Genomic DNA, 55995 nt, shown 5'->3' on the forward strand with positions numbered 1-55995 from the left:
GCTCTGGGGTCGGCCGCCCCGGGGGGCGCCCGGGGGGCCCCCGGGGGCGGGGGGCCCCCCGGGGGGGCCGGGGGGGGGGCCCCGCCCCCCCGGGCCGGGGGGGCCACCACCCGGGGAGGGTCAGTCCGCGGGGGCGATCCGGTGGCCGCCGCGGGCCGAGTGGAGGCTGAGCGCCTCCACCGGGCAGTAGCCGACCGCCTCGCTCAGCCCGTCCGTCAACTCCGCGCCGCCGTCCGCGTACCCGGCCAGCGGAGCGGCCAGCCCGTCGGCACCGAGGGCCAGCGAGTCGGGGGCGCTCAGGGCGCACATCCCGGAGCCGATGCAGCGGTCGCGGTCGACCCGGACGACCACCGGCTCGGTGGCCGCGCGGCCCGTCACCAGACCACCCGCAGGGTGTTCGGGCTGCGGGTGAGCAGGCCGCGCCGCCAGTCGATCCGGTCGACCGGGTCGGCCAGCCGCAGGGCGGGCAGCCGGCGGGCCAGCCGGTGCAGGGCGAGCTCCAGCTCCATCCGGGCCAGCCAGGCGCCCAGGCAGTGGTGCGGCCCGGCGCCGAAGGTGAGCGTGGGGGCGGCCAGCGGGGAGAACAGCTCGGTGCGCAGGTCCCCGGTGAAGGCCTCCGGGTCGTGGTTGGCGGCGGCGGCGTCGGCGGCGACCACGCTGCCGGCCGGGATGACCACCCCGCCGATCTCGACGTCCTCGACGGTGCGGCGCATCAGCCCGGGCATGTGCTCCTGGCGGTCCCCGAGCGGGACGGCACGCAGCAGCTGCTCGGTCGCGGCGGCGGCGCTGGCCTCGTCGGAGGCGAGCCGCTGCCAGGCCTCGCGGCCGTCCTGGAGCAGGTAGACCAGGGCGTTGCCGAGGGTCGTCATGGTGGTCTCGTGGCCGGCCACGACCAGCCCGATGACCAGCGCGACCAGCTGGCCCTCGGTGATCGAGCCGTCCTCGGCGGCGGCCGTGAGCAGGCCGCTGACCAGGTCCTCGCCGGGGGCGGCCCGGCGCTCGGCGATCACCTCGGCGCCGAAGGCGGCGAACTCGCTCATCGCGGTGACGATCGCCTCGGCGCTGTAGGCGGTGGTGGAGAGCGCGTGGTCGCTCCAGTGCGCGAGCCGCTTGCCGTCCAGGTTGTCCAGGCCCATCAGGCGGCTGATCACGGCGACGGGCAGCGGGCGGGAGTAGCCGGCGATGATGTCGGCGGGGGAGCCGTGGTCGATCAGTTCGTCGATCAGCGACTCGACCACCGAGGCCACCCAAGGCCGCCACCGTTCGATCGCGCGCGGGGTGAAGGCCCGCTGCACGGTGCGGCGCAGCCGCTGGTGCTCGGTGCCGTCGATGTTCAGCATGCTCTGCGGGTCGTCCAGGATGTTGGGCGTGACCGTGATCGGCGGGGCGTCCGGCGCGTAGAGCGGGGCGCGGCCCAGCCGCGGGTCGGTCAGCACCTGGCGCACGTCGGCGTGCCGGCTGACCAGCCAGACCGGGGTGCCGGTGGGCAGCGCCGCGAGCCGGGGCGGGCCGGGCTCGAGCAGGCGCATGCAGTGCAGCGGGGGGAGCGGGGCGGTGCCGACGCTGGTCGCACTGTTCTCGGTGGACATCCGTACTCCAGACTCCAGGACGGGGGCCGCGGGACGCGACCCGACGGGGGGTGGATCCGGGGATTGGCGCGGGGGACGGGTGGTGCGGCCGGCTGGCGGCTCGACTCGGGCCGGGGGACGGTCGGGCTCCTACGGGGGGTGTGGCGCGAAATGTGCGAGGGCGCACGGTCGGTGCGCATCCGGCGCGGACGGCGCGGGGTCGCGCGCCGTCGGGTGGGGCGGGTGTGCTGAGCGTGGTCGCGCGGACCGTCTCGGCTACGACCGTACGTGGCTGGCCGGGCGCCCGTCTGCGGCAGTTCCAGCCAACGCCGGTGCTTTCCGGGCACTTCGAGGCGCATTGACAGGCGCTCAGCGCCACTCGTGCGCTCCCACCGCCACGGCCGCGCCGTGCTGTCGCCGGGCCCGCGACGGGTACCCGGCCGGCACGTGCCACGTGAGAGGTCGTGAGCTGCCGCGATGGCCGGGAATATGCCGTCAGCACGTGCGGTGGGCCCTATCACACGCCCTCGCGGCGGATCGCCCCGGGCGCTCCTCCGGAGGGCGGCCGGGCGGGCGATACGCTTCGTGGGCAACTCGTCGTGCAGTCGTTCGTCGCAGGTCACGCCGGTGCGGAGCGGCACCGGCAGACGGAGGTGGAATCGGATGCCCCAGCAGGTCAAGGCAGTCATCGCGCGCGCCAAGGGCGCGCCCGTGGAGGTGGCCACGATCGTGGTGCCGGATCCCGGCCCGGGCGAGGCGGTGGTCCGGATCCAGGCGTGCGGCGTCTGCCACACCGACCTGCACTACCGGGAGGGCGGCATCAACGACGAGTTCCCGTTCCTGTTGGGCCACGAGGCCGCGGGCATCGTGGAGACGGTCGGCGAGGGCGTCACCGAGGTCGAGCCCGGCGACTTCGTGGTCCTCAACTGGCGCGCGGTGTGCGGCCAGTGCCGCGCGTGCAAGCGGGGGCGCCCGCAGTACTGCTTCGACACCCACAACGCCCGGCAGAAGATGACGCTGCTGGACGGCACCGAGCTGTCCCCGGCGCTGGGCATCGGCGCGTTCGCCGAGAAGACCCTCGTCGCGGCCGGCCAGTGCACCAAGGTGGACCCGGCAGCCGAGCCGGCCGTCGCGGGCCTGCTGGGCTGCGGCGTCATGGCGGGCCTCGGCGCCGCGATCAACACCGGCAACGTCGGCCGGGGCGACTCGGTCGCGGTCATCGGCTGCGGCGGCGTCGGCGGGGCGGCCGTGATGGGCTCCCGGCTGGCGGGAGCGTCGAAGATCATCGCGGTGGACATCGACGACCGCAAGCTGGAGACCGCCCGGAAGCTGGGCGCCACCCACACCGTCAACTCCCGTACCACCGACCCGGTCGAGGCCATCCGCGCGCTGACCGACGGCAACGGCGCGGACGTGGTCGTCGAGGCGGTCGGCCGGCCGGAGACCTACCGGCAGGCCTTCTACGCCCGCGACCTGGCCGGCACCGTCGTCCTGGTCGGCGTGCCGACGCCGGAGATGACGCTGGAGCTGCCGCTGCTCGACGTCTTCGGCCGCGGCGGCGCGCTGAAGTCCTCCTGGTACGGCGACTGCCTGCCCTCGCGGGACTTCCCGATGCTCGTCGACCTCCACCTCCAGGGCCGGCTGGACCTCGGCGCCTTCGTCACCGAGACCATCGGGCTCGACGCCGTGGAGCAGGCCTTCGAGCGCATGCACCAGGGCGACGTCCTGCGTTCGGTGGTGGTCCTGTGAGCGGGCACCCGGGGGCACGCATCGACCGGCTGGTGACCGCCGGGACCTTCGACCTCGACGGCGGCAGCTGGGAGGTGGAGAACAACGTCTGGATCGTCGGGAACGACGAGGAGGCGGTGGTGATCGACGCCGCCCACGACGCCGGGGCCATCGAGGCCGCGCTCGGCGGCCGCCGGCTGCTGGCGATCGTCTCCACCCACGCGCACAACGACCACATCGACGCGGCCCCGGCCCTCGCCGCCCGCACCGGTGCGCCGATCCTGCTGCACCCCGACGACCTGCCGCTGTGGAAGCTGACCCACCCCGACCGGCTGCCGGACGGCGAACTGGCCGACGGCCAGCGGATCGAGGTGGCGGGCACCGGGCTGACGGTGCTGCACACCCCCGGCCACGCGCCGGGCGCGGTCTGCCTGTACGCGCCGGAGCTGGGCACCGTCTTCACCGGTGACACCCTGTTCCAGGGCGGGCCCGGGGCGACCGGCCGGTCGTTCTCGCACTTCCCGACGATCGTCGACTCGATCCGCGAGCGGCTGCTGACGCTCCCGGCCGAGACCGTGGTGCGCACCGGCCACGGCGACCCGACCACCATCGGCGCCGAGGCCCCGGCCCTGCCGGAGTGGATCGCGCGCGGGCACTGAGCCCGGCCCGGACGGCCCCCGGGGAACGACCGTTCCGCGGGGGCCGTACGATCACGGGCATGGCCCACGACCCGCGCGACCTCGACGAGTCCCTCCTCGCCTTCTGGCGGGAGCGGCACGTCGCCACGCTGACCACCATCCGCCCGGACGGCACGCCGCACGTGGTGCCGGTCGGTGTGACGTACCAGGCGGAGACCGGGACGGCGCGGGTGATCACCAGCCGCACCAGCCGCAAGGCCCGCAACGTCGCCGCGGCCGGGCCCGGCGGCCTGCGCGTCGCGGTCTGCCAGGTGGACCGGGCCCGCTGGTCGACGCTGGAGGGCGTGGCGGTCGTCCGCGCGGAGCCCGAGCAGGTCGCCGAGGCGGAGCGCCGCTACGCCGAGCGCTACCGCGAGCCGCGGGTCAACCCGGAGCGGGTGGTCCTGGAGATCGCCGTCGACCGGGTCCTCGGCCGGGCCTGAGCACCGCCGGGCCCGGGGCCCGGGTACGGAACGAGTGCCTCCGGGCGCGGAACGGATGTCTCCGGGGGCGGAACGAGCATCTCCGGGCACGGAACGGGCGTTCCCGTGGGCGGAACGGACGTTCCGTCGACCGCCGGGCCGGTCAGGAGGCCTCGTCGGACGGCTGGGCCGTGGTCGGGAGGTGGCGGCCCGGCCGGAGCGCGGGCAGGTTCAGGTGCTCCAGGTCGTGCGGCGGCGGCGCGGTCAGCGGCCAGGTCGGCGGCACCTCCCCGTCGGAGGCGGTCGCGGGCGCGTCGGTCAGCCGCATCCGCCGGCGCAGCCGCCCGTAGAAGTCGGTCGGCCCCAGCCGCACCACCCGCAGCCTGGTCGGTGCGGCGTAGACCCCGATCCAGTCGCCGGGCTCCAGCACGCCGCGGAGCTGGCCGTCCACGCTGACCGCCGCGTTGCCCGAGGTCGGCAGCAGCCGCAGGGCGATCGGCTCGTCGGGCGCGGCGAGGACGGAGCGCCCGAAGACCATGTGCGCCGCGACGGGTGTGAAGACGAGCGCCTCGGCCCGGGGCGAGACCACCGGCCCGCCCGCGGCGAAGCTGTACGCCGTCGAGCCGGTCGGCGTCGCCACCAGCAGCGCGTCGCCGGCGTAGCCGGCCAGCAGCCGCCCGGCGAAGTAGACCGCGGCGGCGACCCGGCCGTCCCGGGCGAACTTCTCCACGACGACGTCGTTCAGCGCGAGTACGTCGAGCGCCACCCCCCAGCCCCCGCCGGCCTCGCACCCCGGCCGCACCGGCGGCGGGGGCAGCGTCGGCCGGCGGCCGTACCGGTGCTGCGGGTCGACCTCCTCGGTCGGGGAGAGCGGCCGGGAGGCCCGCATCGTGAGCAGCATCCGCTCCTCGACGGTGGTGCGGGACTCCTGGACGGCGTCCAGGGCCTGGAGCACGTCCTGGGCGGGCACCTCGGTGAGGAACCCGAGGTGCCCGAAGTCGATGCCCAGCAGCAGGGAGCCGCTGTGCCCGGCCAACCGGGCGCCGCGCAGGAAGGTGCCGTCACCGCCCAGGGCGACGATGAGGTCCGGATCCCCGGCCGCGGCCATCTCCTCGCCGGAGCCCCGCCGCTGCACCCCGGCCGTCCACACGTCGATCTCGGTGCACGGCACGCCGTGCTCCGCGCACCAGGCCCGGACCAGCCCCGAAGCCGCCACGGCCTCGGGGCGCCCCTTGTGCACCACGAGGCCGACGCGCCGGACGGCCATGGCGCCTCCTCCCTGCGAGGGGGTGTGGTTCCCCTCCAGGATGCGCTCGCGCCGGCCGGCCCGGCGACTCGCCGGCGCGGGGTGGCGCGGGGCGGATTCAGGCCGTCCGCTGCCGCGCGGCCCGTTCGATCCCGGCGAGGACGTCGCGCGGGAACCACAGGCTGCTCGCGCCCGCCAGGGCGACGGCCGCCGCCCCGACCAGGACCGGCACGATGCCGACCCGGGAGGCGAGCCACCCGCCGAGGACGGCCCCGACCGGCAGGGTGGCGGTCAGCACGGCCTGGAGGAAGGCGTTGACGCGCCCCAACAGGTGTGCGGGGGTCACGAGTTGGCGGCCGGTGGTCATGGCGATCGACCAGACGGTGGCGAGCGGTCCGAACAGCAGCTGGTACAGGACCAGCACGGGGAAGGACAGCCCCAGCGAGGCCGCCGGGATCAGGAAGAGGGCGGCCCCGGCGCCCACGGCGCACAGCCGGATGGTGCGGCCCATGCCCAGGGCCCGGGTGACGGCGGTCGCGGCCAGCACGCCGGCGCCCGTGCCGACGGCGTACGCGGCGTAGACCGTGCCGAGCTGCCACGGGGGGAGCCGAAGCTCCCGGTCGGCGTAGAGGACGAACAGGCCGCCGCCGGCCCCGCCGCCGAGGTTGAGCCCGGCCGCGGCCAGGGCCTGGCGGCGCAGCAGGGTCTCGCGCCGGATGACCGCGAGGCCCTCCCGCAGGGCTTCGAGGCGGGGGCGCGCGCCGCGGCCCGGCTCCTGGGCGGGGCGGTTTAGCGCGGCGGGCAGCGCGAGGAACAGGGCCCCGCCGACGAGGTAGGCGGCGCACTCGACGAGCAGCGCCGGGGCGGGGCCGACCAGGCCGATCAGCAGGCCGCCGAGCGCCGGGCCGCCGATCAGGCCGACGGTGCGGGCGCCGGTGAGCGAGGAGTTGGCGGGCAGCAGGCGCTCCGGCGGGACCACCCGGGGCAGGCAGGACTGCAACGCGACGCCCTGGGCGGAGCCGAGCGCCCCGGAGGCGGCGGCCGCGGCGAACAGGTGCGGCCAGGTCAGGGCGTCCAGCGCGGCCGCGAGCGGCACGCTGCCGACGGCGGGGACCTGGAGCCAGGCCACCGCGACCAGCATCCGCCGCAGCCGCGCCCGGTCGACGGCGACGCCGACCAGCGGGCTGAGCAGGACGCCGGGCAGGTAGGTCATCGCGAGGAGCGCCGAGGCGCCCAGCGGTCCGGCCCGCAGGTGGGCGATGGCCAGCAGCGGCAGCGCCAGCGCGGTGACCTGACGCCCCACGGAGCTGCTGGTCTGCTCGGCGACGAGCAGCAGCAGCGGACGGTTCCGGCGCAGGGGTACGGGGTCCGGCGCCGGTGCCTGGGTCGCAGGTGTGGGCGGGCCGGGTTCCGCGGGGACGGACGACTCCTCGGCGGTGGAAGATCCCATGCGGGGAATCAGAACACGGCGGCCCCGGGGTTCGGACGCCCTCGGTGCTCCGGCCCCGCGAACGCGCCAACCGCCCGCCGGCGGAGGGCCGTCGCGGGAGCGCCGGGCGGCCACCGGCCGGTCGGCGGTGACCAGCGGAGACCGCCGTCGGCGGGCGGGCGGTTGGCGTGGGCCGCCCCGGAACGGCCGGACCGGGAGGGATGGCCGAAACCCGACGCGCGCCCGGTGCGGGCCGCCGCCGCGCCCGGGCCGGGACCGGATCGAGCTGCCCGCACTCGGGCCGGGTCAGGGCCCGGCTCAGGCCGGAGCGGAACCGGCCGGAGCGGAACCGGCCGGACCGGCGACCAGCCAGTGCGCGGGCAGCTCGATCCGGGTGCCGTCGGGGGCCCGCTCGGTGGTGGCCAGCGGCAGTTCGCCGGTGGCGAGGACGTCGAGGCCGGCCGCGCGGAACAGTTCGGGGAAGACGGCGTCGGCGACCTCGGCGGGCGTCAGCCCGTGCGAGAGCACCGGGCGCAGCTTCGGCGGCGGGCCGTCCGGGCCGTGGGCGAGTTCGCCCAGCACGCCCTTGGCGGCGTGGGAGAGCTCGAACACGAAGGCCCGGCCGCGGGCCCCGAGCAGGATGCGGACGGCCTCCACCACCCGCTGGCGGTCGGCGGGCTCGCTCTGGTGGATCACCCCGCGCACGTACACGTTGGCGTCCCCGAGGCGGTCGTGGAGGCCTCGGACGGCCGTGGCGTCGGTGGCGTCCAGTCGGAGGTACCGGGCCCGCCCGGCCGGGTCGTCGCGGCGGGCCAGCTCCAGTGCGGCGGCGGACAGGTCGACCCCGAGGGCGCGCGGGAAGTGCTCGGCGAGGAAGCGCGTCTGGGTGCCGTTGCCGCAGCCGAGGTCGACGACGGGCAGGGCGGTGTCGGCCAGGTGGGGGCGGAGCAGGGCGAGGTGGTGCTCGGCGCTGAGGGCCGGGGGCGCGTCCCAGATCACCGAGCCCGGTGCCTCGGGCGCCTCGCGCCAGAAGCCCTCCCAGGCGTCCAGGTACCGACTCGTCACGCTCATGGGGAAGACCTCCGGGTGTCACGCAGGGTGTCGTGTCCGTATGTACCGGTGACCGGCCCGGGGGGCAAACGCGGACCGGCGGGAGGCGGCGGGCACGCGCGGGTGGCGCACGGTGGGCGCGGGCGGTGGGCGCGGGCGGTGGCGCGGGGCGCCGGACGGGGGCGCCGGGCGGTGCTCAGGGCGCGGTGCGCTGCCGGCGCAGCAGGTGGAGGCCGGAGGCGGCGGCGAGCACCGCCATGCAGCCGGCGAAGACCAGGCCCGCGTGGGTCAGACCGAGCGGCCCGGTGAGCAGGCCGACCCCGATGACCGGGACGGAGATGCCGAAGTAGGCCACCACGAAGAGCGCCGACAGGGCGCCGCCGCGGTGCTCGGCGGGGGCGGCCGAGGCCACCTCGCCGACCGCCCCGCGCAGGGCGATGCCCTGCCCGGCGCCGCCCACCAGGGCGCTGAGCACCAGCGGCGGCAGGCTCTCCCCGGCGAGCGAGGCGGCCAGCAGGGCCAGCCCGGCGATCAGCACCAGGCAGCCCAGCGGGATCGCCCGGGCAGTGCCGAGCCGGGGCACGAGGAGCTGGCCGAGGGTCGAGGCGAAGAAGGCCGTGAAGACGACCAGGCCGATCACCGCGCGGTTGTGGACGGCCAGGACGGTGGTGAGGAAGGCCGGGCTGACGGACGTGAACAGGCCCAGCAGGGAGAAGCCCGCGAAGGCGGCGATCGCGGCCGGCGCGAACACCCGGCGGACCTCCGGGGGCAGGGTCGGCCGGACCGGCCGGGCGGTGCGCAGCGGACGGGCCCCGGCGACCGTCTCCGGCAGCAGCCGCAGGAGGGTGAACGAGGCGGCGAGCAGCCCCAGGTGCACGGCGAACGGCAGGACCAGCGGGTGCGGCGCGTACTGCGCGAGCAGGCCCGACAGCAGCGGCCCGCAGCCGAGCCCGCCCATGTTGGCGGCGGTCGCGACGAAGTCGGCCCGGGCCCGCTGCCCGGGCGGGGCGAGCTCCAGCACGTACGCCGTCCCGGTGCCGGTGAACAGGCCCGCCGAGAACCCGGACAGCAGCCGGCCCAGGCACAGCAGGGCGACGCTGTCCGCGTTGAGGAAGACCACGGCGCTGGCGGCCGCGCAGAGCAGCCCGCAGAGCAGCACCGGCCGGCGCCCGACGGAGTCCGAGACGTCGCCGACCAGCAGCAGCACGCCGATGACCCCGAACGCGTAGACCGCGAACACGACCGTGACGGTCAGTTCGGAGAAGCCGAGCTCCTCCTGGTACAGGCCGTAGAGCGGGGTGGGCAGGGTGGTGCCCGCCATGCAGACGGCGAAGGCCGCGGCGGCGACGAGGTGGCCCGCCCGGGTGACACCGGGCCGGTCGGTCCGGCGGTCGGTCATTCGCCCACCATAGGCGCGCGGCCCGGCCCGGGGCCGGGCGGTGCGGGGGAGCACTGCGCCGAATGGCCGTCCGCGCCCGGGGGAGGAGGCGGGCCCGGACGGTCGTTCCGGGCCCGCTCAGCGCCTTGTCGGGCCCGCTCAGCGCCCCGGGCGCCGGGTGGCGTCGGAGCCGGCGCTGCCGTCCGGTCGGGCGACCGGGTGCCGCCGGGCGCGGAGCGCGTCGGCGCGGGCGGACGGGCGGGGCGCGCCGACGGCGCCGAGCACGGTGCTGTCGAGCGGGCTGGCGGCCAGGCGGTCCAGCACCCGCACGCAGGCGGTGCGCAGGCCGTGGCCGTGGCGGCGCACGTCCGGGACGACGGAATGGAACGCAGCGAGGACGGACATGCGGCTCACCTCCGGGGCGACCTGCGGGTCTTGCAGGTGTGGCGTCCAGCTTCCGCCGGTCCACGGCCGCGGGGGCCCGGTTTGACGGGCCGCTGACGCTCCGCTGACGGACTGCTGACACGGGGGTGTCCGCCCGGCGGCCCGGTGGGGGGCTCAGACCCGGTACGCGGCGACGTAGCGGGCCGGGTCGCGGTGCAGGCCGCCGTCCCAGCGCTCGCGGCACTGCTCGGCGAAGGTCCGTCCGGTGGCGAGGACCTCCTCCAGCGGGTCCAGGTACCCGAGCACGTGCGGGGGTTCGAGGCCGGCCGCGACCCGGGCGGCGAGGCCGGCCCGGGCCAGCCGCAGCAGTTCGGCCGCCAGCGGGCGGACCGGTTCGCCGCCGAGGCGGGTGGCCAGGCCCCGGGAGGGCAGCTCGGCGAGCGCGGCCCGGTGGTCCTCCAGGGTGTGGCGGCCGAGCAGCTCCCAGGCGGCGTCGCAGGACGCCCGGTGGTAGCTGAGCCCGGCCCAGAGCGCGGGGACGGCCGGGATGAACGGGTACGGCGGGCCGTCCGAGGCGCGCAGCTCCAGGGTGTGGCGGACCCGGGTGTTGGTCCACAGCTGGTCGAGGTGGGCGGCCCAGTGCGCCCGGGTCGGCCGGGAGCCGTCCGGGTAGCCGTCCCGGAGGAGGTCGGCGAAGGTCCGCCCGGGCGGGGCCGGGTGGTAGCGGCCGTCCGGGGTGCGGTAGTGGATCAGCGGGATGCCGAGCGCCCAGTCGGCGACGGACTCGACGGTGACGTCCGGGCGCAGCGCGGGCGGCAGCACGCCGCCGCGGCGGGGGTCCATCCGCTGCCAGGCCCAGCACCGGTGGGACAGCAGGCCGCCGTCCGAACGGCCCTCCTGGATGGGCGAGTTGACCAGCAGGGCGGAGACCACCGGGGCGGCGGCCATCTGCATCCGCAGCTTCCGGGCGAAGTCGGCGGGGGAGAGGTAGTCGAGGGTCACCTGGGTGGAGAGCGACAGCGCCATCACGTACCGGGCGCGGCTGCCGGGCTCGCCCAGGCCGGCGAAGTAGTCCCGCATGATGGCGCCCCTGGTCATCGGCACCCACTGCACGTCGGCGAGCCGGTCGAAGGGCAGGTTGGCGCCGGGCAGCAGCGCGAGGCCGAAGCGGTCGGCCAGGTCGGCGAGCCGCTCCAGCGCGGCGCGCATGTCGTCCACCGCCCGGGCCACCGACGGAGCGGGCGTGGAGGAGTACTCGATCTGGCCGCCGTGCTCCAGGGTGATCTGGCTGCCGTCCGGGAGCAGCACCCCGGTCAGCCGCCCGGCGTCCTCCTGCCGCTCGCCGCCCCACCGCTCCAGCACCGCCTCCAGGACGGCCAGGACACCGCGCTCGCCGAAGTAGCGGGCGGCCAGCCCGGTGGCCGGGTCGAGCAGGCCGCACTCGACCTCGACGCCGACGAGCTCGCTGCGGCCCGGCCGGAACGGGGCCAGCAGGTCGGCGCGGTCGAGCGCCGGTGCGGGGGCCGGGCCCCCGGACACCGGGTCCAGCGCCGGATCGGGGGAGGCGACCGTCACACCGCCCCCACCCGGGTGGTGACCCGCGGGTGCCCGGCCCGGTCGAGCAGCGCGCCCACCGCCCCGAGGGCGGACTGCGCCGCGCCCTGGCACCAGGCGTGGGCGCCGGACAGGTGCTCGCCGGCGAAGAAGACCCGGGGCCGCTCCGCCGGGTACGGGGAGCCGAGCACGCCCAGGTAGCGGCTGTGCTCGCCGGGCGTCAGATGGGCGAACGCGCCGCCGCCCATGCCGCTCTGCACGTCCCAGTTGCAGTGCACGATGTCGTCCACGTCCCCCGAGATACCCGGGTGGAGCCGTTCCAGACAGTCCAGCACCAACGCGTCCCGCTCGGCGGGCTCCAGCGCGGCGAAGCGGCGGGCGTTGGCGCCCCACAGGTACGCGCCGAGCAGGGCCGTCGGCTCGTTCGAGCGCACCGGGTCGCGCGCGATCCAGTGCGGGCCGCGGCTGCCGTTGACCCCGTCCCGGGCCCGCACCGCGTTGTCCGACGGGTACCAGCACTGTTGGATCGGCAGGTCGGTGAAGCTGCCGCCGCCGTGGATGCCGTCCTCCAGCTCCCAGCGGCGGCGGGTGAGGTGCAGGACGGTCTTGATGCTGCTCGCGTAGCTGATGCCGCGCACGGCGTAGCGCTGGGCGTGCGGCAGGCCCGGGGTGACGGTGATCTGGTCGAGCGCGGGCGCCGGGACGCAGCACACCACGTAGTCGACGTCCTCGTGCAGCCGGGCGCCCAGCCGCCGGCCGTGCAGCCGGACGCCGTCCGCGGTCAGCGCCAGTTCGTCGACCTGGGTGGAGAGCCGCAGCGTTCCGGGGCGCAGGGAGGCGACGAAGGCGTGGATCAGCGCGTCCAAGCCGTCGACCAGCTCGACCTGGCCGCGGTGGAACAGCCCGAAGTAGTCGACCAGTACCTCCAGCAGGGAGGACTGCTCGTAGTGGGCGAGGCCGCTGGCGTGGCCGAAGAGGTCCCAGGCGTCCTGCGACAGGTGCTCGTGGACGAACTGCCACAGCGACACCGAGGCGGCCCGCTCCAGCGCCGGGTCGTCCCAGTGGCCCTCCAGGGTGCGGCGCTGCTGCTCCACGGTCAGGGTGCGCCACACCGAGCCGAGCAGCCGGTCCAGCACCGGGGTGGGGGCCTGGCGCTCGGCCGGGCGCAGCTCGTACGCGGGGAACAGCGACGCCACGTCCTGCACCCGGACCCGCCGGCCGCGCAGGTGGTAGTAGGCGCGCGGGTTGGCGTTGACGAAGGGGCGGGTCTCCAGCCGGAAGCGGTCGACGTAGTGCAGCACGCAGTGGTGGTTGCCCGGGATGCGCATCGCACCGAGGTCCACGTGGGTGCCGTCCCAGAACCGGTGGGTGCGCACCCGCCCGCCCGGCCGGTTCGCCCGCTCGTACACGGCGACCTCGAAGCCCCGGCGCTGCAGCTCGTGGGCGCAGACCAGCCCGGCGATGCCGGCCCCGACCACGGCCACCCGCCCCTGGGCGCCGCTCACGGGCTGCTCCAGCGAACGCGGGAACGCAAAGCTCGTATCGAACATCGACACCGTACCCCTCTGAGGCGAGACCCCCAGGGGTCAGCCTCGGCCAGGTCGCCTTCACGTGCCACTTCGCGGCGCCGATGCGGGTGACGGCGGCGGGGGCAGGGCGGGGGCGGCCTGGGTGTTCTGTCCCGTGCCGTCCTCGACCACGCAGCGGGCCGGACGCGGGCGTCCGGTCTCGGTCAGCAGTGCGTCACGGTGTGGCATGAGGGCCTTGCTGGGAGCCGGTGCAGATGTCGCGATCCACACCGAGCCAGAAGGCCCTCACTCATTTCACGAGTAGTTCCGAAGTCGGTCAGTGGTCATAGGCGACCAGTGAGCCGATGATGGGCCGTCCGGTGGTCGGGTCGTGCCAGATCGCGCAGGTCATCGCTACATCGCTAGCAGCCGTTGGCCGACTCGGGCACCGACGCCTTCGATGGTGCGCCCGCCGTGCTGTTCGAGTCCGAGTTGACCTTTGGGGTGCCGTTGACGGACTCGATCAGTTGGCCAGAGCCCGGGCGGAGGACCGGCTACGCGAGGTCGGACGGTCCGCGGACGGCCTGAAACGTCCCTGCAGCGGTGAAGGCGTCGGTGATCGGTGCGATGAGCGAGGCGAAGCGGCGAGCACCTGCGGTGCCGATCGGCGCCCACAGTGCGGCGCAGTGCTCGTCCGTTTCCGCTTCGATGCGCTCGCGTGCCGCGCTGCCGGCGGCGGTGATCACGGCGTTGGAGTCGAGCCAGCCGCGCGCGACGAGGCGCGCCGTCGCCGCCCTCCACTCTTCGTCGTTCCACTGACGGGTCGCTCGCGCGAGAGCTGTCGGGAGGCGGCCGGTCGCGGTGTGCAGAACGAGGCAGTCGCACGGCCCGAGGCCGTTGTCGGCGAGTACGACGAGGTGGGCGTCCCCCCGCCACTCGCGGGCCACCGTGACCTGCTGCCAGAGTGCGACGAGAGGGTCGGACGGAAGCGGGACCGAGGCGTTCGCGGCAGCCAGCACCTTGCCGGCGTAGTCGGCCCCGGCGACGACCGGGTCGATCAGCGAGCGCGCCTCGGCAAGGTGGTCGTCCGTGAGGTGTACGTCGACGCGCCGCATGGCCCGCCCGGCGGCCAGGAAGCGGGCGGCCTGCCACCGCTCGGGCGGCGCGGCGTCCCAGGCGCCCGCCATGGCCCGCACGGCCCGCGGGCTGAAGTTGTAGAAGGCCGCGAGCGTGACCTGCCACGGAACCGCGCCCATCGCGGCCGACCGGAAGGCCAGATACACCGGTCCGCGGTCGGTCATGCCGAGCTTGGCCGCCTCCTCGGCGCTCTCGGGGACGAGGTAGATGAACAGGTGGGCGGCGCTGACGGCGCTGCTGACCTCACGGACGGCGTCCAGGTCGGTCGGGGCGTATCCGGTGCGGGCGGAGTCGGTGCGGGTGGAGCCGGTGCGGGTGGAGTCGGGAAGGGCGTCGAGGTGCATGGCGGTGGTGTCTCCGGGTGTCGGGCGGCGTTGTCAGGCGGGGGTTTCGGCGGTGACGGTCAACACGGCGCGTCCGAGGGTGTGACCGGCCATGGTGAAGCCGAGGACGGCCGGTGTGGAGTCGGCCGGGATGCCTGTGGCGGGGATGTCGAGGGCGTGCACCACGACGAAGTAGCGGTGCGGGCCGTCCCCGGCGGGCGGGGCGGCGCCGAGGTAGCGCGCCACGCGAGCGTCGTTGGGCAATTGGTAGGCGCCTTCGGGGAGTCGTGAACCGGTGTCGTCGCCGGCGTCCTCGGGGAGCTCCGCGACGGTGGCGGGGATGTCGGTGACCGCCCAGTGCCAGAACCCGGACCCGGTAGGGGCGTCGGGGTCGTAGACGGTGACGGCATAGCTCCTGGTGCCGTCCGGGGCGCCGCTCCACGACAGCTGCGGGGACGTGTCCTTCCCGCCGGGCAGGCTGGAGGAGCGCTGCGCGGGCGGCCACGCGGCGCCGTCGGTGACGGTGGTGCTGGTGACGGCGAACGAGGCCGCCTGGGGGAGGCGGGCGAAGGGGTCGTTGACAGGCACAGCGGCCGTTCCTTCCGGACGTTGGCGTACTGATCGACTACTGAATCGACCATAACACGGATAATCGATTATTCGACCGATCGTCTAGGATGGGCTCGTGACTCAGACGACGCATTCCCCGGCCCCGCCGGGCAAGCAGATGCTCTCCGAGCAGGTCTTCGCACACCTGCGGGACGCGATCATGCGCGGGGACCACTCTCCCGGTGCCCCTCTCAAGCCGCAGGTCCTCGCCCAGGAGCAGGGCGTGAGCCTGGCCGTGGTGCGCGAGGCACTCGTGCGGGCGGTCGGTGAGGGGCTCGCCGACCGGTTGCCCAACCGCGGTTTCGCGGTCCCGTCCTTCTCCGACCGACGCTGGCAGGAGATCGCGGAGGCTCGCCGGACCGTCGAACCGCTCGTACTGCGCATGTCCGTCGAGCGCGGCGACGTCGACTGGGAGGCCCGTGTGCGGGCCGCCCACCATCGTCTGGTGCGCACCCCGGCGTACGTGCCGGAGGAAGGCGAGTACTACACCGGCGCCTGGGCCGAGGCGCACCGGGCCTTTCACCGCACGTTGCTGGAAGGGTGCGGCAACCGCGCACTGCTGGAGACCTTCGACCGGCTGTGGACGGCGAGCGAGCTGGCCCGCCGCTGGTCGGCGCACCGCAACCCCGACCGGGACGATGCCGCGGAACACCGCAGGCTGGAGGAGGCGGCACTGGCCCGTGACGCCGACACCGCAGCCGCGGTCCTGGTCCAGCACCTCACGCTGACCGCGGCTGCTCTGACCGACGGTTCGGGCCAGGCCAGCTGAGTGCTTCGTCGCGTGGAGCGGTCCTGCCTGTCGGCGGGCGCCGTCCGGGGTGTGGGGCCGGCGGATGTCGAGCGGCTCCGGGGCGAGTCGGGCGGAGTTCGCGGGTGACGTGGTCGGGTCGTCGTCGCGGCGCGGTCAGCGGCGGTGGGGGCGCGTGGCGGCCGGCCCGACCAGGACCGGACCGGCCGCCCCGGCGTCGTTCAGGGCAGGTCGAGGGTGATCACCCCAGCCGCGCAGAACAGCACGGCCAGCGGCAGGACGGGCAGCGCGAAGGTGACCGCGCGCAGCCGCGGGTGGCGGCCTCGGGTCGGCGGCAGGGCGGGCCGGCGACGGAGGGACTCGGCGGCCGTGGCTGCGACCAGCCCGGCGCCGATCGCGCACAGCACGCCCGGGAGGTGGCCCCCTTCGCCGGTGCGCAGGGCCGGCAGCCAGCAGGTGGCGGCGGCCGGCGGCAGGGTGACGGCCCTGAGGCGGTCCAGGGAGCGGGAGAAGCGGGTGCGGCGGGCCCAGGGCGAAGCCGACCCTCTCGGCCGGGGTGCGGGTGGAGTTGGCGAGGACGACGACCGCGCGTTGGTCGGTGGTGTGGGCGACGAAGGCACGGGAGCCGTTGGTCAGTCCGTTGTGCCGGCTGACGGTCGTGCCACCGGTGTTCCAGAGCTGCCAGCCGAGGCCGGTGCGCCCGTCGCGGTCGGCGTGGTCGGCGACGGCGGCGTGCGGGGTGCGGGGTGTGGGTGAGGGCGAGCGCGGTGGGCGGGTTCGGGGCAGCGGGTTCGGGGCGGCGTTGGCGGCCAGGAAGGCGGCGGGGTCGGCGCTGGTGGTCCAGGTGCCAACGCAGACGGTGACTGTGGGCCGCAAGGGGACACCCTCGCCGAGTGGCTCGCCGCCGCGGGCGGGGGAGAGTTGCGTCTCGCCCGGCCGTACGGGGGCACCCCCCGGAGAGCGGACGGCACCGACCGAACGCACCGACCGGCCGCCAGGAACGCCATGGAAGGCCGCTGTTAGGCCTCCATCGTGCTGAGGACCTTCGTCGACCCTGACGCTGATCTTGTGACGCTCAGGGACCTTCCGTTGGCCCAGGTGTCTCGGGGCGCCACTCCTCGCGGTAGTCGGGGTGTTCGGCGTACGACTGGGCGAGCACCCCTCGGGGTCTGTCCGCCGAACGGTGCAACCCGGTCGGGTTGAGGGAGCGGCGGCCGGCGGAAAGCGCCGGCCGGGCTTTTGCGACGGGTGAAACGCTCTCCGCTCCCACCGGCGCAGCCGCTCCGTTGTCCCGGTGGCGGGGCAGCCCGGGGAGCCAGCCGCTCCGGTGGCCAGGACGCCGGGACCTGCCCCCTTCCCGCCAGGTCCGGGTCGGGGTCAGGAGGGGCGGGGGAGGTAGGCGAGGCCGTGGGCGCCGGGCTCGCCGAGCTTGGGGACGGTGAGACGGGCGACGGTCCGGACGTCGTCGAGGTCGACGACGTCGACGGTGGAGGAGACGACGGAGGAGACGTAGGCCAGTCGGCCGTCGGGGGAGGAGGTGATGGTGAGGGGGAAGCGGCCGACCTCGACCGACGCGAGCCGCTGGTGGGTGTCGGCCGAGAACACGGTGAGCCGGCCGGGTGCCTGGCGTCCGAGGCCGGTGTCCGGGCCGGGGGCCGTACGGAGCTCGCCGGCCAGCAGTCTGCCGCCGGCGGTCAGGTGGACCGGCATGACGACGCCCTCGGTGGGCAGGACGGCGGTGACCGAGGCCGTGTCGGCGTCGACGACCCGGATGCCCGCCTGCGACGCGGCGGCCCCGGGACCGTTGTACGGCGCGGCGACGTAGGCGCGGCGGCCGTCGTGGGAGACGGCGAGGCCCTCGCTGCCGGGGACGGCGACCCTGGCGGTCAGGACGCCGCGGTCGAGGTCCACGACCGAGACGAAGGGGGCCTCCTTGTTGGCGGCGTAGCCGGTGCGGCCGTCCGGGGAGACGGCGAACCAGTGGGGGCCGGGGGCACCGGTGTCGATCCGGCCGACGGGGCGGCGGGTGCGGGTGTCGACGACCACGACGCCGCCGGGGCGGTCCGCCGAGGCCTCGACACTGACGTAGAGGCGGTGCCGGGCCGCGTCCAGGGCCAGTCCGTGCGGGCCGTGTTCGGGGGAGAGGTCGACCACCTCGACGATCCGGCGGGTGTCGGCGTCGATGACGGTCAGTTCGGTGCGGCGGCCGGTGTTGGCGTGGTAGTAGCCGGAGCGGTAGGCGGTGGTGCACCAGAGCAGGCGCGTGGTCGGGTCGAAGCACAGCTCGTGCGGCTCCGCCGGGACGTCGAGCGCGTCGAGGAGCCGGTCGGTGGCGGCGTCGAAGAAGACGACGGTGGGGCCGCTCTGGCTGACGACGGCCAGGACGTCGCCGGTGCGGTCGGTGCGGTCGGTGCGGGCAGTCGGTGACACGGGGGCTCCTTCGCGGAGGGGTTGCACGGAGGGACTTCCTCGACGGGCTCCACCCTCGTCGCCGTGCGGGACGGGAGCAATGCAAGGATTGGCACCCGATACTTGTCCCTACCGCAAAAATGCAGCTCAGGAGCCGGATGTGGACCTCAACCTGCTGCGGGCCCTGGACGCCCTGCTCCGGGAGAACAGCGTGACCAGGGCCGCCGAGCGTCTCGGCACCTCGCCCGCGGCGGTCAGCCGGACGCTGGCCAGGCTGCGCCGCGCGGTCGGCGACCCGCTGCTGGTGCGGGCCGGCCAGGGGATGGTGCCGACGCCGAGGGCGCTCGAACTCCGGGAGGAGGTGGGCGCGTTGCTGCGCGACTGCGAGAACGTGCTGCGGCCCGGGGCGGGCTTCGCGCCCGCGCGGTTGGAGCGCACCTTCACCGTGCAGACGGCCGAACTGCTGCTGGCCCGGGTGGCCGGCCCGCTCGTCGCCTCGGTCCGTGCCGAGGCGCCCGGGGTCGACGTGGTGTTCCTGCCGGAAGCGCTGGAGGGCGGACCGGCGCTGCGACAGGGGCTGGTGGACGTCGAGTTGGGCGTGCTCGGGCACCTCGATCCGGAGGTCCGCACCCGCCCGCTCCTTCGCGCGAACCTGGTCGGGGTGGCCAGGAAGGACCATCCGCTGTTCCAGGGGCGGATCACCGTCCGGCGGTTCGCCGACGCCGAGCACATCGGCGTCTCCCGGCGCGGAAAGCGGCTCGGGCCGATCGACGCCGCGCTGGCCGACCGCGGGCTGAGCCGCCGGGTCACCGTCGTGGTGCCGAGCCACACCGGCGCGATGCTGCTGGCCCGGGAGAGCGACCTCGTCACCCTCGCCCCGGCCGCCTGGCTGCCGGAGACCGTCGCGGCCCTCGGCCTGCGCACCTTCCCGATCCCGCTCCGACTCGACCCGCTGGAGGTGGGCATGGCCTGGCACCCGCGCACCTCGGCCGACCCGGCCCACCGCTGGTTCCGCGACCACCTGGCCGCCGCCGCCCGGCAGGTGAGGGGCGAGGCGTAGGGGCCGCCCCCTCGGGAGGGGGCGGCCCCTACTACGGGACAACGTGCTGCCGCGCGGCCTCCAGCCGAGTCCGGCCCAGTGGGTGCGCTACTCGCGGATGGCGCCGTCCAGCGGATCCAGGCGGATCGTCCGCCCGTCCGGGGCACGCCACCCCCCGGTCCCCCGGGCGTGGGGATCAGAGCGATGCCACGCAGTGCCGGGATGCCGTGCCACGGGGCCGGCGGAAGGGTCTCGGGCCCGGCACCAGCGAGCCACATCGACCGGACCTGGACGGTGGAGAGGACGACCCTGCGGACATCCTCCCTGCTGGGGTGGTCGGGCAGCCCGGTCGGGCGCGGAGCAGGGAGGCGTCGTAGACGTCACCCCAGTGCGGGGCCGGCCGACGGGAACAGCAGTGCTCGGCCGGCGGGACGGCCCGGGTGCGGTAGCGGGGCTTGGGTCGGGGGCCGAGCCCGCCGTAGGGCGGCTGGTGGGTCACCGCGCTCAGCGGGTAGGCGGTGGCCACGCCCTTGATCTGCACGATCACGGCAGGGCGCGCTCGTCCGAGCGGCTCGGAAGCGTGCGCTACCGCCGTAGCCCGCATCGGCGACCACCACCGGCGGCGCGAGCTCCCAGGCGGCGAGCTCGTCGGGCATCTCGACCGCCAGGCGCCGTTTCGGCCGGTGGCCCTCACTTGCCGGGATGCGGCAACCGGACCGCCGCCGCCCCGTGCGGGCGGCGGCGGCCGGGCCGTCGAGGCGGAGGTGAACTGCTGCAGGCGCTGGTGGTCGATCCCGAGGCGCTCGGCCATCGGCTGCATCGACTCGCGTCGCCCGTCCAACAGCAGGCCCCGCAGAAGCTCAGGCCCTTGTCCCTCTGGTCCGATCGTTGCAGTGGAGCGAACATCTCCGCCGTGAACGCTTCCAACTCATCGCGTGAAACCGTCAGTTCGCTGGGATGCACACCAACGGCGAACCGCCGAACACCCACCCTGCCCAGACCCCGCCCCGCGCAGCACACGACAAAGCACTACCAGCTAGTGGCGTGCCAGCGTGTTTCGGGAATCCCGCGCCGTCGCATCGGTGGTTTCGGCGAGTGTGCGAGCGGCTTCGATCACTGTCTCGCGTCGGCGCGCCAGGGCAGCTCGATCGGTCTCCTCGTCCAGGACGATCCGGCACATTCTGGGCACTGCGAAGTTCCACGAGATCAGACCCATGATGGTGAACAGCAGGTCCTGTGCGGCACGCAGGCGCGCATCCTCTGGGAGGTGGGGCATCATGCCGCCGTCCACGAGCGTCTGCACCTTCTCCCGGAACCCCGCACGGCGCTCCGGTTCGCACTCGTCGAGCCGGTCGCCCGCCTCCAGGGCCTCCCACAGCAGAAGTCTGAGCATCTGAGGGTGCTCCTGGTAGAGGTCGAAGAGCTCCCCCGCCGACTCGGCTACCGCGTCCGGCTCGATCACGACGGAGGAGCAGGCTTCTTCGAGCTTCGCATGCAGGACGGTGGCGAAGAGTCTCTCCTTGTTCCCGTAGTACAGGTAGATGGCCTGCTTGTTGGCCTTCGCGGCCGCTGCGATCCGCTCGATCCGGGCTCCGGCGAGGCCGTACTCCGCGAACTCGGCAGTGGCGGCGACGAGGATCCGTCGCCTGGTGTCGTCGCCGTCGTACGTCATGAGGCCAATTAAACCATTCGGTTGACTACGGTGCGCTGTCATGGCAGGCTCGCCAGCGAAATAAACCAACTGGTTTATTTAGTCTGCGAGAGGCGATCCCGTGAGCACTGCGACCCCCGTCCCCTTCAGTTCGCCGCTGCCGAGCTCCCTGTCCGGTACGACCACCATCGTGGTCGGCGGGACCTCGGGTGTCGGACTGGCGGTGGGAGAACTGCTGCGCTCGGTCGGCGGCCGCGTCGTGCTGATCGGCCGGGACCCCGAGCGCCTGAACGCCGCCGTCGCCCGCCTGCGGAGCGCGGCACCGAGCGACGATCCCGACGCCGTGATGGGCGTGGCCGGTGACGGCGCGGACGAGAAGGTCCTCGTCGAGGCTTTCGACAGGGTGAAGAACGTCGACCACGTGGTCGTCACCGCGGGCGACACCAGCGGGATGGGTCTCCTGGCCAACGTGTCCACGGACGAGCTCCGTTCGGCCTTCGAGGCGCGCGTCCCCGCCGCCTTCACCGCTGCCCGCGTCGCAGCGACCAGGCTTCCGGCCGGGGGCTCCCTCACGTTCAGCTCGGGGACCGTCCTGGTCAAGCCCTACCCCGGAGCGGCTGCCGGCCTGGCGGCGGCCGGCGCGGTGGAGGCCCTCACCAAGGCCGTCGGCGTCGAGCTCGCCCCTGCCCGGATCCGGGTGAACTGCGTGCGCTTCGGCCGGACCGACACGCCCCTCCTGCGCTCGACGCCGGGGTTGGACTCCGACGAAGCGGTCGCCGCCGCCGGAGCCTCCTGGCCCCTCGGCCGTTTCGGCACCGCGGAGGAGGGGGCCGCCGGGGTGCTCTTCGTGATGGCGAACAACTACATGACCGGCCAGATCGTCACCATAGACGGCGGCGAGACCATGGCCTGAGGTCCCGCTCGACGCGCCCCGCCGGGACGACGGAGGGCCAGGAGAACCGCGCCCTCGTCCAAGTCGGCCCGTTACCAGGCCCCGTGCGCAGCGGGACGTGGCACGGCCGAGCTGTGTCCGTCGCGCTCCAGCCAGACGGCCCAGTTGCCGCCGGAGCGCCGGGGCGCGCGCGGGGCGCCGGGGTTCTCGGCGGGTCGCTTCCCGTCAGGGTCCCGGCGCCGGATGCGTCCGGAGGTCTCGGCGCCGGCGGTGCAGCCCGCGAGGGCCGCGGCGCCGCGCAGCAGCCCGTCGACGCCGGAGCCGCGGGCCAGGAGGGCGTCGAAGTACGCGACGACCCGGAGGCTGGCTTCGGCATCCGGGTCGCTCGAGCTCAGCCGGCCGAGCAGGTGGTGCATGCGGGTTCTCTCGTCGCGTTCACGGAGGTCTCCGGCCGACTTCCGGGGGCCGAGGAGACTGTCATTCGAGTATGCGCGCCACCCAGGCGTTGCGGGCGGTGACGGCTGCCTGCGCGATGGCGGTGTGCGGCGCGATCATGTCGAATCCGTGGAAGCCGCCGGGCCAGACGTGCAGCTCCGCCTGGCCGCTGTCGCGCCACAGGGCGGCCGCGAAGGCCACGTCCTCGTCCCGGAAGACCTCGGCTGAGCCTACTTCGATGAACGCGGGCGGGAGCCCGGACAGGTCGGTGGCGCGTGCGGGCGCGGCGTAGGCGGAGACGTTCTCGGTGCCGCGGCGGTCGCCGAGGAGGGCGGTCCAGCCCATGAGGTTGCTGCCGCGGTCCCAGAGGCCGACGCCATCGAACTGGTGCGAGACGCGGTCTGGTTGCGGTCGTCGAGCATCGGATACATGAGGACCTGACCGGCCAGCGCGGGTCCCTTGCGGTCGCGGGCGAGCAGGGCGGTGCCCGCGGCGAGGCCGCCGCCGGCGCTGGGACCGGCGATGATCAGCCGGCTCGGGTCGATGCCGAGCTCGTGCGCGTGCTCGGCCGTCCACACCAGTCCGGCGTAGCAGTCCTCGATGGGGTAGGGGTCCGGGTATTCGGGCGCCAGCCGGTACTCGACGGTGACCAGGACGGCGTCGTGCTCCTGCACCCAGGGGATGCACTGGCCGATGGCCGCAAAGCGGTTGCCCGTGACCATCCCGCCGCCGTGCGTGTTGTAGATCCCCGGCCCGGTGCCCCTGTGGTCGCGCCGGGTGATCACCGAGACGGTGATGTCGTCTCCCTCGAATCCCGCGATCGTGACGTCGCGGATGGTCAGGCCGTCGGCTGCGAGCTGTTCGTCCGTTACTTGCATCAGGTCGGCCTGGCGCAGCTGCGGGACCATCTCGGCGGTCATGGTCGGAGGGAAGCGGTCGGCCAGCGGCCGGGATCCGCGGTCGGGACCCGGCCGCAGGGGGTCAGCGGGCCTCGGCGTACGGCGGCAGCACCTGGTTCACCGGGTCGACGCCGCCGAGGATCATCTGCACCGACGGGTCGGGGCCGTGCCGGTCGTCGGTGTCCCGCAGGGCCTGCTCGATCTCGCGGTGCAGCTCGGCGACGATCGGCGCGAAGTCGGGGTGGGTGGGAATCACGAACCGTCCGGCCTCCATCGCCTCGACCACCTGCTCGCCGACACGGTCCGGGTCCGCGCCGACCGGATGTCCGCCCGCCGCCGTCATGCCGGTGGACACGGTGCCCGGGCACAGCACGGAGACACGGACGCCGGTGTCCCGCAGCTCCTCGCGCAGGGCCAGCGACAGGCCGACGCTGGCGAACTTCGAAGCCGAGTACGCGCCCACCCCCGGCACCGGCATGAGACCGCCCATCGACGCCGTGTTAAGGATGTGCGCCCGCCCGCCCCGTTCCAGGAAGCGCGGCAGGAAAACCGACGTGCCCAGGAACTGGCCGTCGACGTTCACCCTGAAGTGGCGGCGCCAGTCCTCGAACGTCGTGTCGACCAAGGGCGCGGCGCTGATGACGCCCGCGTTGTTGACCAGGATCGAGACCGGCCCGAGGGCGGCCTCGGCGCGATCGGCGGCATCCTTCCAGCGGTCCTCGACGCTGACGTCGAGCTCGATCGCGACCACCGACCCCTCGGCCGCGCCGAGTTCCGCGACGGCCGCCGCGAGCTTGTCCCCGTCCAGATCGACGAGGGTGACCCGGGCGCCGCGGGCGACGAGCGCCCGCGCGATCCCCAGGCCGATGCCTGATGCCGCTCCGGTCACGAAGGCGGTCTCTCCACTGGGCCAGGTCATGGCGGCTCCCAACTGCAAGGGGCGAGTAGTGCGTGCACCGACCACGATCACCCCCGGCGGCGGGTCCGCGGGACCGCCGATTGCGGCGGATTACGGACGATCCACCCGACAATCGCGCGACCGACAAGAACAAGGCCGACCACCGGCGCACGGCACGCAATTCGAAAGCTGGGGACAAACCGGCGGCGACCACAGCGACAAGTGGGGCCGCCCTAGCTAGCCGGAGGCGGCGGGTGCGGCCTCGCCCTGGTGCATCCAGGCGATGACGTCCAGGACGCGGAGCACGCCGATGTCCTCGCCGATGCCGGCCTGCGCGCGGAGCTCCGCCAGCCGGGCGCGGAACGCCCCGCCGTCGGCGCGCAGGGCCTCGGCCAGCGCGGACCAGAAGGTGGTGTCCACGGCCGGCCGCCGGAACAGGGCCTTCACCCGGGCGTCGTAGACAGGGACCAGGTGCGGTCGCTTGCGGGCCAGCAGCTTGCCGGCGACCACGGTGCCGACGCCCTCCGGCTTGCCCGGGCGGGTGCGGTGCGGGTCGGCCAGCCGGTCCCACAGCTCGGCGGCCGGGCCGCCGGGGGCGATCAGCGGGGCGCTGGCCGGGTCCTCCAGCCGGGCGTCGCGGGGGATCGCGGACAGCAGGCGGTGCCAGTGCCCGTCGGGGTCGGTGAGCAGGTCGACGGCCCCGCGCGGCCGGACCGAGACGCTCAGCATGGTGACCGCGACCAGGTCGTCGGCGGTGAAGGCGTCCGCCGTCTCCGGGCGGTCGCCGCCGCCGGCGAGCCGCTCGAAGTGGGCGCCGGTGTAGGCCGGGCCGCCCCGTGCCCGCCGGCCGGTGAAGTAGGCGCGCAGCAGCCGGACCGACGTCGGCCCGTCGGCGTACACCGGGGGGATCCACAGTGCCGTCATGAGAGCCCCCTCGCCCCGGTCCGCGCCGCAGGGGCCAGTGTGGCAGAGGGGGCGACGGGCAGGGGGAACGGGGTCGGGGGCTCGGAGCCCGGGTGAACCGGGCCGGTGCCGGGGGCCGTAGGACCGGAGTGGGCGCGCACAGCGGGTGCGCCCGTGAGCAGCGGACGTGTCCGCGAGAAGCGGGGAGGAACGGGATGCGGTCCCGACGCGACCGGGTGCGGGCGGAGGCGCGGTGACGGGCGCCGCCACGCTGCGGGCGCTCGGCCCGCACTACGTGATCGCACCGCCCGGCGCGGAGGCGGACGGACTGGCCGAGGCGCTGGCGCCGGTGCGGGCCGAGTCGCGGGCGCTGTTGCTGCTCGCCGCCGCCGCGGACGCGGCGCCCGTCCTGCTCGGCTCCCTGGAGGAGCTCGCCCGGGCCGCGCGCGAGCGGGGCGCGGACGTGCTGGTGCTGGCCGCCTCCGGGCTGGCGGCGGTCGGCCCGGACGGCCGACGGCCAGCCCAACTGCTCGCCCGACGTGCCGGGTTGACGGTCGTCGCGCCCGACACGGTGGTCAGCGTCGAGGCGGACGGCACCCTGCCGGCCGAGGGCGGGACGTGGTGGCGCTGCCGGCCCGGTGGCGGCGCGGAGCCGCTCGGCGGCCGGTGGCCCGCGGCCGCGACCATCACCCCGCTGGCCGGCGGGGCGTTCTGGGTGACCGAGGCGACGGCGGGGCCGGTCCGTCCCGCCGTGCTGGACCGGGCCGTCGCCCCCGGGGACGGGCTGCTGCTGATCGTCGGCGGGCCGGCCGAGCCGCTGCCCAGCAGTACCCAACTGGCCGACGCCGCAGCTCGGTTGCAGGAGACGACGGTGCGGCGGGACCGCCTCACGCTGTGCGCGCCGTGGGCCGCGCCGGTCGAACTCATCGAGATGGCCGCGGTGTTGGCGGCCTCCCTCGGGCAGGACGTGCGGGCGGCGATCGGCGTCCCGGTGGGCACGGCCGGGGCCTCCGGGGCCGGCGTGCGGTACGTCCACCCGGCGGCGGACGGGGGCGAGGGCTGGGAACCGTACCTCACCGAACTGGTCGCCCGCCCGCGCGAACGCACCGTCACCGCCGTCGGCTGGCGGGCCCGCCCCGACCTGCCCGCGGCGCCCGGGCCGGCGCGCTACCCGGCCTTCCCGGGCTGGGAGGTGGAGGCGGTGGCGGCCGGCCTGTGGCTGCGCCCGAGCGCCACGCCGGACCGCGGCCCCCGGCTGCGCCGGCCGGATCCGGCGCGGCCGGTGCTGGTGGTCGGCACGCCGGGGCGGCCGGTTCCGGAGACGCTGTGGGACCACCTCGGCTCCGTGCTGGGCTCGCTCCCGGCCGGGCCGGGCCGGCTCGCGCTCGCGGTGGCGGGGGTGCTGGACGTGGGGTCGGCGGCGGTGGGGCGGTTCTGCGCCCGGCTGTACGGGCTGGACTGGATGGAGCCGGAGGCTGCGGTCGGGGCTGCGGTGGTGCCGGAGCCGGAGCCGGAGCCGGAGCCGGAGCCGGAGCCGGAGCCGGATCCGGAGGCGGTGGCGGTGCCGGAGGCGGCGTCGGAGCCGCAGTCGGTGGCCGCCGACACCGGTGTGGCGGAGGACGCCGAGGAGCCTGACGACGAGCCGACGTCGGCCCCCGATGGTGCTGAGGAGGAGCCCGAGGCGGAGGAGCCGGTGAGCGCGGCTCCGGCCGTCGAGCCCGCGCCTGAGCCCGCGTCCGAGCCCGAGCCCGCGCCTGAGCCCGAGCCTGAGCCCGCGTCCGAGCCCGAGCCCGCGCCTGAGCCCGCGTCCGAGCCCGCGTCCGAGGCGCCGTCGAACCCGGCCCCCGGCACGCCCGCCACCGACGGCGCCGCGCTGGCCGCCCGACTCGGCCCCGGCTACCAGCGGCTGGTGCAGCGGGTCGAGGACGTCGCCACCCGGCTGCCGGCCCTGCGCGCCCGGGCGGCGGAGCCCGAGCAGCGTCCGGAACTCGTCGCCGTCCTGCTCCAGCACGGCGATCCCGGCCCGCTGGCCCCGCGCGCCGAACTCCTCGCGGCGGCCCGGTCCGGCGAGCCGGGCCCGTACGGCCCGTACCTGCGCTGCCTCGCCGCCGGTCTGCGGCGGCTGCCCAGCCACTACGGCGGCGTCCTGGTGGCCGGCCCGGCGCCGGCCGGCGACCTCGCCGCGTACACCCCGGGCACGGTGCTGACCGAGCCGGCGCCGGTCACCGGACTGGCGGCACCCGAGGCGGATCTGGGGGAGGACGTCGGGATCGAGTTCGCCATCTGGTCCGTCGGCGGCCACCGCAGTTCGGCGTTCGGCGAGCCGGGCGAGCAGCCGACGGTCATCTTCGCCCCGGGCACCCGGTTCGAGGTGGTCGAGGTCGAGCCGGCCGACCCGGAGGAGGGCCGCCCGGCGCGGGTGCTGCTCCACGAGATCGGCGGCGTCCGGCCGGGGCCGGACCGGCTGCGCACCTGGCTCGCCCGCCGCGACGCCGTCGCCCCCGCCGACCGCGTCCGCCCCGCCGACCCCTCCCGCTACACCCTCGACCTGGGCGCCGGATGACGGTCGGGGCCGGTCGGGGCTGGTGGGAGACGGCGCCACGCGGACCCCGGTGAACCGGTTCGGCTGCGGCGGCCGTGGTTCCCACGGGAGTGTCGTCGGATCACATGGGGATGCAGGTGGATGCGGAGCAGCGCGGCGAACCGTCGCGGAGGTCGGGCGGCTTCCGTCTCCCGGCGGTGAGCTGGGCGTCGGCGGCCGAGGAGGCCGAGAACGCCGTGGAGGCCGAGAACGCCGTGGAGGGCGGGGTGGCGGCCGAGCCGCCGGCGGCTGATCCCGCCTCCGAGACCGGGGCCGGTACGGGGATCGGGCCCGCCCCCCTGCCGGCGCCGGTCACCGCCTCGGCTGCCCCCGAGGCGAAGGCACCCGTCGTCGCGGCCACCGAGCCGCCGGGCGAGGGCGCCGTGCGCCCCGGGCCGCGCCCCGGACGGCTCTCCCGGCCGATGCTCGCCGCGGCCGTCGCCGTCGGCCTGGTGCTGGTCGGCACCTCCCTGGCGGTGACCCGGCTCGGCGGCGACGATCCCGGGCGCGGGCCGGTCGGTGCCGACGCCCCGCCCCACGGCCCCGGCTTCGACGAGCACGGCGGGACCACCGGAGGGGACGCGTCCGACGGGCAGCCCGGCGTGACGGCCCCGCTGCCGGACGCTTCGGTCACACCGACGTCGGGCGGCCGGACGGCACCGGCCCCCACCGGGGCCGACGGCGGCACCGGTACGACGGCCCGTCCGGGCGGCGCGGCCACCCCGTCCGCCGGCGGCACCTCCCGGGGTGGCGCGGCCGGGGGCGCGGGCGGCCCGGCCGGCGGCAGCACCGCCCCGGCCCCCGGAGGGTCCCAGGCAAGCCCGCCGCCGGCCCAGCAGCCCGCGCCCCCGGCCGCCAAGCCGCCGGTACCGGTCACCGTGATCGCGGGCCCGTACTGCGCGAACGGCGGCCAGTACAAGACCAACGGCTGGTTCGACCAGGGCGCCGACGGCTGGCACAACTACTCCGGCGGCTACAGCGGAGACGGCTGCAACGGCACCTACGCCGCGATGCCGATGTCCGGCCAGGCCGACAAGGACGACGGCGGCAACTCGGTGGTCTGGACCTTCACCGTGGACAAGGTCACCAGCTGCACGCTGTCCGTCCACATCCCGTCCAGCGGCGACGTGAAGCAGGTCGGCGGCGCCCCGAGCTACTACACGGTGCAGAGCGGCGGCGGCCAGGTCGGCTCGTTCTCCATCGACCAGACGGCCAGTCGGGGCAGTTGGGTGAACCAGGGGCCGTTCGCCTACCGCGGCCCGATCTCGGTGACGCTGCACAGCCGCGGCCTGGACTGGTCGGGCGGCACCAAGACCCGCGCCCACCATGCGGCCGGCGCCGTCCGCGCCACCTGCACGGCCTGACCGCTCGTCCCCGGCGGACCGCGAGGCCGTCGGTCCCGTCGGGCTCGGCATCCCCGTCGGGCTCGGCATCCCCGTCGGGCTCGGCATCCCCGTCGGGGTCGGCATCCCCCTCGGCGGGCGGCGGCTCAACCCTGCCGGGGCCGCCGCCGCCCGCCCCGGCGGCTCAACCCTGCCGCTCGGCTATCGCGTCGCCGACGAGGGCGGCGAGTTCGAGGTAGTCGAGCCGGGTGCGGGTGCGCAGCCCGGCGGGGTCGGGGTGCGGCAGGGTGAGGGCGTCGCGGCAGCGGGCGCGGAAGTGGGGGAGGAGGTCGCGGTCGGCGATCGGACGCTCGGCGGGCGGGGCGGGGGTGAAGACGGCGGCGGCCCCGTGGACCAGGTCGTGGCGGCCGAGTGCGGTGAGGTGGTCGAGGAGGGCGTCGGCGGTGCGGGCGCCGGTGGCGGAGGCCTGGGCGCGGAGCAGCAGCTGGTCGGCGTGGTCGACGGCGGCGAGCTGGACTCCGGCCGGGGCTCCGGCGGTGTCCGCCAGGATCACCGGGTAGTGGCCGCCGGCCTCGTCGAGGGCCCGCCGCAGGGCGGCCGGGTCCGGTGCCACGGAGCGCAGCACGAGTCGGCCGCCGGTGCGGCACTCGCTCCCGGCGGGCCCGGTGGTGGACAGCACGAGCACCGGCTCGGCCCGGTGTTCGGCGAGCAGGGTGCCGAGGGCGGCGGCGAGCCCGTCGGCGGGGCCGCCGAGGACGGCGATCCGGTGGCAGGCCCGCAGCGGCACCCGGACGCGTTCGAGCAGGCCCCGCCGACGGGCCTCCGCGCTGCCGGGGAGGGTGAGCCGCCGGGGGCGCGGGCGCTCCGGGCCCGGGTGCCGCGCGGGGGGCACGGGCGGTACGGGCGCCGCGGGCGATGCAGGCGCCGCGGGCGGTACGGGCGCCGCGGGCGGTGCAGGGGCCGCGGGCGGTACGGGCGGCACGGGGAGCGGGCCGGGGGCCGTCCGAGCCAGGCCGCCCCAGGCCGGCGGACCCGTCGGCGGGACGGGCGCCGGCGCTGCCGCCGGGGGCGCTGCGAGGGCCGGCTCCCGGCTGAACAGCCGCCGCTCGGCGGGCGGGATGAGCACCGTGCCGAGCGGGTCGAGCGGACCGCGGGGCAGCAGGGCGACGGGCTCGGGCCAGGCTGCGGGGGAGTAGTCGGGTGCGGGCGGCGCGGTGCTGCCCGTGCCCGCGGTGCCGTCGGAGAAAGCCATCGGATGACCTCCTGTTCCAGGGTGCGCCGGAGGGGTGCCTGCGGTCGGCCCGGCCCGTACAGCCGGAAGTACGGCTGAAGGAGCCGTTCCGGTTCATCTGAACCGCCCGTGGTGCAGGGCGCGTTGAGCGGGACAGGGCGCGGGGTGCGCCCGCTGTCGCATCGGGAGGGACCGCATCGGAAAAACCCTCCGCCCGACCGGCTACCGATCGGTACCGTCGTGCGGTGGCACCCGGCGTCCGCCGAGTGCCACCGAGTCGGAAGGAGCGTGAGTCCCGTGAACGGGACGGGGGAGGGCTGCGGCATGGCCGTGGACGGGACGCAGGCGCGGGAGCTCATCGCGGCCCTGGTACGGGCCGGGGCACCGAGCGAGCCCGGGCCGGCCGTGCTGGCGGTGCCCGGAGCGCCGGCGGAGGAGGTGATCGCGGTCGCCCGGCGGCTGGCGCTGCGGGCCGGGCCGCAGCGGCGGTCGCGGCCCGCGCCCGGCCTGCTGGGCGTGGCGCGGGCGCTGGTGGTGGACGAGCACCCGTCCGCCCCGGGATGGGCGGAGGCGGACCGCCGACGGCTGGCGGGCTGGGTCGCGGTGCTGATCGAGAGCCGCGGCGAGGACGGGGTGAAGGAGCTGCTCCGGGCGCTCGCCGAGGGCTGAGCGGGCGGCCGGGCCGCGCTCCGGCCGCGGCGGAAAGAGCCGCAGCTCACGGCCGCTAACGACCGGCCAACAGCCGTCCGCGCCCGCCAACGGTGGCACCCGGGACGGCCCCGGGTGCCCCGGCCGGGGGGCGTTGGCGGATCTTTGGTGCGGACTTGGCGGCCTCCGGCAGTGTGCTGCTGCAGCCACCGCCGGGGATGTCCGGCCGGTGCCCGGCACGCCTGCCCGTGCCGAGTCCCCTGCCCGTGCTGCGCCCCTGCCCGACCTGAGAGGTAGCGCGTGTCGAAGCCGTCCGTCGCCCAGCCCACGTCCGTCACCCCGTCGTCCGAGGGGCCGGCAGCCGCGCCGGCGGACGCCACCGCCCCGGTCCGCCCGACCCTCGACCCCGACGTGCTCGCCGAGATCCACCGGCTGCACGGCGGCTACCTGCTGCGCGCGCTGCTGCGGGCCACCGGCGGCGACCGCGGCAAGGCGGAGGACATCCTCCAGGAGACCCTGCTGCGCGCCTGGCAGCACCCGGAGGCGCTGGCGGCCGGCCCGGAGGCGAGCCGGCCGTGGCTGTTCACCGTCGCTCGGCGGATCGCCATCGACCACTACCGGATGGCCGCAGCGCGTGCCAAGGAGGTGATCGGCGAGCCGGTGGAGGACCGGCCGTCCGCCGACGACCCGTACGAGCGGGTGGTGGTGGCCCGGGACATCGCGCTGGCGCTGCGCCGGGTGCAGAAGCACCACCGCGAGGTGCTGGTCGAACTCCACCTCAAGGACCGCTCGGTGCTGGAGGCCTCGGCCCGGCTGGGCGTGCCGCCGGGGACGGTCAAGTCCCGCAATTTCTACGCGATCCGGGCGCTGCGCCCGGTGCTGGCCGCCGAGCACGGGTACGCCCCGGCGGAGCGCGGGGCCGCCTCGGCCACCGGGTGACGGGGTGTGCGGCAGCCGGCGCTCCCGGCCCGGCCGCCGGGCCGGTGCCTCCCGGCCGGTGCCTCCCGGCTGCGGACTGTCGGCCGGAGCGTCCCGGCCCGAGCCGCCCGGGCCGGCGGACCGGTTTCAGCCGCCCGGGCCGGCCGTCCGGTCAAGCCGTCCGGTCCGGCCGTCCGGTCAAGCCGTCCGCCGGCCTCCGGCCGGTGCGCAGGTCGAACGACTCCTCCAGGCTGGTGGTGAACTCGCTGAGGTAGCCCGCCTGCCGGTCGTGCGCGCGGAAGCGCTCCAGGGCCGTGCGCAGCCGGCCGCGTGCCTCGGCCTCCCGGCCCCGGGACAGCAGGTACGCGGCGTAGGACTGCTCGGCCAGCGCGTGCAGGTACAGCAGCCCGGCCTCCTCGCACGCGGCGAGCAGCCGGTGCCAGGCGAGGTCGGCGGCGTCGTCGCGGACGGTCGGCGCGAGGGCCTGCGCCTCGGTCAGCAGTGACCAGAGGTGGACCTGGGTGACGGGCGTGGCGGGCAGCAGCTCCCGGGCCTCGCGGGACCGGCGCTGGGCGCCCTCCCGGTCCCCGGTGGCCAGGCTCACCCAGCCCTGGTGCACCTTGGCGTCCACCAGCCGGCGGCGGTCCCCGGACTCCAGCGCGAGCGCCGTGGCGGAGGCCGCCAGCCGTTCGGCCTCGGCGGCGTGGCCGAGCATCGCGGTGACCAGCGCCAGCGTGGCGAGCGCCCGTACGCGCGCGGACGCGGCGACGGGCCCCTCGGCGGCCTCGGCCGCCGCGACCGCCCTCCGCGCCGCCTGAGCCGACTCCTGCCGCCGCTCCAGCGCGACCAGGGCCTGCGCCCGGCAGGTGAGCAGCAGCGCGACGGCGAGCGGGTCGCCGCACCGCTCGGCCGCCGCCTGGCCCAGCCGGGCGGTGGCGAGCCAGTCGGTGAAGCGGCTGGCGCCGTAGTACAGCGAGCCGCAGGTCAGCGCGAGCCGCCAGGCCCGCCCCGGATCGGTGTCGGGCGCGGCGACCAGCGCGGCGATGGCCGGCTCCTCGGCGTCGAACCAGTCGAGCGCGCTGCGGATGTCCGCGACGGCCGGCGGCGCCTGCGCCGGGGCGTCGGGCGGGGCGGTGTCCTCCTGGCCGGGGTCGAGGAAGGAGCCGCAGTGCCGCAGGGCCGCGAGGTAGTGGTCGGCCAGGCGCTCGCGGAGCAGCCGCCGGTGCCGTCCGGGCCGTTCGGCGAGCAGTCCGGCGCCGTACAGCCGGACCAGGTCGGTACGGGCGTGGCGGCCGGGGGCGGTGCCGGTGAGCAGGTGGTGGGAGGCCAGTTCGCCGAGCCCCCGGTGGGCGGTGGCGGTGTCGCTGCCGAGCAGCGCGGCGCTCGCCGCGGTGTCCACCTCGCGGCCGGGGTGGGCGGCCAGGACGGTGAGCAGCTCGGCCGCGGGGGCGGAGAGCCGGCGGTGGGTCAGCCGTAGCCGGCCCGCGACGGACAGCGTGCCGTCGGCGTCCAGGACGGCCAGCCTGGTCCGTTCGTCGGCGAGCTCGTCGACCAGCTCGGCGAGCGTCCAGTCCGGCCGGGCGGCCAGCCGGGCCGCGGCGATCCGCAGGGCGAGCGGCAGGTGGTCGCAGAGCCCGGCGAGCCGGGCGGCGGCCTCCGGCTCGGCGCGCAGCCGCTCGGGCGTCAGGGCACGCTCCAGCAGGTGCAGGGCGTCGTCCTCGGGCAGGGCGGACAGCCGCAGCAGGGCGGCTCCCTCCAGGGCGACCAGGCCCTCCAGCGAGCCCCGGCCGGTGACCACGGCGGTGCTCTCCGGCCCGGCGGGCAGCAGGTCGGCGACCTGCTCGGCGTCGGCGGCGTCGTCCAGCAGCACCAGCAGCCGCCGGCCCCGGGTGCGCTCGCGGTAGAGCGCGGCCCGGGCGGCGCGTCCGGCGGGGACGCCGTGCGGCGGCACGCCGAGCGCGCGCAGGAAGCCGGCCAGGACGTCCTCGGGCCGGGCCGGGCCGTCGGGGTCGAGGCCGCGCAGCCCGGCGTGCAGCAGGCCGTCCGGGAAGCGCCGGGCGGCCCGGTGCGCCCAGGCGGTGACCAGCGCGCTCTTGCCGACCCCGGCCGGGCCGACCACCAGCACCGGGCCGTCTCCGGTGCGCCCGGGCCCGCAGGCCCGGTCCAGGCACGCCAGGTCGCTGGTGCGTCCGACGAAGTCCGGGTCGCGGCGCGGCAGTTGGCGCGGGGCCGGCGGGGGCTGCGGCGCCGCCCCGGGAGCCGGGCGGACGGCCGGAGCCGGCGCCGGCTCCGCCGTGCGGTCGTCGGCCAGCACCTCGGCGAGCGCCGCCCGCAGGGCCGGGCCGGGGTTGATGCCCAGCTCCTCGTCCAGCCGCACCCGGGCCTGGTGGTAGGCGGTCAGCGCCTCGGCGGACCGGCCCGCCTGGTGCAGGCAGCGCATCAGGAGCGCCACCAGCTCCTCGCGCAGCCCGTCCCTGCGCACGCCCTGCTCCAGCAGCGGCACGGCGGACGCCCCGGCGCCCTGGCCGAGCCGCAGCCCGGCCCAGCAGAGCAGGGCGGCGGTGCGGGACTGCGTCAGCCGGTCCACCGCGGCGGCGCGCAGCGGGGTGTCCGGCAGGTCGGCCAGCGCGTCGCCGCGCCACAGCCGCAGCGCCTCCTCCAGCAGTGCGACCGCCGCGGTGCCGTCGCCGAGCCCGGCGCGCCGGTCGGCGGTGCCGGCGAGCTCCTCGAAGCGCAGCGCGTCCACCGCGCCGGCGGGCCCGGTCAGCAGGTAGCCGGAGTCCCGGGTGTGCAGCTCGAACGGGGTGTCGGCGAGCACCTTGCGCAGCGCGGCGACGTGCCCCTGCACGGCCGCCCGGGCGCTCGGCGGCGGCTGCTCGTCCCACAGCAGCTCGCACAGCTGGTCCACGGTGACCAGGTGCCCCAGCCGCAGCGCGAGCAGCGCCAGCACGGCCCGCCGCTGCGCGCCCGGGACGCCGGCGAAGCCGTCCGCCCCGACCCGCAGCTCCACCGGCCCGAGCAGCCGAATCCGCACCGGTACCCCCAACTCCCCGCACCACCGCACAGCACCTGAAACCTCCGAACATCCGGAAATCCGGAACATCCGGACGGTCCGGACCACCCGAAACCCCCGAACCACCCCGAAGCGGCCGTCCGGCCTCGGGGTGGAGCAGTGTAGTGCGAGAACATGTCCGGCCAACTCGCCGACCGCCCCCGCCCCCGGTATACGCCTGGGGGGCGCCCGCAGGTTGCACCGGCTGGTGGGAGCGGCCGGTGGCACCTGCGGGCGGGCGGACGGCGGGGCCGTGTCGCACCCGCCGGATACGGTGCCCGCAGCGGGCCCGGCCCGACAAGGGTCCGGTCGGCCCTATCCTCGAACCGGCCGGTAATCGCAGGCGGGGGAGGGGAACGGTCGGGTGCGCATCGATCTGCTCGGGCCGGTGGTGGCGCGGCGGGAGGACGGGACGGCGGTGACGCCCTCGGCGCCCAAACGCCGGGCGCTGCTGAGCGCGCTCGCCCTGCGGCTCAACCGGACGGTCCCCACCGAGGAGCTGATCGAGCTGGTCTGGGAGGGCTGCGCGCCCCCCACCGCACGGGCCGCCCTCCAGGGCCACGTCGCCGCGCTGCGCCAGCTGTTGGACGGCCCCGGGCTGGAACTGGGCACCCGGGGTTCCGGCTACCTGCTGGCCGGCGAGCCCGACCGGGTCGACGTGCTGCGCTTCGAGCGGCTCTGCGGGCAGGCCGGGCTGCTGCTTCCCGAGCCCGCCACCGCGCCGGGGGACCAGCCGGGGGACGCGCCGCCGTCGAAGGAGCCCCCGCAGCAGGACCCGGTGGCCCTGCTGCGCACCGCGCTGGACCTGTGGCGCGGCCCGGCGCTCGACGACTGCGGCTCCGCCCTGCTGCGCGAGCGCACCCTCCCGTACCTGACGGACCTGCGGCTGCGCGCCCTGGAAGGACTGGCCGACGGCCTGCTGCGCACCGGCCGGGGCGGCGAGCTGGCCGCCGAACTCGCCGAGGCGGCCGACGGCCACCCCGAGCGGCAGACGCTGGCCGCCCGGCTGGTGCGCTGCCTGGACCAGGACGGGCGGAGCGCCGAGGCGCGGGAGCGCTACGAGCGGGCGGTGGCCCGGCTCACCCGGCCGCCGGGACCGGAGCTGCGCCGGGCCGGCGAGCAGTCGGGCGCCGGGCCCGCCGCCGACCGCCGGTTCGTCGGCCGCGGCGCGGAGCTCGCCCGGCTGGACGGGGTGCTGCCCGCCGCCCGGGACGGCCGCCCGATCCTCGTCACCGGCCCCGCCGGGGTCGGCAAGACCAGCCTGGTCCGGCAGTGGGCCGCCCGGCGCGGCGAGGAGTCCTTCCCGGACGGCGTCCTCCACGCCGAGCTGCGCGGCTTCGACCCGGACGGGCCGCGCGAACCCGCCGAGGTGCTCGAAGAGCTCCTCACCGCGCTCGGCGTCGCCCCCGGGGCGATGCCCGGCGAGCCCGCGGACCGAGCCCGCCGCTACCGCGAACTGGTCGGCGGCCGGCGGATGCTGGTCGTGCTGGACGACGCCGCCTGCTACGAGCAGCTCGCCCCGCTGCTGCCCGACCCGCCGGCGACCGACAGCGAGCCCGCCCCGGTCACCGTCGTCACCAGCCGCAACCGGCTGCGCCACCTGCTGGTCCGCACCGGCGGCATCCCGGTGCCGCTGGACGTGCTCGGCCCCGACGAGGCCGCCGACCTGCTCGCCCGCACCCTCGGCGCTGACCGCACGGCCGGTGAACCGGAGGCGGTCGCCGAACTCGCCGAGCGCTGCGACCGCCTGCCGCTCGCCCTGCGCCTGGCCGCCGCCCGGCTGGCCGCCCGGCCCGACTGGTCCGTGGCCGACCTCGCCGCCGAGCTGGCCGACGAGCAGACCGGCCTGGCCGCGCTCTCGGGCCCCGGCACCAGCCGCGGCCCGCTCGGCCTCACCGGCGCCCTGGACCTGACGTACCGCGCCCTGGAGCCCGCCGCCGCCCGGCTGTTCACCCTGCTCGGCCTGCACCCCGGCGCGGAGATCGGCGGTGACACCGCCGCCGCCCTCGCCGACCTCCCGCCCGCGGCCACCCGCACCCTGCTGACCCGGCTGGACGCCGTCCACCTGCTGGAGGAGACCAGCCCCGGCCGGTACGCCCGGCGCGAGCTGGTCCGCCGCCACGCCGCCGCCCGGGCCGCCGAACTCACCTGTGACGAGCGCTTCCTGGCCCTCGACCGGCTGATCGCCCACTACCTCGACGTCACCGCCGGCTGGACGGCCGACGGCCCGGTGAGCGACGGCGCGCCGGGCGCGGCGGCCTGGTTCCGCCGCGAGGAGAGCGCCCTGCGCGCGGTGGTGGAATGCGCCGAGCAGAAGGGGCGGCCCACCGCGGCCTGGCAACTCGCCCACCGGGCGGGCTGGTTGTACGAGACGGCCGGTCACGACCGGACGCACTGGCGGGCCGTGGTCGAGGCCGGGCTGCGCGCCGCCCACGCGGACGGGGACGAGGCGGCGGTGGCCCGGCTGGCCACCGACCTCGCCGTCGTGCACGTCGACCGCGGGGCCCACCGCACCGCCGCCGACACCCTGGAGCGGGCCCTCGCCGCCGCCGACCGGACCGGCGACGCGGCGCTGCGCCACCACTGCCGCAGCCGGGTGGCCGCCGCCCTGCTGCGGGCCGGCCGCTACGAGCGGGCGGTGCCGATGCTCGGCGACCTGGTGGCCGCCGCCCGCACCCCGGCCACCGACCACCTGCTGGTCCGCGCGCTCACCGACCTCGCCGACGCGCTGGTCCTGGCCGGGGACCCGGCACCGGCCCTGCGCCACGCCGACGAGGCGGTGCGCGCCGCCACCGCCCGCTCCGGCGGCGCCGAGGCCGTCCTCGCCACCCACAGCCGGGCCCGCGCCCTGCACGCGCTCGGCCGCCGGGACGCCGCGCTCTCCTCGGCCAGGCTCGCCGTGGCCCTGGGCCGCGCCGTCGGCGACCCGGCCCTGGAAGCCCGCTCCCACGGCCTGCTCGCCGACCTGCTCGACGCCCTCGGCCGCACCGCCGAGGGCGCGGAAGTGCGGCGCCTGGCCTAGCTAGCTAGGAGCCGTCCTGGCCACAGCCCGGCCCCCGGGTGGCGGAAAACCGCTGTTCGACCAGCGGAACCACAGGCGGAACTACCGGCGGCCCGCCCCGCGCGGAACCGCCCCCGCCCGGGCGGGCCACCCGGGCACATCCCCTCTGACCTGGGACGATAGCCTGGGGGAGGGCCGAGTAGGCGGAACCTGTCCGCCCGGGCATACTTCTGCCTGGGGCGAACCGCCGGGGGCGACTCCAGGCAGAAGTGCGGAACTGTGCAGGACCGAACGAGTGGGGGCGCGGTATGGCGGCCGGGGGCGGCACGGACACGGAGACGAACGAGTTCAGCCGTCTGCTCGCCGGGCACCGGGTGGCGGCGGGCCTGACCCAGGAGGAACTCGCCGCGGCCGCCGGGGTCAGCCTGCGGGCCCTCGGGGACATGGAACGCGGCCGCACCCGCGGGCCGCAGCGGCGCACCGTCCGGGCCCTGGCCGAGGCGCTCGCGCTGGACGGCGCGAAGGCCGAGGCGCTGGACCGGGCCGCCCAGTCGGGGCGCCCGCGCGGGGTGCGGCCGGCCCCGGCCGCGGCGGTGCACCGGCCCCGCCGCTCCGCCCCGCGCGACGCCGGCCCCGCCGCGGACGCGCCGCCCGCCGGGCCCCCGGTCTCCGGGGCGGCCGGCCAGAGCGCCCTCGCGCTGCCCCGCGACATCGCCGACTTCACCGCCCGCGAGGACGCCCTCGCCCTGATCACCCGGCTGGCCGAGGACGAGCGGCCGGCCCACCCGCGCGTGGTGCTGGTCAGCGGCCAGCCCGGCCTCGGCAAGACCTCCTTCGCGCTGCACGCCGCCCACGCCCTGGCCGGGGCCTTCCCGGACGGCCAGCTGTCGCTGGACCTCGGCGGCATGTCCCCGCAGCCGCTGTCCGCCCGGGACGCGCTCGGCCAGGTGCTGCGTGCGCTGGGCGTCGCCGACGCCGCGGTGCCCGCCGGGACGGAGGAGCGGGCCGGCCTCTACCGGGCGCTGGTCCGCGAGCGGCGGCTGGTGCTGGTGCTGGACAACGCCGCGGACGAGAGCCAGGTGCGCCCGCTGCTGCCCGGCTCCGGCCCGGCCGTGACCATCGTGACCAGCCGCAACGTGCTGCCCGGTCTGGAGTCGGTGCACCGGCTGAGCCTGGACGTGCTGTCCCCCGCGGAGTCGGCCGGCCTGCTGGCCCGGATCGCCGGCCGCGAGCGGATCGAGGCCGCCCCCGACGCCACCGCCGAACTGGCCAGGCTCTGCGGCTACCTGCCGCTCGCGCTGCGGATCGCCGGGCAGCGCCTGGTCGCCCGCCCGCAGCAGCCGGTCGCCCACCTGGTGCGCCAGCTCGCCGCCGAGGAGAACCGGCTGGACCTGCTGGAGACCGGCGACCTGGCCGTCCGCCCGGCCTTCGAACTCTCCTACCGGCGGCTGCCCGAGGAGTCCCGACTCGTCCTGCGCCGCTGCGCGTTGACGGCGGGCCAGGACTTCACCGCGGAGATCGCCGCGGCCTACGCGGGCCGGTCGGCGGCCCGCACCGAGCTGGTGCTGGAGCAGCTCGTCGACGCCGGACTGATGCAGGCGGCCACCCCGGACCGCTACCGCCTGCACGACCTGGTGCGGCTCTACGCGGGCGAGCGGCTGGCCGCGGACGAGACGGCCCGGGAGCTGGAGGAGGCCCGCACCCGGGCCGGCCGCTGGATCCTCGGCCGGGCCGCCGAATACGGCCTGCGCTTCGATCCCGACCACGCCACGGACGGGGCCGGCGCCGGCGCCACCGCGCCCGCGCACCTCACCGAGGCCGCCGCCTGGCTGGAGTACGAGCACCCGGAGTGGCTGGCCGCCCTGCACCAGGCGCAGCGGGCCGGCCGCTACCGGGAGGTGGTGGACACCGCCGAGGCGATGCACTGGTTCTCCGACCGGCTGCTGAGCTGGGGCATCTGGGCCGAGGTGTTCCAGCTGTCGGCGGACGCGGCCCGCGCGATCGGGGACACCCGCATCGAGGCGGTGCACGTCAACTACCTGGCCTGGACGTACGTCACCTGCCTGCACCGCTACCAGCGCGGCATCGAACTGGCCACCGAGGGGCTGGAACTGGCCCGCGCGGTGGGCGACCGGGAGCAGCAGGGCTGGGCGCTCACCTACCTGGCCTCGGGCCTGCGCTACCTCCAGCGGCACCGCGAGGCGACCGACGCCTTCCACCGGGCGGCGGACGCCTTCGCCGAGGTCGCCAACCGCTCGGCGATGATCGGCCGGCTGGTTACCCTGCGGGGCGCCGCCAACTGCCTGCGGGAGTCGGGCCGGGCGGAGGAGGCGGTGGAGTCGCGCCGGCGGGCCCTGGCCGGGGCGCTGGAGCTGGTGGAGCGCTGGTCCTCACCGCTGATCCACCTGCTGGCGGCCATGACCGCGCACGAACTCGGCCTGGACCGCGCGGCGTTGAAGCGCTGGCCGGCTGCCGAGAAGGCCTACCGGCAGGCCCTGGTGCACTTCGAGGCGGTGGGCCGGCCGGACAGCATGACCAAGACGCTGACCGAGCTGGGCACCGCGCTGATCGAGCAGGGCCGCGCGGAGGAGGCCCGCGAACTGCTCACCGAGGCGCTCACCGACCTGAGCGCGGAGGGGCCCCGCTCGGCGGGTGCGCGGCACTGACCGGTGCGCGGCTCTGCTCGGCGTGCGGCTCTGACCGGTGCGCGGCTCTGCTCGGCGTGCGGCTCTGACCGGCGCGCGGCGCGAGTGCTGACCGGCGCCCGCGGCTGCGGATGCGCCCGCCCCCGGTCGTACCGGGAGCGGGCGCGGGGCGGTGCGGCCGGTCAGATCCGGGTGTCCTCCACCACCGGCAGCGAGTCCACCGGAGCCGGGACGGAGGCGGGCGCCGAGGCCGGGCCGAAGGCCGTCCGCGGGGCGGCGGCAGGCTGCTTGCCGCAGAAGGCCGGCTCCAGGGTGTTCATCAGGCCCTGGGTGACCGCGCCGTTGTTGGAGGCGTTGGCGAAGACCACCACGCTGCGCCGTCCGTCCGGGGTGGTGAAGGACTGGGTGTTGAAGCCCTGCACGATGCCGCCGTGGCCGTACACGTCCCCGCAGGAGAGCGTGATGCGGCGCAGGCCCAGGCCGTAGGAGATCTTCGCGGTGGGCGTGGGCAGGGCGGCGGTCATCTGCCGGAGCGAGTCGTCCGAGACGAGCCCGCCGTTGCTGCCGGCCACCAGCGCGGAGAGGAAGCGGTCGAGGTCCTCGGCGCTGGAGATGACGGCCCCGGCGCTCCACAGCCAGGAGCCGTTCTGCTCGGTGGAGTCCAGCAGCGGCTTGGTGCGGTCGTCGTTGGTGAGGTAGCCGGTGACGTGGGCGCCGCGGATCGCCTGGTCGGGCACCACGAAGGAGGTCCCGCGCAGCCCGAGCGGCCGGATGACGCGCTCGTTCAGCACCTCCGCGAAGGGCTGGCCGGTGAGGTGCTCGACCGCCAGGCCCATCAGCACGAAGTCGGTGTTGGAGTAGGAGTAGCGGCTGCCGGGGGTGTACTGCTGGCCGTGCCGGACCGCCATCGACACCAGGTCGCGCGGCGCGTACACGGTGCTGCGGATGCGTGCCTCGAACGCGGCGGTGGTCTCCTCGCCGGCCTGCTCCAGCAGGTCGTTGGTGTGGTCGTAGACGCCGGCCCGGTGCTCCATCACCTGGCGGCCGGTCATGGTCCAGCCCTCCGGCAGGGTGCCCTCGGGCAGGTACTCGCGCAGCGGCCGGTCGAGGTCGATCAGGCCCTCCTGTGCCAGCTGCATCACGAGAACGGCGGTGAACATCTTGCTGTTGCTGCCGACCCGGAACCTCCACGAGGAGTTCATCGGAGTCCCGTCCTGGTCGGCCAGGCCGACCTCCACCGAGCGGGTCCGGTCGACGGCGCCGTGGTCGCGGATCACCGCGAAGGCGCCCGGGGCGCCGGCCGCCGTGGTGGCCTGGAGCGCGGCGCGCACGCCGGCGAGGTCGGGGGCGGTCGCGGCGGCGGGGTCCTGGCCGGCCGCCGCCGCGGGCAGGGCACCGGTCGCCACCAGGACGGCACCGGCGGCCGCCACCGCGAGCGGACGCAGAAGGCTGCTCTTCGCCATGTTCCTCGTTCTCTCGTCAGCTGACGCGGTGTCGGTCCGCGCCGTTGGATGATCACTATCACCGGATCCGGCGGTCCGTGGCAATGTGAACCGATTCGCCCGCCTTGCGCGTTGTCGGTGGAAGCTGCGGCCCGTCGCACCGTTCGTTTCCCGCTCCGGGGCCAAGGTTTCACCTGTTGGCGCCTCCCGGTGCGGACCCGGGAGCCCCATGCTGTTCGGGCGCTTCGGCGCGTACCCCCTCCCCGAACCCGGCTCGCCGGGCCGTCTCCCACCCAAGGAATTGTCATGACTTCGTCCATGAGGATGCCGAAGCCCCGGTCCCGCCGCACCGCGACCGCGGTCGGCACCGCCGTCGCCCTGGTCGCCGCCTCCGCCGGCCTCTGGGCGGCCACCGCCACCACCGCCCAGGCCGCCGCGCTGCCCACGCCCGACCACATCGTCGTCGTGGTGATGGAGAACCACGCCTACACCCAGGTCATCGGCAGCAGCAGCGCCCCGTACCTCAACAACACCCTCAAGGCGGGCGGTGCCAACCTCACCCAGTCCTTCGGCATCACCCACCCGAGCGAGCCGAACTACTACGCGCTGTTCTCCGGCTCCACCCAGGGCACCGTGGACGACAGCTGCGTGACGGTCGGCGGCTTCCAGGCGGCCAACCTGGCCTCCGAGGTCATCGCCGCCGGAAAGACCTGGGCCAGCTACAACGAGTCCCTGCCCAGCCAGGGCAGCACGGTGTGCAGCAGCGGCAGCTACGCCCAGAAGCACAACCCGTGGTTCGGCTTCGGCAACGTCCCGGTCAGCTCGGCGAAGACCTTCGCGCAGTTCCCGACCGACTACAGCACCCTGCCGAACGTCTCCTTCGTGGTGCCGAACCTCTGCAACGACATGCACGACTGCTCGGTCGGCACCGGCGACACCTGGATCAAGAACAACCTCGGCGCGTACGCGGCCTGGGCGCAGACCCACAACAGCCTGCTCGTCGTCACCTTCGACGAGGACAACAAGCTGTCCGGCAACCGCATCCCGACCCTCGTCTACGGCGCCCACGTCACGCCCGGCAGCAGCAGCGCCACCACCTACAACCACTACAACGTGCTGCGCACCCTGGAGGACCTGGCCGGCACCGCCGGCCACGCGGGCAACGCGGCCTCCGCCGCCGCCATCACCGGCATCTGGAACTGACCGGGGGGGCTCAGGAGCCGACCCCGCTCCGGGGGCACCCCGGGGCCCGTTCCCGTCCTTGTTCCTGGCCCCGGGCCGGCTTCTGATCCCGCGCCAGGCCCCGTCCCCGGGCCGGCGGCCGTGCGGCCCCCGGCCCGGGGACGGCAACGGCCGCGCGCCGGGCGCCGTACCGCCGGACCCCGGGCACCGCCGCGGTGCCCGCGCAGACCGCCGTCACCAGCCCGGCCGCCGCCAGCAGCGGCACCCGCTCGCCCCACGCGTCGGCGGCCAACGGCGCCAGGGCGTAGCCGAGCGGGGCGGCCGCCAGCGAGAGCAGCCAGTCGTACGAGGTGACCCGGGCCAGCGTCCCCGGCGGGAAGGCCTGCTGGACCACCGTCTCCCAGAGCGGGTTGAGGAACCCCAGCCCGGCCATCGCCACCGCCTGCGCGGCGACCACGACCGGCGCCGGGGCCGGGAGGGCGAGCGCGAGCAGCGGCAGCCCGTACAGCGCGAGCGCGAGGTTGCCGGCCAGGACCGGGCGGCGGGGCCGCAGCCGTCCGGCGGCCAGCGAGCCGGCCAGCAGGCCCACCGCGCCCGCCTGGGTCAGCGCGACCCAGGTGCCGTCCCCGCCGAGCCGGGTGGCGGCGGTCAGCGGGCCGAGGGTGAGCAGTACGGCGTTCGCGCCGTTCCACATCCCGTGCGCGATCAGGCTGGTCCAGTACCAGTCCCGGGAGCGCACCTCGCTCCAGCCCGTGACGAGGTCCCGGCGCAGCGAGCGGGGCTCGCCCGGCACGTGCTCGACGCGGAGCCGGGCGAGCAGGGCGGCGCTCAGCGCGAAGGAGGCGCCGTCCAGCACGAACGCCCAGCCCGCGCCGGCGGTGTACACGAGCAGGCCGGCGAGGGCGGGGCCGCCGAGCCGGGCGGCGCCGGTCGCGGTGCCGAGCAGGGCGTTGGCGCGCAGCCGCTCCGGCCCGGCGACGGTCGCCGCGACCAGCGGGGCGGTGGTGGGCATGGCGAAGGCGGAGGCGACGCCGCCGACGGCCGAGGCGACCGCGATGTGCGACAGGCTCGGGCGCCCGCCGAGCAGCTCCAGGCCGACCAGCAGCTGGGCCAGGGCCCGTACCGCGTCGGTGCCGAGGGCGACCAGCCGGGGGTCGAAGCGGTCCCCGACCACCCCGCCGAGCGGCAGGAGGAGCAGCCTGGGCACCATCGCGCAGCCCAGGACCAGGGCGAGCGCGGCAGAGGAGCCCGTTGCGCGGGTGATGGCGATGGCCAGGGCCGCCGGGACGACGGCGTCGCCGAGGGTGGAGACCGTCCGGCCGATGAGGAGCAGGCGGAACCCGCTCGGACGCAGGGGGTGTCGTGTCACGCGCCGCACTGTATTTCGGTGCCGAAATTTTGGCAACGAATATTTTGGTGCCGACGTTTCTGCTGCGGTTTGTAGACTCCTGCCATGGCCGAGCACCTCCCTCCCGAACAGCCCGCCCCTCCCCGCGACTGGACGGACGGCCACGTCGACCGCTGGCAGCCGGTGCTGCCCGACCTCGATCCGGTGATCGAGGCCTCCGTCACCCGGATGTCCCGACTCACCCGCCACCTCGGCCGGGTCCGCGAGCAGGGCGTCGCCGACTACGGCCTGCACAAGCACGAGTTCGACACCCTGCACGTGCTGGCCGGCCGCGGCGGCCACGCCGCCCCCTCCGACCTGCGGGCCGACCTCAACCTCGCCCCGGCCTCGGTCACCGGCCGGCTGGAGGCCCTGGAACGGCGCGGCTTCGTCCTGCGCACGCCGTCCACGGAGGACCGCCGGAAGGTCGACATCGTGCTGACCGAGGCCGGGCGCGCCGCCTGGCGCAAGGCCCTGGACGTGGTGGGCCGGGAGGAGCAGCGCCTGCTGGGCGTGCTCTCCGAGGAGGAGCGGCGCACCCTGGCGGGCCTGCTGCGGAAGGTGATGCTCGCTCAGGAGGGCGAGGGGCTCTGAGGGCGTGTCTGACAATTCTCGCCGGGTGCGCGGCGTCGGGGCACGCACCTCGCCGCGTTGTCGTCGGTCGCCAATGCTCCGCAGTGGCTCCCTCCTCCGCCTTGCGATGCACGCACCCCGACGCCGCGCCCTGGTCCGACGCGAATTGTCAGACACGCCCTAGGGCTCCGGGAGGGCTGCCCGGGGGCCTGCGGCGGTCCTTCCAGCGGCCTTCCGGTGGCCTTCCGGCGGCTGGGGGTCGACCGGTGGCGTCCGCCCCTGGTACCGATGGGGCGTGCGATCCGCACGAGTGCCGGTGCCGGACGGGGTGGGGCGCGGCGCCGGGACGGGCGGGGGCCACCCTGTACCGGCGACCACGCCCTGGCAGGCGTACCGCAACCTGGCGCCGACCATCGAGGGCCCCGGCCACCGGCCTGCATGCGGTACGCCGCCAGGGTCGGCCCGCACCTGGCCCGTACCTGGCGGGGCCCGACGCGCGGCGGCGGGGGCCCGGCTTCGGCGCCCATGAGCACGCCGTCACCGAGGCCCGGGTGCTGTTCCGCTTCCTCGACGGGGGTGGAGTCCTGCCGGACGAGCCGGCGGACGAGCTCCTGGCCGAGCTGCGAGGCCGAGTCGGCGGACGCGGCGGCGAACCCGTCGTCCTCATGGCACCCGGGCCGCTTGGGTCAGACCGGCCGGGTCTGCGCCCAGGCGTGGAGGCGGCGGGCGCCGTCGCCGAGGCGGGTGGCGTACGAGGTGCGGCCCTGGCCGCCCGCGAGCTCCTCGGAGGTGGTGGTGACGCCGACGAGGGTGCCGGTCCCGGTGGCCGGGTCGAAGCCGGTGAAGTGGGGGCCGCCGCTGGCCCCGTGCGACATGTCGCAGGGCTGGCCCCACAGCAGCGGCGCCAGCGGGCCGGGCCGGGACGCTCCGGCGCAGTGGATCATGCGCGAGCCGGTGTAGGTGGCGGAGGGGTCGTTCAGCCGGTCCTTCGGATACCCGAAGGAGTGGACGAACTCGCCCTCGGTGGGCCGGGTGAACGCGATCCGCTGGGCGCCGGTGACGTCCGCGATCCGCCGCCCGTCGGCGGAGCGGTTCGCGACCATCACGCCGGTGTCGTGGCCGGCCGTGGCGATCTGGTCCGAGGTGGTGCCGCGCGGATCGGCGTCCCAGTCGGAGGAGGTGGCCGTCGTCCTGATGCTGAAGCCGCCCAGCGGCTTGGTCCCGTTGCGGTAGCCGGGCACGAAGTAGAGGTTGTGGTGCCAGGTGTCGTCGGCGGTCGGTGCCCCGACGCCGCGCAGGCAGTGCGCCGCCGTGAGGACGGTGCTGCGGTTCGCGCTGTCGACGACCGTCGCGGTGCAGCTGCCGTCGTAGCCGTCGGAGAAGGTGAAGAAGAGCCGGCCGACGCTTCTGGTCACCGCTCCGCCGTGGGTCCACACGGCTCCTGGGTCCGGGGTGTCCGCGGGCAGCGGCCGGGGGTCGTCGGGGGTGTCGTCGTCCTCGGGCACGGGGGTGATCTCGGGGACGAGGGCGCCCGCCAGCTTCATCCGGGTCGGGGTCCAGTAGGCGTCGATCCGCTCGCGCTCCGGCGCGGTGGTGGCGCCGGCGTGCGTCGTGACGGCCTCCCGCACCGGTGCGGTGGCGGCGGTGGCGGCCGTGGCCGGGGTCGGCAGCAGCACCGCCGCGGTGGCCGCACTCAGCAGGAGGGCGGCCACCGCCGCGGGCCGACGGGTCGCCACGCGGTCGGTGGTCGGCGTTCCGGTCGGCGTGGCGGTGGGCGTTCGGGTCGGTGTTCCGGGTGTGTTCGGCATGTCCGGCACGGTAGGCGCCGGACATCAGGCTCCCGTGTGGAACGCGTCTCGGCCGTCCGTCGAAAGGATCAGGTTCCGGTAACGGTCCCCCGGTCCGGTGCCCGGTGCCGGTACCCGGCGGCCGGCCGGCCGTCAGGGACGGGACGACCGCAGCTCCTTGACGGGGAGCCGGGCGTCGGTGCGGCCGAGCCGTCGGCGCCGTGCCGCCGACGCCGCTGGCGCCGCTGACGGCGGGGTCAGCGGTGGCGTGCTGGCGGTCGTCCTCGGGAAGCAGCCCGGCGGCGCGGGGTCCGCGGGGGATGCGCGCCGCGTCACCGCCGTGGAACCGCGCGGCGGGGTCAGAGGCCGAGCTCGGTGAGGCCCGGGTGGTCGTCGGGGCGGCGGCTGCGCGGCCAGTGGAACAGGCGCTCCCCGGAGGTGATCGGCAGGTCGTTGACGGAGGCGTGCCGGTGGGCCATCAGGCCGTTGCGGTCGAACTCCCAGTTCTCGTTGCCGTAGGAGCGGTACCAGCGGCCGTCCTCGTCGTGCCACTCGTAGGCGAACCGCACCGCGATCCGCTCGCCGCCGTACGCCCAGAGCTCCTTGACCAGGCGGTAGTCCAGCTCGCGCTGCCACTTGCGGGTGAGGAACGCGGTGATCTGCTCGCGGCCGGTGAGGAACTCGGAGCGGTTGCGCCAGCGGCTGTCCGGTGTGTAGGCGAGGGCGACGCGTCGCGGGTCGCGGGTGTTCCAGGCGTCCTCGGCGGCCCGGACCTTCCGTCGGGCGGTCTCCTCGGTGAACGGGGGCAGGGGCGGGCGCTGCTCGGTGCCGCTCTCGGGCATGGATGGCTCCTCGGAATGGGCGTTCCGTCGGTGAGAACGATCGTTCTCACTGTGGTGGCTACCATAGGAGAACCATCGTTCTCACGCAAAGGGCAGGGCAGATGGAGCAGGACGACCCGCGGGCCCGGATCCTCGACGCCGCCGAGGAGCTGTTCTACGGGCAGGGCATCCAGGCGGTCGGCATGGACGCCGTCCGGGCCGCCTCCGGAATGACCATGCGCCGCCTCTACCAGCACTTCCCGTCCAAGGGCGAGCTCGTCGAGGCCTACCTGCTGCGCCGCGACGGCCGCTGGCGGGCGAACCTCGCCGTGTACGTGTCGCGCACCGACGGCTCCCCGCGGGACCAGTTGCTCGCGGTCTTCGACTGGCTCGGCGCCTGGTTCGCCGAACCCGGGTTCCGGGGCTGCGCCTTCGTCAACTCGCTCGGCGAGCTGGGCGCCGTCAGCCCCGGGGTGGTGGCCGCCGCCCGGCACCACAAGGCGGAGTTCGGCGGCTACCTCGCGGGCCTGGCCGAGGCCGCCGGAGCCCCGCCCGCCACCGCCGTCCACCTGGCCCTGCTGGCCGAGGGGGCGATCACCAGCGCGGCCGTCCACGGTGATCCGACCGCCGCCGCCGACGCCCGGGAGGCCGCCCGGCTGCTGCTGGAGGCGGCGCCGGCGGCTCGCTAGCCGGCGCCGCGCTGCCTACGGCTTCCAGCGCATGGAGAACGGCAGGCCGTAGTGGGCGAGGCCGCGCAGGAGGAGCGAACCCGTGACGATCCCGGTGTTGCTGACGGCGGACGGCATGGCGTAGGGGAAGTCCGGCGACCACGGCGGCAGTGCGCTGACGGACCCGTCCGGGGCCCAGAGCTGGGCGTAGAGCTGGGCGCGGGCCGGCGGCGGGTCGCTGGTGTACCCGACGACGGTGCCCTGGTCGTTGATCCCGGTCGCGTGGCTCGCGAGCGCGGTCGGCTGGAGCGGTCGCGGCGTGCCGTCGGCGTCCCAGCGTGCGGCCTGCCCGTTCTGGTCGCCCACCACCGTGCCCGCGTTGTTCACGGCTGTCGCCGTCGTGGCCGGGCCCAGGTCGGCGACGGTGCCGGAGGCGTTCCAGACGACCGCGTGGTTCGGTCCGGACGAGTCGCTCGCCCAGCCGATCCCGATGCCGGTGTCGGTGATGCGGGTCGCGCCGCCGCGTGTGAGGCCCGCCGGTAGGCCGAGGGCGGTGACCGCCCCGTCGGCGCCCCAGACGGCCGCCCGCGGGGAGCTGACGTCACCGGCCGGGTAAGAGTAACCGACCGCGGTGCCCGAGCCGTTGACGGCGACGGCCACGCTCTCGGCGTCGCCCGGCAGTGGCGGCAGGGCGATGGGCGCACCGTTCGGCGGCCACGCCACGGCGTGCTTCGGGGACGCGTTGGAGGAGGTTCCCACCGCGGTGCCGTCGCCGCCGATCGCGGCCGGGGCCGCCGATGTGTCACCGGGCAGCGGAAGCAGTTCGACCGGCGTGCTCGGAGAGGTCCAGCGCACTGCGTGCCCGCCGGAAGTCCCCACCACGACGCAGTCGTTGTTGATCGCGGCGGCCCCCGTACGGCTGTCGCCCGGCAGCGGGACGAGCGTGTTCATGGACCAGTCCGCTTTCCAGAGCAGCAGGGAGATCCGGAACGGCCCGCCACTGCCGTAGTCGCCCACGATGACCTCGGAGACGCTGTCCCCGTTGCTGTTGGTGGCCAGCAGTTCCCGGGAGTACGTGCCCGGTTCGGTGGGGGGTGCCTCGATGGTGAATCCTCCCGGGGAGGGGACGGTGGCGGCCGGCGCCGCCCCCGCGGCGAGGACCGTGGCTGTGGCCGCGGCGACGATCGCGGTGAGTGTGCGAGAGGTGCGCGTGCTCATGGGATGTGCAGCTCCTGTCTCTCGTCGGTGTCACGGGGGCGGCGCGGAGCCGACGGCACGCCGACTGTCCGCCCCGTGTCGCCCACAAGTCTTCACCGGCCCGGCGCGGACGCGCAGCCGGACCGATGATTTGCCCCCGTCCGGTTCGTTGCGGGATCGAGGCCAACCCGCCGGATTCGCACCGGCGTTGTGGGGCGCCCGGTTGTCGGCGGCGGCCGATCCCGGGCGGACCGCACCGGGTCGGCGGTTTCCGCCCGAACGCGCGTTTATCGCCCATTGATCACCGCCGCCTAGCCTCGGGCGCATGGACGAGACAACGGCCGAGCGGCCGGGGGCGTTGCCCGAGGGGCGGATGACGGAGCAGGACACCGAGCGGTTCCGGCACTTACTGGCGCGGCTGGAGGACTCGCTGGCGGTGGACCGGAGAGCGGCGGGGCGCGATGCGTGAGGGCGCCGAGCCGGGCCCGGCGGGGGTGTCGCCGGTGGCGGTGCTGCCGCTGTGGCGGCGGGCCGAGGCCGGGCTGGTCCGGAGCGCCGCCCGGCCCGGGGCACTGCGGGGGTGCCCCGGGCCGGTGGCGGCCGGTCAGGACGGTCGGGACGGTCGGGACGGGAAGGCCGGGAGGGCCGGGAGGGCCGGGAGGGGTGGTGCGGAGCCGGTGGGCTGACCGGTCAGTTGCAGCCGCAGTCGCAGCAGCACCCGTCGCAGCAGTCGCACCCGTCACAGCAGTCGCAGTCGCAGTCACAGTTGCAGCAGTCGGGGCAGTCGCAGTCGTGCCGCTCGCAGAAGCCCTTGCGGCGCTCGCGGGTGAACGGGTCGTCGTGGTCGCAGCAGAGCAGCTGGCAGGTGCAGGCCATCAGTGCCCACACCGCGCAGCCGGCGAGCAGGTTGCGCGGGTTCGGCGGCTTCTGCCCGGGCGGGGTGAAGCCCGGCCCCTGGGGCACCCACGGCGGGACCGGCGCCTGACCGGGCGGTGTCTGCTGCGGCGGTGCCTGGTGCGGGTGTTCGCCGGCGGCGGCGCCCGCCGCGTCCGGGTGGCGGCAGCCCGCCGTGTGGCGGGTGGCGCCGAACACCCGGTCCACCGCGCGTTCCGTCTCGTGCGCGAGCAGCACGTGCACCAGGGTGCGGTCGGACAGTTCGACCTCGCGCAGCGCGAGCCGGATGCCGTGGACGGCGTCGCGGCAGAGCCGCTCGGCCTCGGCACGGTCGGTGCCGGTGGCGGTCAGCGGGTTCCAGGCGCCCGAGGCAGCGTCGGCGGCCTGGTCCTCGGCGGCGTCGAGGAGGTGGGCGAGCCGGCCGAACAGCCGCCCGGCCTCGGCGAGCGGGCCGGCGTTGCCCGGGCGCCCGGCGATCGCGGCGGTGTGCGCGAAGGCCGCCGAGGTGGCGGTCTCGGTGGGCTCGGTGACCAGCAGGACGGAGCCGCCGGGCCGCAGCGAGCGCTCCAACTCGCCCTGCCGGGAGGCGGCGTCGAGCAGCACGGCGGTGTCGAAGCCGACCGTCGAGGCGCTGCCCGCGCTCTGCCGGTCCCAGCGCCGGGTGACGGCCCGGGCCCCGGCGGCGACCGGGCGGCGGGCGAAGACGCCGTCGCGGTCCTCGACGTGGTCGCGGATCTTGACCGAGGCGAGCGCCAGCGAGACGGCGGCGGCGAGCCGGGCGCCCTCGCCCTTGGCGACGGAGGCGGTCCGCATGCCGCGCAGCGGGCACGGTCCGGCGGTGCGGCGCCAGGAGGAGTCCTCCCGGGCGGCCTGGGCCTCGACCAGCACGGAGATGATCAGGCCGTCGTAGTTGGTCGCCGTCCGGGCGAGCTGCCCGTGGTCGTCCCGCAGCGCGAGGCAGAGCCCGCACAGGTGGGCCGTCCAGGAGGCCTGCAAGCGTTCGGACAGTCGGTGCCTGCACGGTCTGATGATGCCGAACACGCTGGTCCCCCTCGCCTCATGGGCCGTCGACCGGCCACGATTCGCGGGCCATCATATGATCAGCGCCCCGGAAGCCGGACGGCCCGGAGCCCGGTCGAGGCCCCGCCCCCCGCCCGGTGCGCCGGGGGTGCGTCCGCAGCTCCGCCCCGTGCGTCCGCAGCTCCGTCCGGCGCGTCCGCAGCTCCGCCCCGTGCGTCCGCAGCTCCGTCCGGCGCGTCCGCAGCTCCGCCCCGTGCGTCCGCAGCTCCGTCCGGCGCGTCCGCAGCTCCGCCCCGTGCGTCCGCAGCTCCGCCCCGTGCCTCCGCAGCTCCGCCCCGTGCCTCCGCAGCTCCGTCCGGCGCGTCCGAAGCCCCGCCCCGTGCCTCCGCCCCCGGGTGAGCGGATCCCATATCCGGGATAGCATCGCGAATATGGGAACGGACACCGCCGCCGACGAGCGACTGGCACAACGGCTCGCCGAGCTGAGGCTGGAGCGCGGCTGGACCCTCGAAGAGCTGGCCCGGCTGGCGGACGTCAGCCGCTCGACCCTCTCCCGGGTGGAGCGCGCGGAGGTCAGCCCCACGGCCGCGCTGCTCGGACGGCTGTGCGCCGTCTACGGCTGGAGCATGTCGCGGTTGCTCGCGGAGGTGGAGTCCGGCCCGACCCGGCTGGTGCGGGCCGGGGAGCAGCAGGTGTGGCGGGACGAGTCGACCGGCTTCGTCCGCCGGTCGGTCTCACCCCCGCACGGCTCGCTGCGGGCCGAGATCGTCGAGGGCCGGCTGCCGGCCGGTGCCGACATCGCCTACGACCGCGCCTGCACGCCCGGCCGGGAGCACCACCTCTGGCTGTTCGAGGGCGGCCTGGAGCTGACCGTGGACGGCGCGCCCCAGCGGCTCGGCCCCGGCGACTGCCTGCGCTACGTCAGCGGCACCAGCCGCTTCCGCAGCCTCGGTCCGGGCGAGGCCCACTACGCGCTGGTGGTGGTCGAGCCGTGAGCGACGCCACCGGGCCGATAGCCGCAGGCCCCGGCCACCCCGGGCAGCCCGGGAGCTCCGGAGCCGCGACGGCCGCCGGGGCCACCAAGGCGCCGAAGGAGCGCTTCGACGCCGCCGGGCGCCGGGTCCTGCTGGTCTGCGTGGCGGGCGGCTTCACGACGCTGCTCGACCAGTCCGTCCTCAACACCGCCGTTCCCGCCCTGCGCCAGAGCCTGCACGCCGGGCCCGCCGACCTCCAGTGGATCGTCGCCGGCTACTCGCTCGCCTTCGGCCTCGCGCTGATCCCCGGCGGCCGGCTCGGCGACGTCAGGGGCCGCAAGTGGTTCTTCGTCACCGGCCTCGCCCTGTTCACCCTCGTCAGCCTGGTCTCCGCGACGGCCACCGGGCCCGGGGCGCTGATCGCCGCCCGGCTGCTCCAGGGCGCGGGCGCCGGGTTGGTCAACTCCCAGATGATCGGCACCCTCCAGGACGTCTTCGACGGCCAGCTGCGGGCCCGCGCCCTCGGCATGTACGCCGTCACCGGCGGCCTCGCCTTCGCGCTCGGCCCGCCGGTCGGCGGCGCGGTGCTGGCCCTCGCCGGGCCGGAGGACGGCTGGCGGCTGACCTTCCTGCTCAACGTCCCCTTCGGCCTGGCCACCGTGGCGCTGGCGGTCCGCCACCTGCCGCGACCCCGCCCCAGCGCGCGGAGCGCCGACCTCGACGTCCTCGGCCTGCTCCTGGTCGGGGCGCTCACCCTGGCCCTGATGCTGCCCTTCGTCCGGCCGCCCGGCCCGACCGGCTGGCTCGCCTTCGGGGCCGCCGCTCTGCTGCTGCTCGGCGCCCTCGCCCGGTGGCAGCGCCACTGCGCCCGGGCCGGCGGGCACCCGCTGATCCACCCCGCCCTCACCCGCTCCGCGCCGTACGCGCTCGGAACGGCCACCGCGATGGCCCAGTTCGGCTCCTCGCTCGCCGCCTCGCTGGTCCTGACCATGTTCCTCCAGGACGGTCTCGGACTCTCCCCGCTGGGCGCCGCGCTGGTCGCGCTGCCCTCCGCGGTGGCCATGGGCGCGACCTCCGCGCTCGCCTGGCGGGTCGTCCGGCGCTACGGCCGCCGCACCGTCACGGCCGGGACGGTCGGTTCCGCGCTCGCCATGGTGCTCAGCGGACTGCTCGCGCACGGGGCGCCCGCGGCCGTCCTGCCCTGGCTGCTGGCCCTGCTGCAACTGCTCAGCGGCGCCTCCGTCGGTCTGACGGGCGCCACCAACCAGGCCTACGTGCTGCGCCACGCGCCCGCCGAGGCGGCCGGGGTGAGCGGGGCGATCCTGCAGATGGCCCAGCGGGCCGCGGCGGCCGTCGCGGTCTCGGCCCTGTCCGGGGTCTACCTGCGGGAGACCGCCGGGGGCGGCGGGCACCGCTCCGCCTACCTGACGGCGAGTGCGGTGTGCGCCGCGGTGGCCTCACTCGCCGTCCTGGCCTCGGTGTTCGCGGGCCGTGCCTCCGCACGGGAGCGGCGCGAGGGCGAACCGGCCGCGCTGAGCCGTGGGCGAACGCCGGTTCGCTAGCCGGGCGCGGGCCCGTACCGTGGCGGGCATGACCGACGTACGGAACCGGACCGTGGACCTGCCCGGAGCGACCCTCGCCTACCGCGAGAGCGGGCGGCCCGACGGCCCGCCCCTCGTCCTGCTGCACGCCCTCGGCGAGCGCGCCGCCGACTGGGACACCGTCCTGCCCCACCTCGCGCCCGGCCACCACGTGTACGCGCTCGACCTGCGCGGCCACGGGGACAGCGCCCGCACCCCCGCCTACTCGCTGGAGGCGATGCGGGAGGACGTGCTGGCCTTCCTCGACGCCCTCGCACTCGACCGCATCGACCTCGTCGGCCACTCGATGGGCGGTGTCGTCGCCTCCCTGCTCGCCCAGGCCGCGCCGGAGCGGATCGACCGGCTGGTCCTGGAGGACGTCCCCGCGCTGCACCCGCGCCCGGCGAGCGCGCTGCCCGAGGACCCGGACCCGGACGTGCACTTCGACTGGGCGATGGTCCGGGCGATCAGGGCCCAGCTCGACGCCCCCGACCCGGCCTGGCGGGAGGGCCTGGTGAACATCACCGCCCGGACCCTGGCCGTGGCCGGCGGCCCGGCCAGCCACATCCCGCAGGAGCGGATCGCCGAACTCGCCCGGCTGGTCCCGGACTGCCGCCTGGTCACCGTCGAGGCCGGGCACCTGGTGCACGGTGCACGGCCCGCCGAGTACGTCGCCGCGGTGGCGCCGTTCCTGGCCCGCTGACCGGCGGACCGGGCACGGTGGATCAGACGCCGTGCTCGGCGGGCAGCCGCCCGTTGCGCACCGCCGTCAGCAGGTCGGCGTGGTCGGCCTCGGTGCGGTCCGCGTAGGCCACCGCGAAGGCGGCGACCGCCTCGTCCAGCGCCTCGCCCTTGCCGCAGTACCCGGCCAGCACGCCCGGATCGGCGGTGTGCGAGTGCGCCCGGGCCAGCAGGGCGCCGGTGATCCGGGCGTAGTCGTCCAACTGGGACGGCAGCAGCGCGGCCGGGTCGACGCTGCCCTTGCGGTTGCGGAACTGCCGTACCTGGTACGGGAGTCCGTCGACGGTCGTCCAGCCCAGCAGGGTGTCGCTGACCACCTGCATGTGCTTCTGGCCGAGCACCACCCGGCGGCCCTCGTGCCCGTCCGGCACCGGCTGCGGGGCGGTCGGCAGGTAGGGCAGCAGCGCGGACGGACGGGCCTCCTTCACCTGGAGGACCAGGGGCTGGTCCCGGTGGTCGGTGAGCAGCACCACGTACGAGCGGGTCCCCACGCTGCCGGTGCCGACCACCCGGAACGCCACGTCCTGCACCCGGTAGCGGGACAGCAGGGTGCGCACCTCGGCCGGCACCGTCCCGACGTACGGGCCGAGCGCGTGCGCGACGGCGCGGGCGGTCGCGTCGGTCACCTCGGTGAGGACCGGGGGAGCGGCCGTGAACCGCCGACCGCCGTCCGCGGTGGGGGCGCTGTTGCGGGCCGCGAAGCGCGCGCTGGTGTTGCCGAGCGCCTTCGCGCCGACCTTGCGCAGCACCTCGGCGAGGTCGTTCGCCTCGGCGAAGGAGACCAACTGCTCGTCGGCGATCGCGTTCCAGGCGTCCAGCCCGGGCAGCTTGGCGAGCGTGCGCACCGTCCGGCGGTAGGAGCCCGCGGCGTGCCGGGCGGCCTCGCGCGCGGTGGCCTCGCTCGCCCCGGCCACCCGGGCGGCCAGCACCAGGCTGGTGGCGAGCCGCTTGAGGTCCCACTCCCAGGGGCCGGGGACGGTCTCGTCGAAGTCGTTGATGTCCAGCACGATCTGGCCGCGGGCATCCCCGTACAGGCCGAAGTTCGCGGCGTGGGCGTCCCCGCAGAGCTGCGCGCTCACCCCGGTCACCGGCGTCCCCGCGAGGTCGGCGGCCATCAGCCCGGCCGAACCGCGCAGGAACGCGAACGGGTTGGCGGCCATCCGGCCGACCCGGATCGGCACCAGCCGGGCTATCCGGCCCGCGTTGGAGGCCTCCAGTGCGGTCACGGCCGTCGGCCGGTCGGGCGCGGGCGTGAACTCCGCGTGCCGCTCCCGGGGCACCCGGGCCCGCAGCTCCCTGCCGCGTTCGCGCGCCCGCCCGTCCTGCGCCGAGGCGAACCCGGCCACCGCGAACCCGCGCCGGGTCCGCTCGCCCGGCCCCGACCCGACCGCCTCGGCCTCACCCGTGTACGCCACTTCCCCGC

General features: G+C 76.2%; 47 protein-coding genes and 3 pseudogenes. 19 read left to right on the forward strand and 31 right to left on the reverse strand.

The window, feature by feature from the left end; translation table 11 throughout:
• Nucleotides 1-120: 120 nt before the first annotated feature.
• Together ACH5AR_RS23115 and ACH5AR_RS23120 are read right to left on the reverse strand one after the other, a co-directional pair.
• Nucleotides 121-378 carry a ferredoxin gene (locus tag ACH5AR_RS23115; protein ID WP_396303359.1) on the reverse strand — a complete coding sequence of 86 codons (258 nt, stop codon included), beginning with the start codon at nt 376-378 and terminating at the stop codon, nt 121-123.
• The gene (locus ACH5AR_RS23120; protein ID WP_396303360.1) at nt 375-1589 is read right to left on the reverse strand and encodes a cytochrome P450; all 1215 of its coding nucleotides are present in this window, start codon (nt 1587-1589) and stop codon (nt 375-377) included. Before ACH5AR_RS23120 ends, ACH5AR_RS23115 begins: the two co-directional genes overlap by 4 nt.
• A gap of 642 nt (nt 1590-2231) precedes the next feature.
• On the opposite strand from ACH5AR_RS23120, the gene ACH5AR_RS23125 reads away from it, so the two are divergent.
• From ACH5AR_RS23125 to ACH5AR_RS23135, 3 genes are read left to right on the forward strand one after another with little or no spacing between them, the layout of a single operon-like run.
• Nucleotides 2232-3317, forward strand: coding sequence for an S-(hydroxymethyl)mycothiol dehydrogenase (locus ACH5AR_RS23125; RefSeq protein WP_396303361.1), 1086 nt, complete (start codon nt 2232-2234; stop codon nt 3315-3317).
• On the forward strand, nt 3314-3955 hold the full coding sequence (locus tag ACH5AR_RS23130) for an MBL fold metallo-hydrolase (RefSeq protein WP_396303362.1): 642 nt from the start codon (nt 3314-3316) through the stop codon (nt 3953-3955). Before ACH5AR_RS23125 ends, ACH5AR_RS23130 begins: the two co-directional genes overlap by 4 nt.
• Nucleotides 3956-4014: 59 nt before the next feature.
• Nucleotides 4015-4416: a pyridoxamine 5'-phosphate oxidase family protein gene (locus ACH5AR_RS23135; protein WP_396303363.1), complete on the forward strand. Its 402-nt coding sequence runs from the start codon at nt 4015-4017 to the stop codon at nt 4414-4416.
• 142 nt (nt 4417-4558) lie between these two features.
• On the opposite strand, the gene ACH5AR_RS23140 is transcribed toward ACH5AR_RS23135, so the two are convergent.
• The 10 genes and pseudogenes from ACH5AR_RS23140 to ACH5AR_RS23185 all read right to left on the reverse strand — a co-directional run bounded on the left by ACH5AR_RS23140 (nt 4559) and on the right by ACH5AR_RS23185 (nt 14992).
• Entirely contained in the window at nt 4559-5662 is a 1104-nt protein-coding gene (locus ACH5AR_RS23140) for an NAD(+)/NADH kinase (RefSeq protein ID WP_396303364.1), read from the reverse strand.
• A gap of 97 nt (nt 5663-5759) precedes the next feature.
• Complete coding sequence (locus tag ACH5AR_RS23145) at nt 5760-7091, reverse strand: MFS transporter (RefSeq protein WP_396303365.1); 1332 nt, start codon at nt 7089-7091, stop codon at nt 5760-5762.
• A gap of 297 nt (nt 7092-7388) precedes the next feature.
• The gene (locus ACH5AR_RS23150) at nt 7389-8141 is read right to left on the reverse strand and encodes a class I SAM-dependent methyltransferase (protein ID WP_396303366.1); all 753 of its coding nucleotides are present in this window, start codon (nt 8139-8141) and stop codon (nt 7389-7391) included.
• Between the two features lie 175 nt (nt 8142-8316).
• Nucleotides 8317-9519 carry an MFS transporter gene (locus ACH5AR_RS23155; protein WP_396303367.1) on the reverse strand — a complete coding sequence of 401 codons (1203 nt, stop codon included), beginning with the start codon at nt 9517-9519 and terminating at the stop codon, nt 8317-8319.
• Between the two features lie 138 nt (nt 9520-9657).
• Complete coding sequence (locus tag ACH5AR_RS23160) at nt 9658-9903, reverse strand: hypothetical protein (protein ID WP_396303368.1); 246 nt, start codon at nt 9901-9903, stop codon at nt 9658-9660.
• A gap of 153 nt (nt 9904-10056) precedes the next feature.
• Entirely contained in the window at nt 10057-11457 is a 1401-nt protein-coding gene (locus ACH5AR_RS23165) for a glutamate-cysteine ligase family protein (RefSeq protein WP_396303369.1), read from the reverse strand.
• Nucleotides 11454-12941, reverse strand: coding sequence for a flavin monoamine oxidase family protein (locus ACH5AR_RS23170; RefSeq protein WP_396303370.1), 1488 nt, complete (start codon nt 12939-12941; stop codon nt 11454-11456). The genes ACH5AR_RS23165 and ACH5AR_RS23170 overlap by 4 nt, the downstream gene beginning before the upstream one ends.
• A 340-nt stretch (nt 12942-13281) precedes the next feature.
• Nucleotides 13282-13445 (reverse strand): annotated as a pseudogene (locus ACH5AR_RS23175) (IS982 family transposase); the annotation flags it as partial.
• Nucleotides 13446-13498: 53 nt separating this feature from the next.
• Nucleotides 13499-14425, reverse strand: a complete 927-nt coding sequence (locus tag ACH5AR_RS23180; protein WP_396303371.1) for a hypothetical protein — start codon at nt 14423-14425, stop codon at nt 13499-13501.
• A gap of 33 nt (nt 14426-14458) precedes the next feature.
• Nucleotides 14459-14992, reverse strand: coding sequence for a YbhB/YbcL family Raf kinase inhibitor-like protein (locus tag ACH5AR_RS23185; protein WP_396303372.1), 534 nt, complete (start codon nt 14990-14992; stop codon nt 14459-14461).
• A gap of 97 nt (nt 14993-15089) precedes the next feature.
• Between ACH5AR_RS23185 and ACH5AR_RS23190 the strand changes: the two genes are divergently transcribed.
• Nucleotides 15090-15782: a GntR family transcriptional regulator gene (locus ACH5AR_RS23190; protein WP_396303373.1), complete on the forward strand. Its 693-nt coding sequence runs from the start codon at nt 15090-15092 to the stop codon at nt 15780-15782.
• A gap of 200 nt (nt 15783-15982) precedes the next feature.
• Here ACH5AR_RS23190 and ACH5AR_RS23195 read toward each other — a convergent pair whose 3' ends face one another.
• Nucleotides 15983-16381, reverse strand: a complete 399-nt coding sequence (locus tag ACH5AR_RS23195; RefSeq protein ID WP_396303374.1) for a hypothetical protein — start codon at nt 16379-16381, stop codon at nt 15983-15985.
• A gap of 757 nt (nt 16382-17138) precedes the next feature.
• On the reverse strand, nt 17139-18191 hold the full coding sequence (locus ACH5AR_RS23200) for a YncE family protein (RefSeq protein WP_396303375.1): 1053 nt from the start codon (nt 18189-18191) through the stop codon (nt 17139-17141).
• Between the two features lie 139 nt (nt 18192-18330).
• Between ACH5AR_RS23200 and ACH5AR_RS23205 the strand changes: the two genes are divergently transcribed.
• The gene (locus ACH5AR_RS23205) at nt 18331-19230 is read left to right on the forward strand and encodes a LysR family transcriptional regulator (protein WP_396303376.1); all 900 of its coding nucleotides are present in this window, start codon (nt 18331-18333) and stop codon (nt 19228-19230) included.
• 359 nt (nt 19231-19589) lie between these two features.
• Here ACH5AR_RS23205 and ACH5AR_RS23210 read toward each other — a convergent pair.
• The 3 genes and pseudogenes from ACH5AR_RS23210 to ACH5AR_RS23220 all read right to left on the reverse strand — a co-directional run.
• Nucleotides 19590-19948, reverse strand: a pseudogene (locus ACH5AR_RS23210) (transposase); the annotation flags it as partial.
• 24 nt (nt 19949-19972) lie between these two features.
• A pseudogene (locus tag ACH5AR_RS23215) lies at nt 19973-20095 on the reverse strand (transposase); the annotation flags it as partial.
• 150 nt (nt 20096-20245) lie between these two features.
• Nucleotides 20246-20881, reverse strand: coding sequence for a TetR family transcriptional regulator (locus tag ACH5AR_RS23220; protein WP_396303377.1), 636 nt, complete (start codon nt 20879-20881; stop codon nt 20246-20248).
• 100 nt (nt 20882-20981) lie between these two features.
• On the opposite strand from ACH5AR_RS23220, the gene ACH5AR_RS23225 reads away from it, so the two are divergent.
• Entirely contained in the window at nt 20982-21773 is a 792-nt protein-coding gene (locus ACH5AR_RS23225) for an SDR family oxidoreductase (RefSeq protein ID WP_396303378.1), read from the forward strand.
• Between the two features lie 71 nt (nt 21774-21844).
• Here ACH5AR_RS23225 and ACH5AR_RS23230 read toward each other — a convergent pair whose 3' ends face one another.
• From ACH5AR_RS23230 to ACH5AR_RS23250, 5 genes are all read right to left on the reverse strand, one after another.
• On the reverse strand, nt 21845-22168 hold the full coding sequence (locus ACH5AR_RS23230; RefSeq protein ID WP_396303379.1) for a hypothetical protein: 324 nt from the start codon (nt 22166-22168) through the stop codon (nt 21845-21847).
• 61 nt (nt 22169-22229) lie between these two features.
• Nucleotides 22230-22532, reverse strand: coding sequence for an alpha/beta hydrolase (locus tag ACH5AR_RS23235; protein ID WP_396303380.1), 303 nt, complete (start codon nt 22530-22532; stop codon nt 22230-22232).
• A complete protein-coding gene (locus tag ACH5AR_RS23240) occupies nt 22418-23107 on the reverse strand; it encodes an alpha/beta hydrolase (protein ID WP_396303381.1) in 690 nt (229 codons plus the stop codon). The genes ACH5AR_RS23235 and ACH5AR_RS23240 overlap by 115 nt, the downstream gene beginning before the upstream one ends.
• Nucleotides 23108-23168: 61 nt before the next feature.
• Nucleotides 23169-24005 (reverse strand): SDR family NAD(P)-dependent oxidoreductase, encoded by an 837-nt coding sequence (locus ACH5AR_RS23245; RefSeq protein WP_396303382.1) that lies wholly within the window; start codon nt 24003-24005, stop codon nt 23169-23171.
• A gap of 216 nt (nt 24006-24221) precedes the next feature.
• Entirely contained in the window at nt 24222-24908 is a 687-nt protein-coding gene (locus ACH5AR_RS23250; RefSeq protein WP_396303383.1) for a DUF6308 family protein, read from the reverse strand.
• Between the two features lie 232 nt (nt 24909-25140).
• Between ACH5AR_RS23250 and ACH5AR_RS23255 the strand changes: the two genes are divergently transcribed.
• Together ACH5AR_RS23255 and ACH5AR_RS23260 are read left to right on the forward strand one after the other, a co-directional pair.
• Nucleotides 25141-27450: a hypothetical protein gene (locus ACH5AR_RS23255; protein WP_396303384.1), complete on the forward strand. Its 2310-nt coding sequence runs from the start codon at nt 25141-25143 to the stop codon at nt 27448-27450.
• 176 nt (nt 27451-27626) lie between these two features.
• Nucleotides 27627-28832 carry a hypothetical protein gene (locus tag ACH5AR_RS23260; protein ID WP_396303385.1) on the forward strand — a complete coding sequence of 402 codons (1206 nt, stop codon included), beginning with the start codon at nt 27627-27629 and terminating at the stop codon, nt 28830-28832.
• A 163-nt stretch (nt 28833-28995) separates the two neighbouring features.
• Here ACH5AR_RS23260 and ACH5AR_RS23265 read toward each other — a convergent pair whose 3' ends face one another.
• Nucleotides 28996-30063: a hypothetical protein gene (locus ACH5AR_RS23265; protein WP_396303386.1), complete on the reverse strand. Its 1068-nt coding sequence runs from the start codon at nt 30061-30063 to the stop codon at nt 28996-28998.
• A gap of 276 nt (nt 30064-30339) precedes the next feature.
• Between ACH5AR_RS23265 and ACH5AR_RS23270 the strand changes: the two genes are divergently transcribed.
• Together ACH5AR_RS23270 and ACH5AR_RS23275 are read left to right on the forward strand one after the other, a co-directional pair.
• Nucleotides 30340-30711 (forward strand): hypothetical protein, encoded by a 372-nt coding sequence (locus tag ACH5AR_RS23270; protein WP_396303387.1) that lies wholly within the window; start codon nt 30340-30342, stop codon nt 30709-30711.
• A 279-nt stretch (nt 30712-30990) separates the two neighbouring features.
• Nucleotides 30991-31629 (forward strand): sigma-70 family RNA polymerase sigma factor, encoded by a 639-nt coding sequence (locus ACH5AR_RS23275; RefSeq protein WP_396303388.1) that lies wholly within the window; start codon nt 30991-30993, stop codon nt 31627-31629.
• Nucleotides 31630-31780: 151 nt separating this feature from the next.
• Here the strand turns inward: ACH5AR_RS23275 and ACH5AR_RS23280 are convergent, their stop codons facing one another.
• Nucleotides 31781-34642 (reverse strand): BTAD domain-containing putative transcriptional regulator, encoded by a 2862-nt coding sequence (locus tag ACH5AR_RS23280; protein WP_396303389.1) that lies wholly within the window; start codon nt 34640-34642, stop codon nt 31781-31783.
• A 382-nt stretch (nt 34643-35024) separates the two neighbouring features.
• On the opposite strand from ACH5AR_RS23280, the gene ACH5AR_RS23285 reads away from it, so the two are divergent.
• Both ACH5AR_RS23285 and ACH5AR_RS23290 read left to right on the forward strand, forming a co-directional pair.
• A complete protein-coding gene (locus ACH5AR_RS23285) occupies nt 35025-37682 on the forward strand; it encodes a BTAD domain-containing putative transcriptional regulator (protein ID WP_396303390.1) in 2658 nt (885 codons plus the stop codon).
• A gap of 287 nt (nt 37683-37969) precedes the next feature.
• Nucleotides 37970-40327: an ATP-binding protein gene (locus ACH5AR_RS23290; protein ID WP_396303391.1), complete on the forward strand. Its 2358-nt coding sequence runs from the start codon at nt 37970-37972 to the stop codon at nt 40325-40327.
• A gap of 161 nt (nt 40328-40488) precedes the next feature.
• Here the strand turns inward: ACH5AR_RS23290 and ACH5AR_RS23295 are convergent, their stop codons facing one another.
• Entirely contained in the window at nt 40489-41769 is a 1281-nt protein-coding gene (locus tag ACH5AR_RS23295; RefSeq protein ID WP_396303392.1) for a serine hydrolase domain-containing protein, read from the reverse strand.
• A gap of 303 nt (nt 41770-42072) precedes the next feature.
• On the opposite strand from ACH5AR_RS23295, the gene ACH5AR_RS23300 reads away from it, so the two are divergent.
• Nucleotides 42073-42951, forward strand: coding sequence for an alkaline phosphatase family protein (locus ACH5AR_RS23300; RefSeq protein WP_396303444.1), 879 nt, complete (start codon nt 42073-42075; stop codon nt 42949-42951).
• A gap of 10 nt (nt 42952-42961) precedes the next feature.
• On the opposite strand, the gene ACH5AR_RS23305 is transcribed toward ACH5AR_RS23300, so the two are convergent.
• Complete coding sequence (locus ACH5AR_RS23305; RefSeq protein ID WP_396303393.1) at nt 42962-44299, reverse strand: MFS transporter; 1338 nt, start codon at nt 44297-44299, stop codon at nt 42962-42964.
• A gap of 84 nt (nt 44300-44383) precedes the next feature.
• Here ACH5AR_RS23305 and ACH5AR_RS23310 point away from each other — a divergent pair, with 84 nt between their 5' ends.
• On the forward strand, nt 44384-44911 hold the full coding sequence (locus ACH5AR_RS23310; RefSeq protein ID WP_396303394.1) for a MarR family winged helix-turn-helix transcriptional regulator: 528 nt from the start codon (nt 44384-44386) through the stop codon (nt 44909-44911).
• Nucleotides 44912-45576: 665 nt separating this feature from the next.
• Here ACH5AR_RS23310 and ACH5AR_RS23315 read toward each other — a convergent pair.
• Nucleotides 45577-46698 (reverse strand): trypsin-like serine peptidase, encoded by a 1122-nt coding sequence (locus ACH5AR_RS23315; protein ID WP_396303395.1) that lies wholly within the window; start codon nt 46696-46698, stop codon nt 45577-45579.
• Between the two features lie 338 nt (nt 46699-47036).
• Nucleotides 47037-47519, reverse strand: coding sequence for a DUF1348 family protein (locus ACH5AR_RS23320; RefSeq protein WP_396303396.1), 483 nt, complete (start codon nt 47517-47519; stop codon nt 47037-47039).
• 101 nt (nt 47520-47620) lie between these two features.
• Between ACH5AR_RS23320 and ACH5AR_RS23325 the strand changes: the two genes are divergently transcribed.
• Entirely contained in the window at nt 47621-48187 is a 567-nt protein-coding gene (locus ACH5AR_RS23325) for a TetR/AcrR family transcriptional regulator (RefSeq protein ID WP_396303397.1), read from the forward strand.
• A 15-nt stretch (nt 48188-48202) separates the two neighbouring features.
• Here the strand turns inward: ACH5AR_RS23325 and ACH5AR_RS23330 are convergent, their stop codons facing one another.
• Entirely contained in the window at nt 48203-49384 is a 1182-nt protein-coding gene (locus ACH5AR_RS23330; protein ID WP_396303398.1) for a hypothetical protein, read from the reverse strand.
• A gap of 304 nt (nt 49385-49688) precedes the next feature.
• Here ACH5AR_RS23330 and ACH5AR_RS23335 point away from each other — a divergent pair, with 304 nt between their 5' ends.
• On the forward strand, nt 49689-49832 hold the full coding sequence (locus ACH5AR_RS23335) for a hypothetical protein (protein ID WP_396303399.1): 144 nt from the start codon (nt 49689-49691) through the stop codon (nt 49830-49832).
• Nucleotides 49833-50053: 221 nt separating this feature from the next.
• On the opposite strand, the gene ACH5AR_RS23340 is transcribed toward ACH5AR_RS23335, so the two are convergent.
• Nucleotides 50054-51298 (reverse strand): DUF5685 family protein, encoded by a 1245-nt coding sequence (locus tag ACH5AR_RS23340; RefSeq protein ID WP_396303400.1) that lies wholly within the window; start codon nt 51296-51298, stop codon nt 50054-50056.
• A gap of 410 nt (nt 51299-51708) precedes the next feature.
• Here ACH5AR_RS23340 and ACH5AR_RS23345 point away from each other — a divergent pair, with 410 nt between their 5' ends.
• Genes ACH5AR_RS23345 through ACH5AR_RS23355 form a run of 3 tightly spaced genes read left to right on the forward strand, consistent with a single transcriptional unit; the run spans nt 51709 to nt 54534 of the window.
• Nucleotides 51709-52272 carry a helix-turn-helix domain-containing protein gene (locus ACH5AR_RS23345; protein ID WP_396303401.1) on the forward strand — a complete coding sequence of 188 codons (564 nt, stop codon included), beginning with the start codon at nt 51709-51711 and terminating at the stop codon, nt 52270-52272.
• The gene (locus ACH5AR_RS23350) at nt 52269-53813 is read left to right on the forward strand and encodes an MFS transporter (RefSeq protein WP_396303402.1); all 1545 of its coding nucleotides are present in this window, start codon (nt 52269-52271) and stop codon (nt 53811-53813) included. Before ACH5AR_RS23345 ends, ACH5AR_RS23350 begins: the two co-directional genes overlap by 4 nt.
• Nucleotides 53814-53841: 28 nt before the next feature.
• Entirely contained in the window at nt 53842-54534 is a 693-nt protein-coding gene (locus ACH5AR_RS23355; protein WP_396303403.1) for an alpha/beta fold hydrolase, read from the forward strand.
• A 22-nt stretch (nt 54535-54556) separates the two neighbouring features.
• Here ACH5AR_RS23355 and ACH5AR_RS23360 read toward each other — a convergent pair whose 3' ends face one another.
• On the reverse strand, nt 54557-55987 hold the full coding sequence (locus tag ACH5AR_RS23360) for a DUF2252 domain-containing protein (protein ID WP_396303404.1): 1431 nt from the start codon (nt 55985-55987) through the stop codon (nt 54557-54559).
• Nucleotides 55988-55995: the final 8 nt, after the last annotated feature.

Origin of the sequence: Kitasatospora sp. NPDC018619 (assembly GCF_044391605.1) — a bacterium.
Taxonomy (GTDB): domain Bacteria; phylum Actinomycetota; class Actinomycetes; order Streptomycetales; family Streptomycetaceae; genus Kitasatospora.

Excerpts from the sequence above, each read along its gene's own strand:
- ACH5AR_RS23240 (WP_396303381.1), bottom strand. The coding sequence starts at position 23,107 with ATGACCGCCGAGATGGTCCCGCAGCTGCGCCAGGCCGACCTGATGCAA.
- ACH5AR_RS23300 (WP_396303444.1), top strand. The coding sequence starts at position 42,073 with ATGCCGAAGCCCCGGTCCCGCCGCACCGCGACCGCGGTCGGCACCGCC.
- ACH5AR_RS23310 (WP_396303394.1), top strand. The coding sequence starts at position 44,384 with ATGGCCGAGCACCTCCCTCCCGAACAGCCCGCCCCTCCCCGCGACTGG.
- ACH5AR_RS23220 (WP_396303377.1), bottom strand. The coding sequence starts at position 20,881 with ATGACGTACGACGGCGACGACACCAGGCGACGGATCCTCGTCGCCGCC.
- ACH5AR_RS23295 (WP_396303392.1), bottom strand. The coding sequence starts at position 41,769 with ATGGCGAAGAGCAGCCTTCTGCGTCCGCTCGCGGTGGCGGCCGCCGGT.
- ACH5AR_RS23155 (WP_396303367.1), bottom strand. The coding sequence starts at position 9,519 with ATGACCGACCGCCGGACCGACCGGCCCGGTGTCACCCGGGCGGGCCAC.
- ACH5AR_RS23345 (WP_396303401.1), top strand. The coding sequence starts at position 51,709 with ATGGGAACGGACACCGCCGCCGACGAGCGACTGGCACAACGGCTCGCC.
- ACH5AR_RS23330 (WP_396303398.1), bottom strand. The coding sequence starts at position 49,384 with ATGAGCACGCGCACCTCTCGCACACTCACCGCGATCGTCGCCGCGGCC.
- ACH5AR_RS23250 (WP_396303383.1), bottom strand. The coding sequence starts at position 24,908 with ATGACGGCACTGTGGATCCCCCCGGTGTACGCCGACGGGCCGACGTCG.
- ACH5AR_RS23235 (WP_396303380.1), bottom strand. The coding sequence starts at position 22,532 with ATGGGCTGGACCGCCCTCCTCGGCGACCGCCGCGGCACCGAGAACGTC.
- ACH5AR_RS23355 (WP_396303403.1), top strand. The coding sequence starts at position 53,842 with ATGACCGACGTACGGAACCGGACCGTGGACCTGCCCGGAGCGACCCTC.
- ACH5AR_RS23320 (WP_396303396.1), bottom strand. The coding sequence starts at position 47,519 with ATGCCCGAGAGCGGCACCGAGCAGCGCCCGCCCCTGCCCCCGTTCACC.
- ACH5AR_RS23125 (WP_396303361.1), top strand. The coding sequence starts at position 2,232 with ATGCCCCAGCAGGTCAAGGCAGTCATCGCGCGCGCCAAGGGCGCGCCC.
- ACH5AR_RS23325 (WP_396303397.1), top strand. The coding sequence starts at position 47,621 with ATGGAGCAGGACGACCCGCGGGCCCGGATCCTCGACGCCGCCGAGGAG.
- ACH5AR_RS23150 (WP_396303366.1), bottom strand. The coding sequence starts at position 8,141 with ATGAGCGTGACGAGTCGGTACCTGGACGCCTGGGAGGGCTTCTGGCGC.
- ACH5AR_RS23120 (WP_396303360.1), bottom strand. The coding sequence starts at position 1,589 with ATGTCCACCGAGAACAGTGCGACCAGCGTCGGCACCGCCCCGCTCCCC.
- ACH5AR_RS23180 (WP_396303371.1), bottom strand. The coding sequence starts at position 14,425 with ATGCACCTCGACGCCCTTCCCGACTCCACCCGCACCGGCTCCACCCGC.
- ACH5AR_RS23140 (WP_396303364.1), bottom strand. The coding sequence starts at position 5,662 with ATGGCCGTCCGGCGCGTCGGCCTCGTGGTGCACAAGGGGCGCCCCGAG.
- ACH5AR_RS23160 (WP_396303368.1), bottom strand. The coding sequence starts at position 9,903 with ATGTCCGTCCTCGCTGCGTTCCATTCCGTCGTCCCGGACGTGCGCCGC.
- ACH5AR_RS23145 (WP_396303365.1), bottom strand. The coding sequence starts at position 7,091 with ATGGGATCTTCCACCGCCGAGGAGTCGTCCGTCCCCGCGGAACCCGGC.
- ACH5AR_RS23265 (WP_396303386.1), bottom strand. The coding sequence starts at position 30,063 with ATGGCTTTCTCCGACGGCACCGCGGGCACGGGCAGCACCGCGCCGCCC.
- ACH5AR_RS23135 (WP_396303363.1), top strand. The coding sequence starts at position 4,015 with ATGGCCCACGACCCGCGCGACCTCGACGAGTCCCTCCTCGCCTTCTGG.
- ACH5AR_RS23290 (WP_396303391.1), top strand. The coding sequence starts at position 37,970 with ATGGCGGCCGGGGGCGGCACGGACACGGAGACGAACGAGTTCAGCCGT.
- ACH5AR_RS23335 (WP_396303399.1), top strand. The coding sequence starts at position 49,689 with ATGGACGAGACAACGGCCGAGCGGCCGGGGGCGTTGCCCGAGGGGCGG.
- ACH5AR_RS23245 (WP_396303382.1), bottom strand. The coding sequence starts at position 24,005 with ATGACCTGGCCCAGTGGAGAGACCGCCTTCGTGACCGGAGCGGCATCA.
- ACH5AR_RS23315 (WP_396303395.1), bottom strand. The coding sequence starts at position 46,698 with ATGCCGAACACACCCGGAACACCGACCCGAACGCCCACCGCCACGCCG.
- ACH5AR_RS23230 (WP_396303379.1), bottom strand. The coding sequence starts at position 22,168 with ATGCACCACCTGCTCGGCCGGCTGAGCTCGAGCGACCCGGATGCCGAA.